Origin of the sequence: Paenibacillus glycanilyticus (assembly GCF_051200795.1) — a bacterium.
GTDB classification, from domain to species: Bacteria; Bacillota; Bacilli; order Paenibacillales; family Paenibacillaceae; genus Pristimantibacillus; species Pristimantibacillus glycanilyticus.
Map to the genome: position 1 here is coordinate 4,730,172 of NZ_CP195155.1, position 57,671 is coordinate 4,787,842.

Consider the following 57,671-nt stretch of genomic DNA (forward strand, 5'->3'; position numbering starts at 1 on the left):
AAGCAACGATATCTCGGACGAGACCAGAAACAAGCAATTATTTCAGATTAACAAGCAGCGCTACGAATCCCTTTTTGAACAGAACCCCGATGCGATCTCTTATTTTGATTTGAACGGCAACTTTATGGATTGCAACTCCGCACTCGAAAAAATATTAGGCTACTCCAAAGAGGAATTATTGTATTCCAATTATAGTCGCTTGATTGCCGAGAATGAACGGGATAAAGCCCGCATTTATTTCGATCAGGCGCTGCAGGGTACGGTCCAGAGCTATGAACTGGTATGCCGGCATAAGCAAGGCCATCTGGTCTACATGAAAATGACGAAGCTTCCCATCACGATTGACAACCGTATTGTGGGAATTTACTCCATTGCCAAAGATATCACAACGAAAAAACAAGCCGAGAATGCCCTTATCGAAGCCGAATCTAAATACCGCAGCCTGGTGGAAAAATCGATTGTTGGCGTCTATATCATTAAAAAAAATATCATCTTGTATGCCAATCCCCATCTGGTAGACATGCTTGGATATAAAGAAGCAATTATCGGAATGAGCATTTGGGACATCGTGTATCCGGACGACTACTCGTTTGTAAAACGAAACATTCAAATCCTGTATAACGAATCCGATGCCATCCGTCATCCTCTGCGCGTGTTAACGGCGGAAGGGAAAATACTTGATGTAGAGATGTATTCCAACCGGATCATGTATCAAGGCGCCCCCGCCGTCATAGGTACCATCCTTGATGTGACGGAGCGGAAACGAGCCGAGGAATTGAATGCTTTTCTCGCCTATCACGACGCCTTAACCGAGCTTCCCAACCGAAGAAAGTTCGAAGAGATGCTGGAGCATGCCTTGGAGACAGCCAAGATAACCCGCCGTCATTTCGCGGTCATGTATCTCGACATGGACCGATTCAAATATATCAATGACTCATTAGGACATGCCGTTGGAGACCAGCTGTTGATTGCCTTCGCCAAACGCCTGCTGGAGCAGATCAGGGAGAACGACTTTGTCGCTAGAATGGGCGGGGATGAATTTACCGTCATTCTCCCGCACATCAAGGATAATAACAGTGCGATCGAGGTCGCCAGGCGTATTATAGAGAGAATTCGAGAACCCTTTATTATCGGGGATTACGAGCTGTATATTACAACGAGCGTAGGAATCAGCATCTATCCTAACGACGGGGAAGATTGTTCCACTCTGATGAAAAACGCCGACTCCGCTCTTTACCGGGCTAAAGACCTTGGTAAAAACGGCTATCAGATTTTCACCTCTTCGATGAACGTGCAAACCTACAAAATCTTTACGCTCGAGAAGGATCTCCGCAAGGCTATTCAGCGTGAGGAGCTGGAGATGTATTATCAGCCGAAGGTGAATATCCATACGGGCGAAATCGTTGGCGCCGAGGCGTTAATCAGGTGGAATCATCCTGAGTGGGGACTGATAGCTCCGAATGAGTTTATACCGATATCGGAAGAAACCGGATTAATCGTATCGCTTGGCAACTGGGTTAAGCGGACGGTATGCCGTCAAAACAAAGAGTGGCAGCTTGCGGGTCTAAAACCTATTCCGATCTCGATTAACGTAACGGCCAAACGGTTCCTATCCAAAGATATTATGGACTCCATCCAGCAGATTTTAGCCGAGACCGAGCTGGAACCCCGGTACTTGGAGATTGAAATTACTGAATCCTCTCTGCTCGAAAATGCGGAAACGGTCATGCATACTCTTGATGCGCTGAACAAGCTTGGCGTTACTATCTCGCTTGACGACTTTGGAACGGGCTACTCTTCCTTATCCTATCTGAAAAGATTCAAGCATACGATCGGCATTCTGAAGATTGACCGGTCGTTTATTCATGACCTGCATCAAGGCAGCGACGATAATGCCATTATCAGCACGATTATTCAACTCGCCCAGCATATGAACATGTCGGTTGTGGCGGAAGGAGTAGAGACTGAGGAGCAGCTTCATATTCTCAAGCTTCTGAAATGCGATTTGGTGCAAGGCTACCTGTTCAGCAGACCCGTGCAAGCCGAAGCGTTTGCCGAATTGCTGAAGCGCGGGATGCTGACTCCCCTTATGAAAGGTGCTGATGCTCCATTCGAGAACAGACGGGCCTATTTCCGGGTTCATCTTCCTCACCCTATCAGCGCTTTAATGACCGTCAATGAGATCAACGGAAGAAGCATTGACCTTGGCAAAACGGAAATCGTCATCGAAAATATAGGAGCCGGAGGCTTGCGATTTTTGTCCTCCATCCAGCTTGCCGTCCATTCCGGAATTCTGTTAGAGATTGAAGCCCAGCTTCTCTACAAAAGCTTCAAGCTATACGGCAAGGTTGTCTGGCTACAGGAGCTGGAACCTGGCATTTATCAATACGGCTTGGAATTCCACATCGATGACCATGAACGAACGCCGTTATCCCGTGTCCTCAACGCCTTATCCGTGCAGCTCATGAAGAACCCGATTGTTCCCGGCTGCAGGTTCATAAAAGAAGACAGCATTCAATATCTCCGTGCCTTCTCCGACCATCGCTCCTCCCTCTAATCCCAAAAAGAACCGCAAGCGAATTTCCGCTTGCGGTTCTTTCCGCCCCCTCCCCACGCAGGATCTTTTGGCATTGTGAATGCATGCTGTTGTTTTGGTTCGTGTGGGAATGGATTGGAAGGTAAGTATCTCCTGGAGGAGCGCAGCGCTTGCCTTTGCTTGTGCTTTGCCTCCACTGAATATTGTTCATGCAAAGCACAAGCAACAGCAACCGGAAGGAGATACTTTCCTGCAAATCCATCATCCCCACGATATAAAAAAAGAAAGGCCGTCCAGAAGGACAGCCTTTCCACTATACTTCAATACCATGCTTCGCCAACAGATCCTGCACCACTACGCTTACCATGATAAGCCCGGCAACCGGAGGCACAAACGCGTTGCTCGCGGGCGGCTGCTTCGCTTTGCGGATCTCCGGAGCATTCTCCGGCACGATGCGCTGCGTCACGTCCTCGCGAGGCTTCTTGGGCAGCTCGTCGGAAAAGACTACCTTCACGCCTTTCTTAATGCCGTCCTTGCGCAGCTTCGTGCGTACCACGCGCGCGATAGGATCCGTATGCGTCTTCGAGATGTCCGCAACGGTAAATCTCGTCGGATCCATCTTGTTCGCGGCACCCATGCTGGAGATGATCGGAATTTTCCGCTCCAGGCATTCCTTGATCAGATGGACTTTATACGAGATTGTGTCCGAAGCGTCCACGACATAATCAAGTTCATAAGCAAACAGCTGCTCATACGTTTCTTCCGTATAGAACATCCGCAGCGAGATAACATCGCATTCCGGATTAATTAGCTTAATCCGGTCGCGCATCAGATCAGCCTTCGGTTGTCCAACCGTTGTGGTGAGCGCATGAATCTGGCGGTTCACATTTGTAATATCCACAACATCCTTATCGATAAGGATGATCCGGCCAACACCGGTCCGGGCAAGAGCCTCGGCCGCGATGGAGCCTACGCCGCCGATGCCAAGCACGGCGACGGTACTCCCTCTCATCACGTCGAGGCCTTCCGGACCGATCGCAAGCTCGGTGCGAGAAAATTGATGCAGCATAATTCGTTGCCGCCCCCTAAAAAGAATTGTCACCTAAACAGCCTTATGGCTGTTCGTGATGATTCTTACATCGAAAGCATAAGCTTAAGCTTGCTTGTTGCCTGCAGCAGCCGCTTCCGGCTTAGGCTTCAGAACAGTGCGGATATGGAGCTGCTCAAGCTGCGACAGCTCGACCGGAGACGGTGCGTCGCAGAGCAGGTCGGTTGCGCTTGCCGTTTTCGGGAATGCGATGGTCTCGCGCAGGTTCGTGCGGCCTGTCAGCAGCATGACAAGACGGTCGAAACCGAATGCGATACCGCCGTGCGGAGGCGTACCGTAATCGAATGCGTCAAGCAGGAAGCCAAACTTCTCATGCGCTTCTTCCATGTTGAAGCCAAGCGCGCCGAACATTTTCTCCTGAATATCGCGTTTGTAGATACGCATCGAGCCGCCGCCAACTTCGTAGCCGTTCAGAACGATATCGTAGGCTTGCGCGCGGATTTGTCCCGGATCCGTCTCGAACAGATGCAGGTCTTCTTCCTTCGGACGCGTGAACGGGTGGTGAACCGCTACGAAACGTTTTGCTTCTTCGTCCCACTCGAGCATAGGGAAGTCAACAACCCATACGAACTTGAACTTGGAGTCGTCGATCAGACCCAGCTCACGGCCGACTTTCAGACGCAGGTTGCCCAGAACGTCGGCAACAACTTTCGCTTTGTCGGCGGAGAATGTCAGGAGGTCGCCCTCTTCAACGTTCAGACGCTCAGTCAAAGCCGCGATTTCTTCAGGCTTCAAGAATTTAACGATTGGACCTTTCCACTCGCCGTCTTTAATCGTGATCCATGCCAGGCCTTTACCGCCGTAACGGGCAGCGAACGGCTGCAGATCGTCAAGCTCTTTGCGGCTCCAGTGGCCGCAGCCTTTTGCGTTGAACGCCTTCACGACGCCGCCGCTTGCCGCAACGCTTGCGAAAACTTTAACGTCGCTTGTAGCAACGATATCGGTAATATCTTCGATTTCCATGCCGAAACGAAGGTCCGGCTTGTCGGAACCGTATTTGTTCATTGCATCCGCGTAAGTAATGCGTTGGAGCGGAAGCTCAACCTCTACGCCAATCGTTTCGCGGAACAGGCGCGCAATCAGCTGCTCCATCATGCCGAGCAATTGATCCTGCGTCAGGAACGAAGTCTCGATGTCGACTTGCGTGAATTCCGGTTGACGGTCAGCGCGAAGGTCTTCGTCACGGAAGCAGCGAGCGATTTGGTAGTAGCGCTCAATACCGCCGACCATCAGCAATTGCTTGAAGATTTGCGGGGATTGCGGCAACGCGAAGAATTCGCCTTCGTGAACGCGGCTTGGTACCAGGTAATCGCGAGCGCCTTCCGGCGTGCTTTTCGTCAGGATTGGCGTTTCAACGTCGATAAAGCCTTCACCGTCAAGGAAGTCACGGAATACTTTTGCCGCTTTCGAACGAAGCAAGAGCGTTTTGTGCATTTCCGGACGGCGCAGGTCGAGGTAACGGTATTTCAGGCGAAGCGATTCGTCTACTTCAACTCCGTCTTCGATAGGGAATGGAGGCGTCTTCGCAGCATTGATCACTTCAATCTCCGTCACTCGGATCTCGATTTCGCCTGTTGCCAGGTTTTTGTTAACCGTCTCCGCATCGCGTTCTACAACCGTACCTTTAACAGCCAGTACGAATTCGTTACGCGCACGGTCGGCGATTGCCAAAGCTTCGCCGGAGAAATCAGGGTTAAATACGGTTTGCACGATACCTGTACGGTCGCGCAGGTCGATGAACAAGACACCGCCAAGGTCACGGCGGCGTTGTACCCAGCCGTTTAGTGTTACTTCTTCGCCAATGTTGGCTTTTGTTAAGGTGCCGCACTGATGAGTTTTCAGCATCATAATGGATGTAACTCCCCTTTATAATTAGTTGGATTTCAGTTCCGAAGCCAGACTTGCAAGCGCCACTACGCGCTGCTCGCCTGTTGCCATTTCCTTCAAGGCAATCTCGCCGCGCGTCAGTTCGTCATCGCCGAGAATAGCCGTATACCGGGCTTGCAGACGGTCTGCCGATTTCATCTGCGCCTTCATTTTACGGCCCAGATAATCGCGTTCCGCGCGGATACCGGAGGTGCGAAGCTCGTAGACCAGTCTTGTTACTTCCCGTTCTGCCGCTTCGCCCAGCGCTACCACGTACACGTCAATCTGATGCGCGTTGTCCAGGACGGCTTGTTGATGCTCAAGCAGCATAATCGTGCGTTCCAAGCCAAGACCAAGTCCTACGCCCGGTTGATCCGGTCCGCCGATCTCGGCTACAAGTCCGTTATAACGGCCGCCGCCGCCAATCGTATCGATAGCGCCGATCCCTTCCGCCTTGTATTCGAAAGCGGTGTGAGTATAATAATCGAGGCCGCGAACAAGTCTTGGATTGATCGAGAATGGAATGCCCATATCCGTCAGGTACGTTTTTACCTTGTCGAAGTGGATATTGCATTCCTCGTCCAGGCTGTCGAGAATCGATGGCGCCTCTTCAAAGCGGGCCTGATCGGTCTTGCAGTCTAGTACGCGCAGCGGATTGCGCTCCATGCGGGACTGGCAGTCCTTGCAGAGCTGTTCGCGCATCGGCATTAGGAAAGCAAGCAGCTTCTCCCGGAAGGCTGCGCGAACCGCGGGCGTGCCAACGGAGTTGATCTCCACGCGGACGCCCTTTAGTCCTACCTCCGTATAGAAGGTATACCCGAGCGCGATAACCTCCGCGTCAATCGCCGGATCCACCGATCCAAGCGCCTCGATCCCGAATTGGTGGAATTGGCGGTAACGGCCGGCCTGCTGGCGCTCGTAACGGAACATCGGTCCGATATAATACAGCTTCGAAACATCCGGTTCTCCGTACAATTTGTTCTCGACGTACGAACGGACAACGCCCGCCGTTCCTTCCGGACGAAGCGTAATGCTGCGATCACCGCGGTCCGTGAAGGTGTACATCTCCTTCTCCACGATATCCGTCGTTTCGCCTACGCCGCGTTGGAACAGCTCCGTAGCTTCAAAGATCGGTGTACGAATCTCGCGGAAATTAAAACGTCGGCAAATGTCGCGGGCTTTCTGCTCCGCATACTGCCAGCGCTCAACTACTCCAGGCAAAATATCCTGCGTGCCCGGTGACTTTTGAAAAGCCATTGCAAACCCTCCTAAAAAGAATTGTCGCGTCTTTTGCGATGATTCTTGCCTCGTAAGCGTAATCTTCATAACAACTCTTAATCACGCAAAAAACTCCCGCCCCTAACGACATGCCGTTAAAGGCTAATCGTTAGGGACGAGAGTTGAACTCCCGTGGTGCCACCCATATTCCGGACAATCCAGTCCGCTCATTAACGGTTAACGCCCGTTACACGCAGATCGGCTAGTGGCAATGATCCTGCGGATCATCCGTTCACCGTCTGTTCTCCGGAAGGTCGCTTCATCCTGTCACCATAAAGACGCTTGCAGCCTTGGCGCCTCTCTCTGGGTACGTGCACGGGATTACTTTGTTCCATCAACGAATCAAAATTTATATACTGAGTCCTAATTCTAACCGTGTCGACAAAATTAGTCAATAGTCAATCACATTTCATCAGTATGCCTCTTTGCGGACAAAAAAAAACCTGCAGCCATCGTTGCAGGTCCAGAAATTATATTTTTAAAAAGGGGGTCGAGATTTATTATAGGATAGCGATGTTAAAAAACCGTTATAAACTCATTACAGTAATGTTACAAAATAGTAAGCGGTTCATTTACGAACATTCGCTTTTGAAGCAAAAAAGCTGCCCGGCAAGAGCAGCCTTTCGCTTAAGTTCTACTTACATGCGTCCGCCGGGCTCACGCCGGTTCGAAGGGAATGCGAAAAATTCCTCCGCCGTCTCCACCTGCTCCTCCAGCCTCGACATCACGATCGCTTCGCGGCGATCCGTATGAAGAAGTCTGCGGGAGGCCCGTTCCACGCCTTGTTCCTTGCGGGATTGATGCATAAGTTAAGCTCCTTCTGCCAACAGATACTTGAGGCCGATTAAGCCATGCCTGTCTCTATTGTTGCCAGCCGGAGCCTATCTTACCCGCTATTTACTGCTTGCTGTCGATAATTAATGTCACGGGTCCCGAGTTCACGAGAGCGACATCCATCATCGCGCCGAAACGGCCCGTCTCAACGATCAGGCCTGCCGCGCGAAGTTGCTCGTTGAACCGATTGTACAGCGGTTCCGCCAGCTCCGGACGCGCGGCAGCCATAAAGTTCGGACGCCGCCCTTTCCTGCTGTCCCCGTACAACGTGAACTGCGAAATCGATAGAATCTGTCCGCCGACGTCAACGACGGAGAAGTTCATTTTCTCATTCTCGTCCTCGAAGATCCGCAGACCCGCTACCTTATCCGCCATCCAGCGGATATCCTCTTCCGTGTCTTCATGCGTGATTCCGACGAGAAGCACGAGACCGTTATCGATTGCCCCAACGACTTCCCCGTCGATGGTTACGCTTGCCTGCTTGCTGCGTTGCACAACTACCTTCACTGCGGGTAAACCTCCAACTAGCTGTTCATAATGCGCTGAACGGAGTAAACATCCTGAACGCGTTTGATTTTCTCTACTACCGAGGACAAATGATCAATATTACGGATAAGCACGGTCATATGAATCATCGCCATTTTGTTCTTCACCGAACGGCCCGTAACGGCCGAAATATTCGTCTTGCTCTCGGACACGGCCTGCAGAACTTCGTTGAGAAGTCCCGAACGGTCATGACCGGTTATTTCGATATCTACGCTATAGTTGGATTCAATCGAATCCTCCCACTCCACCTCAATGACGCGGTCCGCCTCTTCACCCTCCGAATTGAACGGAATGTTCTGGCAGTCCATCCGGTGGACCGACACGCCTCTGCCCCGGGTAATATAACCGATAATCGTATCGCCCGGAACCGGGTTGCAGCATCGCGCAAAGCGGACCAGCAAGTTGTCGATTCCTTTTACCGTTACGCCGTTGGTCGGACGGTTCTTGCGGTGGCCCGGAGATTTCATCTCCTTCGGCTCGGAGGTCAGCTCGATCAGATTGGACTTTTCCGCTTCCTTGCGAAGCTTCTCCGTCAGACGCGTACAAATCTGAGCAGCCGTAATGCCGCCAAACCCGATAGCCGACATCATATCTTCGATATCGTTGAAATTAAACTTGTTCGCCACTTCCTGCAGCTTGTCGTCGCTCATCCAGGCAGACGGCTCAACGCCCAGGCGCTTCAGCTCGCGTTCGAGCAGATCGCGGCCTTTGGCCACGTTCTCTTCCCGCTTCTCGCGCTTGAACCATTGGCGTATCTTGCTGCGCGCGTGGGAAGATTGCGCGATCTTCACCCAGTCCTGGCTAGGACCGTAGGAATGCTTCGACGTTAAAATCTCGATAATGTCGCCGGTCTTCAGCTTATGGTCAAGCGGTACAATCCGTCCGTTGACCTTCGCGCCGATCGTCCGGTTGCCGACCTCCGTATGGATGCGGTAGGCAAAGTCCAGCGGTACCGAGCCGGCAGGCAGCTCAATGACTTCGCCGCTTGGCGTAAACACAAACACAAGATCGGCGAAAAAGTCCATCTTGAGCGATTCCATAAATTCCGAGGCGTCGCGCGCTTCGTTCTGAAGCTCCATAATTTCGCGGAGCCAGGACATTTTGTCCTCGAAATTGTTGTTTGGAACAATAGTCCCTTCCTTGTAAGCCCAATGGGCTGCGATACCGTATTCGGAGGTGCGGTGCATATCCCAGGTACGGATCTGCACTTCCGTCGGCTCCCCGTTTGGTCCGATTACCGTCGTATGCAAGGACTGGTACATGTTAGCCTTCGGCATCGCGATATAATCCTTGAACCGACCCGGCATCGGCTTCCACAACGTATGAATAATGCCAAGCGTGGCATAACAGTCTTTGATATTGTCTACGATAATCCGGATGGCCATCAAATCGTAAATCTCGTTAAACTGTTTGTTTTTGACGGTCATTTTCTTGTAGATGCTGTATATATGCTTCGGACGGCCCGAAATATCCCCATCGATGCCCATCTCTTCGAGCTTCTCTTTAATCCGGCCGATTACATCGGAAATAAACAGCTCGCGCTCCGCCCGCTTCTTCTTCATCAGATTCGCGATCCGGTAGTATTGCTGCGGATTCAAATACCGCAGAGCGATATCTTCCATTTCCCATTTAATCGCGGAAATACCGAGCCGGTGAGCAATCGGGCAAAAGATTTCCAGAGTCTCGTAGGCGATGCGCCGCTGCGCTTCCTCGGACTGGAACTTCAGCGTGCGCATATTATGAAGGCGGTCCGCCAGCTTGATCAGAATAACCCGGATATCCTGCGCCATCGCCAGGAACATCTTCCGGTAATTCTCATTTTGCTGCTCTTCCTTCGAACGGAACTTGATCTTCTCGAGCTTCGTAAGTCCGTCGACCAGCATTGCGCAGGTTTCGCCAAAATTCGCGCGGATGACCTCAAGGTCAACTGTCGTATCTTCTACCACATCATGCAGCAGCGCTGCGATAATCGACAGTACGTCCATTTGCATATCCACGATAATTTCCGCAACGGCAACAGGGTGAAGAATGTAAGGCTCGCCTGACTTGCGCACTTGTCCGTGATGGGCTTGGTCCGCAAATTCATAGGCTTCCCTGATGCGTACAAGATCCTGTTCTTTTATATAGGCCGACGCCTTTTCGATTAACTGCTCTATGCCCATGAATTGTCCTTTCCGAACGCTTGACTCCGATTCGCGCATTTTCCGAGTTTTCTTAATATTATGCTGGAAGTAGGCATCCGCGTCAACCTGCATCCCTCACCAAATTTCGCGCGGGGAAGCTAAACGGAATCGGCCGGAATGCGAATATGAACACGCGTGCCTTCACCTTCCGCACTCTCAATCGCCACACCAAATTCTTTGCCGTAATAAAGCTGGATCCTCTCATGTACATTACGGATTCCGTAGCCTACGCGTTCCGCTCCTTCTCCGCTAAATATATGGAAAATCGTCTCCTGGGGCATGCCATTGCCGTTGTCCGCAATAATCAAATGGACAACTTCCCCCTCCAGATAGCCGCTCACGTGCATATCAATCTGGTCTCCGCGCCAAGCATGCTCGAGCACATTCTCAACAAAAGGCTGAACGATCAGCTTGACGGTCGTGAGTTCGACAATTTCCGGGGAAATATTATAGTCGATTCGGACCCTGTCGCCGTATTTAATCTGCTGGATGTCCATGTAAGCCCGAACCTGCTCGATTTCCTTGCCGATTGGTATAATGGTCTGACCTTCATTCAAGGACAACCGGTAAAACTTGGCCAGATTCATGACCATCTGATGCTGCTTTTCGACCTGCCCGAATTTGGCCAGCCGGCTGATCGAGGAAAGCGTATTATATAAAAAATGCGGATTGATCTGCGCTTGAAGCGTCTCCAGCTCCGCCTCTTTCTTTTTCAAATTTGTCGTATAGACCTCTTCAATCAGGTTTTGCGTTCGTTTGCCCAGCTCATTAAGCGAAGATGCAATCGTCGTAAATTCATCGTTGCCGCTGTAATGAATCCGCCGCTGAAAGTCTCCTTGACGGAAGGATTGAAGTACGGACATCACCTTTAACACCCGCCGTGAAAACGTTCTCGAGACAAACGTCGCGACCAGCAAAATCAGTACGCAGCTCGCGCTGCAAATAATTAGCGTCAACAGCTTGACCTTTTGCGTATCCTTCTCTAACACCGAGGATGGAACCATTGCCGTGAGACTCCAATTCAGACCGGGAAGCGGCTGCCGGATAACGAGATAATTTTTGCCTCTCCCCTCATCCCACAATTGCTCCGTCGACTGCTCGGTTGCTCCCGATGCATACAAAATATTCCGGCTGCCATCGGTAATAAACAGGGTGCTGCCTACGCCAATCTTGCGGGAATCCACGCTCTGGAACAAATCGGACAAATAGACGCTGATTCGCATAAAGCCGATCTCTTTCGGCTTGGCCGACTCCAGATCAACTAACCTCCGGAGAAGCGATATCCGGTTATAACGATCGTCATCCTCAATCTGTTTCCACTGTTTCGTCTCTCCGTATTGCTCGGCGGGGAATGATTCATACCAGGGCTTTTGCGTAATCCGATTCAAATGAAGCAGGTCAAAGAACTTGCCCTTCAAGGCAAGAGGATCGATATTTTTGCTGTCGTAGTAAACTTCCGGCAATGTCTCATTGCGCAAATAAACGGTCAGCCACATGCTGCGGTTCGTCGATTCGATGGTCTGCCGGAACTTCGGAAGCAGCAGCTTGGTGGTTGCTTCATAGCTGACCCAGCCTTCCTCGTAGTGCAGCAGCTGCTTCGACAAGGTTGTATCATAATAGAGAAGATCGGATAAGCGGACCGTATCCTCCAATTTATAGACGACGTTATCTTCGATTTGCTTCAACGTTCCTTTAATGGTGTTCGTCGTATTCGAACGGATCGAATCCGTCATGATGTCGCTGGCGAAATAGCCAAGCAGAAAGATTGGTATAATGATCAGCATCATATAAGAGATCAGCAGCTTGATGCCAAACGGAATAAACTTGCGGGGATGATTAGTGCCTGTAAGCGGCGATTGCGTCATATTAGCGGTGTCTCCTGAATTCGATTGGCGTCATGCCGAAGGTTTCTTTAAACTGCCGGCTGAAATAAGGCATGTAGCGGTAACCCACCTGGTCAGCGACCTCATATATTTTTACCTTCGGATCCTTCAGCAGCTCTCCCGCCCTCTCCATCCGCATCGTAATGACATATTCGCTAAAGCCTACCCCCATCTCTTCCTTGAACATCAGACCCAAATAATTAGGGGAAAAAGCGAACCGGTCGGCCACTTCCTTGAGCGTAAGGGAACGGTTCAGATGCTCCTTCATATAGGCGGTTACTTCCAAAATAAGCTTCGTATGCTTGCCCGGTTCAACGGTATCGGTCTGAGGCAGCTGCTGATATCGGGGAGCCGTACGTTTGGCAGCCTCCCGCCATTGCCTTTCTTCTTCCTGCTTTCTCGATACTTCATCCAGCTCCTTGGTCACGTGAACCAGCGCGTCAACAAGCTCGGAATCGTCCATCGGCTTCAGCACGTAGCTGTATGCCCGAAGGGACAAGGCTTGCTTAACGTAATGGAAATCCTGATACCCGCTGACGAAAATCACTCTTAGCCCCGAGCAGCTTTCGGTCTCCTGCGCCTTGCGCGCAAGCTCCAGTCCGGACATGCTGGGCATATGCACATCCGTCACGAGAATATCGATCTCCCCGTCCTTCAATACCTCGTAAGCGTCAAAGCCGTTGTTGACGGCTGCCACAACCTCAAGCCCAAGCTCGGTCCAGGGAATAAACAAACGCATGCCTTCCAGGTCAAGCACTTCGTCATCCGCAATCAACACTTTATACATGAGGCATCTTCCCCCGTTCCCGCAGAGTGGTTAAGCCGTGAAACGGCAGAACCGCCCCTATGCATAGGGACGGCGCCGACCGCTTGACCAAATTATACTCCAGCATTAGCCTGGATGTTAATTGCCTTTCATGCTTTTTAAGTTTTCCTGCCATTTCGTTGTCTTGTAAGCAAGCAGCTTGTCGTAGCCAATTGCTTCGGCATCCTTCTGCGCTTTATCGAGGATCGCAAGAACCTCTTCATCGCTCTTCGCGTACAGCGCTTTTGCTCTTGCTTCCTTGTACAGCTCTTCGAAGGTTTGAGCGATAATTCCTTCCTCGGAATCCGGAGCCGGCGCAAGGTTGATGAATTCAGTAGCGTTCTTCTGCGTTTTCCACGTAATCGCATTTTGCCAGCGCGCTTCCCATGACTGCTGCTCTTCAGGCAAGGTCAGCTCGAATTTCATTTTGGACGTATCGATAAAGACGGTGTTGCCGTTCCATTGGAAGTTAACCGTTGCATCCATCATTTTCGTGCGGCCTTCCACGTCGGAGGTGTAAGCATCCGTAAAGATTGGGGAACCGTCCGCGTCCGTGCCTTTCCAATAGATGCCTTCAGGACCCCAGAACAAGGTGCGCGTGCCTTCAGGACCAGTCAAATAATCGAGGAAGGCGAAAATTTTCTCCGGATCTTTAGCCGATTTGGTAATGACGCTTACGTTCCAGCCCAGCTGCGTGTAAGTGCCTGCCCAAATTTTATTCTTATCGAGTCCTGCTTTATGAACCGGCCACACCATCATGTAACCGGAATTCGGATCCTTCTTCTTCAGTTCGGCGTCGCCAACCGCGCCGTATTCCGTTGGGCTCGCGCCGGCAAATACCGCGGCCGTTCCGTTATAGGCCTGCTCCTTCACTTGATCCTTCGTTTGCGTCAGGGCATCCGGAGACATCAGCTTTTCGCGGAACAGCTTGCTTGCGAACTGCATCGACTCGCGGAAGACCGGATCAAGGAACAGCGAGGTGAGCTTATCGCCGGTAGGCACGGCACGGTTCGAAACATACGCTGGAGAGTAATCCTCACCAAAGGCCGAATACAACACGTCAAGGCCTTGGCCGTCAATCGCCAAATCCGGGTTAAACGGCGTTACGTTCGGATATTTCTCTTTGACCATTTTCAAATAGTTGTAGAAATCGTCCGTTGTTTCGAGAGCCGGCTTGCCGAGCTCCTCATAAATCTTTTTATTCAAAAGGTAGCCGGCGTTGCCGTTAGGCTGGGACGTATACCAGTTCGGGAACTGATAAATCTTGCCGTCCTTCGAACGCAGCATGTTGATCGCCTCTTCGCCAACCCACTTCTTGAAATTCGGATATTTATCGAGATAATCGTCAAAAGGAACCAGCATGCCCGCTTCGCGCAGCTTCTCTACATCCGCTCCGCGATCCATCCAGATAACATCCGGAAGGTCGCCGGAGGCAATCATGGTGTTCAGCTTCTGTGCGGCATTGCCGCCCGATTGAACCGGCGTAATATCGACCTTCATATTGTCCTTAATCCATTTGGTTGCTTCATCCCCGCCCCAGGCTGGCATCGAATACCAATCGTAATGCCCGTAAAAAGAAAACTTCAGCGGCTCGCTGCCTAGCTTCCATGCTCCCGAATCGCTAGCCGTGTTCGCAGGCGACTCGCTTTCAGCCGGCTTTTGGCTGTTTGTCGCTGCTGGTTCGTTGTTTGTCTTGTTTCCGTTGCCGCTGGAGCATCCCGTCATTGCCAAAGTGATCGCCATTACGCTTGCTAGTCCAATCGTTGCCGATTTCCTCCATCTGCTCATCTTCATAAAACCCCTCTCTCCCATGCTTTTAATTATGTTCAGCGGAAGCGGATTTGTCGATCCATGCTGCCGGGCAAGCGTATCCGTTTCACGTTGAAAACGCTGGTTGGACGCAAGCTCCCTATTCCTTCAAAGAGCCTACCAATACCCCTTTTACGAAATACTTCTGCACGAACGGATACACGGCGATAATCGGAATGGTAGCCACCATCATCGTAGCCATCGAAAGCGACTTGCTGGTCACGCTTTTCATCGAGCTGAGCCTGCTCTGGGATGCGGAATCCAGCTGCGAGAACTGCTCGCTCATAATATTGGAATTCAGAATCTGCTGCAGCATCGTCTGAATGGGAATAAGCTTTTCCTTCGTAATGTAGAGACTTGGGTAAAACCAATCGTTCCAGTGCCCCACTGCCGTAAATAAGGCGAGCGTAGCGATAACGGGACCGGATAGCGGCAAAATGATGCGAAAGAATGTTGCCCAGTAACCGCAGCCGTCGATTTGAGCCGATTCCTCGAGACCTTTGGGAAGTCCCTGGAAGAAGGTCCGGAATATAATCATGTTCCATACGCTGATCAACCCCGGAATGATAAAGACAAGAAAGTTATCCATAAGGCCGAGACCGCGGATTAACAGGAACGTCGGGATAATGCCCCCGCTGAAGTAGAGCGTAACAATGCAGGCGATCATATAAAACTTGCGGCCGATCAGCTCGCGCTTGGTCATGCCGTAAGCGAATATGGCGGTAAACAGAATAGAGCAGACTGTGCCAATCACCGTCCGCATGACGGAGATATAAAATCCGTTGATAATCCGTTTGTCCTGGAAAACGATTTCGTAGTTATCGACCGTAAAAGCCCTCGGCCAGAAGGTCACGCCTCCAAGCGCCGTGTCCATCCCCTTGTTAAACGAGATTACCGCGGCGTTCCAGAACGGATAAAAGGTAAAGAAGGCGATAACGGTCAGGCTGATATAAACAAAGATCGATAAGCTTCTATCGCTTAAGCTGGATTTGATTCTCATACGCGGCGGTCCTCCTTGTGCGATTATGTGCTTGCCTTACCATAAGCTGTTGCCGGTTCTTCTTGCCAGCAGATTGGCAAAGGTGAGCAGGCCAACGCTGATTACGGCCTTGAACAAACCAACTGCCGTCGCATAGGAGAAGCGCTGTCCGGTTATCCCCGTTCTGTACACGTACGTATCCAGCACATCCGATACGTCTCTCAGCACCGGATTAACGCCGAGCAGGAGCAGATCCTCAAAGCCTGCGCTAAGCAGGTTGCCGATTGCGAGAATAAGGAAGATGATGACGACGGGCATAATTGTTGGAATCGTAATCATAAAGATTTGCTTGAACCGGCTTGCTCCGTCGATGGAAGCGGCTTCGTACATGTTAGGGTCAATGCCGGCAATCGCGGCCAGGTAGACGATAGAGCTGAAGCCGATCTCCTTCCAGACCCCCGTCGTTACGATAATCGTCCAGAAGTATTCCGGAATGGACAGGAAGCTGATCGGTTCTTTGATGAGATGCACGGACTGGAGCAGAATATTCAGGCTGCCGTTCTCCACCGACAGGATCGACATCGCAAAGCCCGACACGATAACCCACGATAGGAAATGCGGCAAATAGCTCACTGTCTGTACAACGCGCTTAAAGTACATGTTCTTTACTTCATTCAGCATAAGCGCCAGAACGATTGGCGCCGGGAAGCCGAATAAGAGCTTCAATACGCTGATGATGATCGTATTTCGCATCACCCGTTCAAACTCCGGCGCATGGAAGAACATTTCGAAATGTTTAAGCCCCACCCAAGGGCTGTCCAAAAACCCTTTGAAGATGCTGTAATCCTGGAACGCGGTCAATACGCCGTACATCGGTATGTAACTGAATACGAAAATGAGCAGAAGCGCCGGAATAACCATCAACTGCAAATCCCATTGCTTAACGAAGCGTACCAGCTTGGATTTGCGTTTTAGCGCTTGTTGTTTCTCTGCAACGGCTACGGTGATCTCTGTCATTCGTTGTCCCCCCAAAAAGAATGGCAACACGTTTTTGGTTGCGATTCTTGCTTCGTTAAGCTTCAGATGGAAGCAAGTGCTCTTGCTTTTATTTTAGAATTAGAGAAGGTTCGTTTCTATTTGCCAGACCAACGAAAAATGATACATTTCAATTGATTAATGTTATTTTTCATAACACTCCATTCCGATGTATGCGGTTGCATTTCAAGTCCGGAAAATGAATCCGTTTCCACCTCACATCTCTTGAAAGGTGTATGAAAACAAAAAAACTGCCCCTTCCGCTCACGCGTCAGGGACAGTTAAGTTAAAGTCTTGATTTTAGTATGTTACGAGGGAGAACACTTCCACGCCTTCCAGCTTCTCGCGGCCCGTCAGGTAGGACAGCTCGATCAGGAACGCGGCGCCAACCACTTCGCCGCCCAGCTGGCGGACAAGGTTCATCGACGTCGCGATTGTACCGCCGGTAGCAAGCAGGTCATCCGCAATAAGTACGCGCTGACCGGGAGAAATCGCGTCCTTATGCATCGCTAGGCTGTCATTGCCGTATTCCAGGTCGTAGCTGGCCTGAATCGTCTCGCCGGGCAGCTTGCCGCTTTTGCGGATTGGCGCAAAACCAACGCCAAGCGCCGTAGCAAGCGGAGCGCCAACAACAAAGCCGCGCGCTTCCGGTCCTGCGATAATGTCGATTTTCAGATGCTCAACCGCTTTGCGGATATCCTCGATAGCAGCACGGTATACGTTGCCATCCTTCAGAAGAGTTGTAATATCTTTGAATCTAATGCCTGGTTGCGGAAAATCGGGAATCACCCGGATGTAGTCTTTGAAATTAATATCGCTCATTCTCTTGTTCAATCCTTTCTCTACTTCCCATATCAATTATGCCATTACTTCGTTTGGAACATACGGCGAACGCAGCCTTTCGGCTTCGCGTTTCGCCTCTTGATACCTTTGCGACGTACCAAGATCACGCTTTTGCGGCGCTTCGGCAACAACGAAATGAGTGCCGTCTACCGCAATAAAGCCAAGCTCGAGGAATACCTCCAGCATGACGGTTATCATCTGCTCCGGCCAGCCGCATTGCCCGGAAAGATAGGCTTCGATTCCTTTTGCCGGAATACGCTGTTTTCTTCGGAGCAGCTGGTATACCTGTCCGAAGTGCTCCCGTTCAGGGAATCTCGCAAGCGCTCCCCCGAAATACAGATCATGAATATGAAGTTGGGCTTTGCGCTGGCCGTTCCATTCGTTAATCGACAGCTCGCCGACGAGATCAACGGGGAGACCGGCCTGCAGCTGATTCGACAGCTCTCCCAATCCGAATCCTACCGCATCCAGGGACGCACGCCCGCTTCGGAGCGACAGCTTCAAATGCCTGGCATCCTTGCCCATCGTTCGATAGTCGGACAGCTCGGCGGATTGCAGCAGCAGCCTAGGCGAAGGATTGCCCGCTCCAAACGGCTCAAGCAAAGCAAGCTGGCCGATCGTATGGACGCTTGCGTCCCCAACCGAGCAGACCAGATCAATAGCCGTCTTCGGAATCCAATCCTGCTCCGTCATCCATTCCATCGCCAGCTCGCCTAGCTTCTCCTCGAATGCAGGCAGCTGATCGCGGTGAAGGCTCATGCCAGCCGCCGCCTGATGACCGCCGTAATGGTCCAGCAGCTCATCGCATTCGGTTAACGCGGCATGAAGATCATAGCCTTCAATGGATCTCGCCGACCCTTTGCACATTCCGCTGTCCGGATCGATGCCAAGGATAATAACCGGCTTGTAATAGCGCTCCAGGATCTTGGAAGCAACAATTCCGATTACGCCAACGTTCCAGCCTTCTCCGGCCAGGACGATGACGGCAGGCTCGGGTCTTGCTGCCGCTTGCGCAGCGTCCCGTTTCCCCTGCCACTGTTGTTCGGCTTCCTTCACGATGCCGTCTACGATTCGTTGTCTTTCCTTGTTGAGCACATCCAGCGAAGATGCTGCCCTTATGGCCTCGTCGTAATCGCCGGTCGTCAGCAGCTCTACCGCGCGCTTCGCATGATCCAACCGGCCCGCGGCGTTAATGCGAGGCGCCATGCCAAAAGCAACGGTCGTGGACGTCACTTGATCCAGCTCTATCCCGCATGCTTCCGATAAAGCACGGAAGCCGGTATTTCCGGTATTTTGCAGCCGGGCGAGTCCGGCCCGGACCAATACCCGGTTCTCATCGGTGAGCGGCATAATGTCCGCAATCGTGCCAAGGCTGACAATATCCGTCCATTCCATTGGAGGACGACCCATAAGAGCCGTTGCCAGCTTGAAGGCTACGCCAACGCCGGCCAAGCCTTTGAACGGATAAGGGCAATCCTCCCGCTTCGGATTAACAACGGCAACCGCATCCGGAATCCGCTCCGGCGGTTCATGATGGTCGGTTACGACGATATCAATGCCTAGCGACTTCGCATACTCCACCTGTTCGTAAGCGCTGATGCCCGTATCAACCGTGACGATTAGACGAACGCCGTCAGCCGCGGCCAGATCAATCGCCCCGGTATTGAGGCCATAGCCTTCCAAAGCGCGATGCGGAATATAATAATCAAAGGAATAACCTAGTTCGCGGAATACATGAATCAGCAGCGATGTACTGGATACCCCGTCCGCATCGTAATCCCCGTAAATCCGAATGAATTCGCCGTTATCCGCCGCCTGCCGAATCCGGTCAACGGCTTCTTTCATGTCCTTCAGCAGATACGGGTCATGCAGCCGGTCTTCCCCTCCCCGCAGGAAGGTTTCCGCCGCTTCTTTATCCTTATAGCCTCTCTGAACAAGAAGCTTGGCAACAAGAGGAGGAATTCCGAGCTGTGCCGACAACCGTTCCGCCTGCTGCTCATCCTCTTTATTCCAAGGCGCCAAATTCCAGCGTGTTTTTGCCTGTATCACGCTAAAGTTTCAACCCCTTTCCATTCTATTGCAGAAGCGTTGGCATTTGCTCCTGGTTCGGATCATGATTCGATTTGTAAGGATAGCCGGGATCATAAGGCTCTACATGGATCGTCACGTCCGTTACATGGCCGAACCGGGTAAGCAGCAGCTGCTTCGTCCGCTTAGCAATTTCATGGCCTTCCAATACGGAAATACGCGGATTTACACTGATCACGATATCGGCAACAACATAATGCCCTTGTTCCTTGGCTTGAATCGATTCCACGGTAATAACCCCTTCTACCCGCTGAATCAGCTGCATCAATATTTCCGTGTCTTCGCTTTGGATCTCAGCCTTTGCGTCTTTTCTTACAAATCCGGCGATCGTACGATAGCCGCTTAACATGACAATGACTGCAATCACAATTGCAGCCGCAGGATCCAGATAATACAATGCCGGCAGCGCCGCAGCCTTCCCAAGCATGGCTCCCCCTGCTCCAACAAGCGCCGCTAGCGAGCAATACAAGCTTGAGCCGCGCTCCTTCTGGGAAAAGAACATCTCACGAACAAGCAAACTAAGGAGAATGGCTGCAAGCGCGGTCCAGTGCGGCGGTTTATCGACCCCTTCCGCAATGGAGCGAATGGCGGAAATGCCAATCTCAAGGCTTGTAATCAGAAAAAACACGGCCAGGAAAACTTTCGTCAGCGCTTCAGTCCGGAGCATCGCGGCCGTTTTCTTGCTTCCCTGCTGCTTACCGGACAACAAAGCAAAAGCGGCGGCACATTCTGCCGCCGTACGGAAGGCATCGGCGAGCAGCGATTTGCTGCCCGCGAGTCCGCCTACTATGCCTTTAAACAACGCCAGCGCCGCAGTTCCCCATAAGCCCGCCTGTTCAGCCGGCTTTGCCTTCGCATATCGTTGTTCGGTTGACATTTATGCCTCCAGCGTGGAATGGAACGCCGGTAATGGAACTAGCCGGCTACCATTCCACTTTTTCATAGAGTATTTTTCTATATTTGAAGCTAATGCTTATACCGCTTTTTTAGCCGCTGCTTTCGTAGACGGCTTTTGCTTGCTCTTCATAACCATCCACAGCGGAGCCGCGATACAGATCGAAGAATAAGCGCCGCTCGCAAGACCAATCATCTTCGCGAGAGCGAACAGCTTAATCGATTCGCTGCCAAAGATGAACAGGCACGTAGCGATAATGAGAACGGCGAGTACCGTGTAAATGTTACGCGCCATCGTTTGCCACAAGCTTTGGTTCACAAGATCGCCGATTTGATCGGCATTTTTTGTTTTGGCAAATCGAAGATTTTCGCGGATCCGGTCGAAGATAACGATTTTATCGTTAATCGAGTAACCGATCGTTGTCAATACGGCCGCGATAAACGGCAGGTCAACCTGAAGACGGAAGATCGAGAACATGGTAATAACGACAAAGGCATCATACAAAATCGCAATGTTGGCCGCAAGCGCCATACGCCATTCGAAGCGGATCATTACGTAGAGCATAATCGCTACGCTCGCGATAATAACCGCGTAAATCGCTTTGACGCCAAGCTCCTGTGCCATGTCAGGCGAAACTACGTTAACCTCGGAAGAAACATTATCACCGTATTTGGCTTTAAAAGCATCCTCAATGGCCTGTACTTTCGGCTGTTCGAGAACATCGTCGAACCGAGCCGAGACCCGGTCGCCGTTTGTGCCTCCAACCGTAGGCGTAATGTCGGAATAGCCTTGCTGGGACAAAATATCTTTGGCTTCCGACTGGGTAATCTTTTTGCCTACGAGAATATCCATATTGGTACCGGCCTTGAAGTCAACCCCGAAGTTCATGTGGAAGATGCTGACCATCAAAATGCCGACAATCGTCAAAATAGCAGAGAACAGGAAAAACTTGTTGCGGTGTTTAATAAAGTCGAATCGAACCTTTGCATTATAGAGCACGGATTTCTGCCTCCTTCACGCCGTAGTAGCCAGGTTTAGTAAAGAGGTTACTGCGGATCAGCAAGTGAATCAGCAGACGCGCCAAGAAGATGTTGGTCACGATACTTACGAGAATACTGAAAATCATCGTCAGGGCAAAGCCGCGGATCGCGCCGTTACCGATGAAGTACAACACGACGCAAGAGATGATATTCGTTACGTTCGCGTCCATAATGGTACGGAACGAGTTTTTCGAACCGGCCTTCAGGGAAGACAGCAGGCTCTTGCCGCTGCGAATCTCTTCCTTGATCCGTTCGTACATAATGATATTGGCGTCAACCGCCATGCCTATACCGAGTACAAACGCCGCGATCCCCGGTAAGGTTAGCGTAGCGTTCATGAGCTCAAACACGACAACGAGCAGCCAAGTGTAGGAAATAACCGTAATACCGGCTACAAAACCAGGAACGCGGAACAAGATGATCAGCAAAATCAAAATAATAATCGTGCCGATGATACCCGCGCCCACCGTATCTTCAAGCGATTTTTGACCAAGCTTTGCGCCAACGCTTTGCGTATAAATTTCGGTAAGTTTCAGCGGCAATGCGCCGAGATTGATCGTATCTTTCAGCTTGTTCGCTTCATCCAGGGTATAATTACCCGAGATTTGGGCCGAACCGCCTGTAATTGGATAGTTAACATTCGGGCTGGACAGCAATTCGTCATCCAAATAAATCGACAAAGTTTTGCCCGTCAGCTTGGTTGTAACGTCTTCGAACTTTTTAGCGTCTTTCAGTTTGATGGTAATCATCGGATTGCCCAATTGGTCAAACTCGACTTTGGCGCCGTTCTGCACGAAGTCGTTGCCTTGCAGCTCAACCGTGCCGTCCGGACCGCGGAATGTCAGATTAACCGGCTTTTTCAGCATTTCTCTGATTGCCGTTTCATCCGTAACGCCTGGAATTTTCACGCGGATCCGGTTGCTTCCTTCACGCGTAATTTCAGGCTCCGTCGTACCCGTGGAGTCAATCCGCTGCTCCAGGCTATGCGCCGTTTCTTTCAGCGACTCGGACGTTACCTGTTCGCCGCCTTCAAGTGGTGAGGCTTCGTACAATACCTCGAATCCGCCTTTCAAGTCAAGACCGAGCCGGATATCTTTGACAAGAGCCGGGCTCGTCCATGCGATAGCGCCAAACATGATGACAACGACCGCAAGGAAGGCAGTTAATCTCTTCCAGTTCATACGTACATAGTCCCCCTTAAGATCTCAATATTCCTATTATACTTAGGTTGTACTTGCGTGTAAAATTGCACGACAAAAAAAAGAAAACCCTTCCGTTAGAAATGGTTTCCCCGAAAAGCGCTCAGCGTCATAAAGTTCATAAATTTTGTCACCTTTAAGGACAAGATATCGTTTACGATCTGATGAAGCTCCGGCTGACCGGTCTTGCTATACTTCTCGCTTACGCATTCCCAAATCTCTTTCCCCGTTACATGTTCGTATCCGATGAGATGAAATTCTTCCGCCTTGCTGTTGCACAGCTGTTCGATCGCGCTGTTCAGATCCTCATCTCCCACGGCTGTCTCCTCCTTCTGGCCTTGCAAATGCCTATCCCGATAGTGATAACTGTCCTCCTACCTATTCGCTGCCGCTTGTCGATTTTCCTGCTGAATCTTTTGAATTGATAAATTTGGATGATTCATGATTCGGACATGCCGCGCATAAAGATGTACGGATACAATAGGTGGGATTATTGAAGAGATGAGGGCGACGAATGACGAAGCAAACGTTTATAAAAGGGGCTATGATTCTGCTGGCCGCCGGCATCATTAACCGGCTGCTCGGTTTTGTTCCGCGTATTGCTCTCCCGAGAATCATCGGAGCGGAAGGCGTCGGGCTGTACCAGCTCAGCTACCCGTTCTTGACTGTTATGCTGACCGTTATAACAGGCGGCATTCCGCTGGCCATTACCAAATGGACGGCTGAAGCCGTATCTCGCGGCGACTCTACGCGGGTCAAACAAATTTTCCGGACAGCAATGGGCCTTACAATCGTACTAGCTATCGTGATGACGGCTGCGCTGCTCCTCTTCGCGAAATGGATTACGACCCATCTGCTAACCGACTCCAGGGTCTATCAGACGTTTTTGGTTATGACGCCTCTGATGCTTATCATAGGAGTTTCCTCGGTCTACCGGGGCTACTTCCAAGGCATGCAAAATATGATACCGTCCGCTGCCTCGCAAATCATTGAAACCGTCATCCGCATAATCGGCTCCCTGACCTTTGCTTCCCTGCTGCTTCCGCGGGGGATCGAATGGGCTGCTGCCGGCGCCATGCTTGGAGTTGTCGCGGGGGAGATTGGCGCTCTAGCCGTTCTTCTCTGGACGTATGCGAAGGAACGCGGGAAGTCCAAGTCCACTCCAAATCATGAATCCGATGATCTGCCCGAAGAAAATACCCCGGTGCTTCGCCGCTTGCTTGGCCTGTCCATTCCGGTTACCGGAAGCCGGATGGTTGGCTCCTTGTCTTATTTGCTGGAATCGATTCTAACCGCCCGGAGCCTTGCTGCCGCGGGAATTGCAACCGGTGTAGCCACTGCCCAATACGGCGCGCTGCAAGGGATGATCATTCCGCTGCTGCTCCTGCCAACGGCGCTAACCTTCTCGCTTGCTTCCTCCCTGGTTCCTTCATTATCCGAAGCGGCGGCCAAGGGAGACAAAGCATCAATCCATATCCGCATGCATCAATCGATGCGGCTGGCTCTTGTTGCCGGAGCTCCGTTTGTTGTCGTGATGTGGCTGTTTGCCGAACCGATCTGCCGTCTGCTCTACAATCAGGCAGATATTGCTCCGATGCTCCAGCTGATAGCTCCAATCGGCATATTCATTTATTTGCAAGCTCCCCTGCAGGCTGCTCTTCAAGCTTTGAACAAGCCCGGAACAGCGCTGATGAACACGTTTATCGGGGCGGCCGTCAAACTCGTTCTGATCGTTATGCTTGCCTCAAAGCCCGAGCTTGGCATATACGGCGCGCTTATTGCGATTAACGTCAATATCGTGCTCGTTACGGTCCTCCACGGCATCAGCGTATTGCGCTTTATTGGCTTCCATATGCAGGTTCTCGATTTCGTAAAGGTTGGAGCAGCCATGATCGTTATGGGCGCCGCCGCCAGATGGATGATGAACACCCAGCCATTATCGCTCGAATGGATCAATCTGATGCTGGCCTGCATGATCAGCGGAATCCTGTATCTGCTCTTAATGGTCTGGATGAAAATAATCGACCGCTACGATATCGCCCGCATCCCGGTTCTGGGACAATGGTTCAAATGAGACGCCGCAAGAAAAAGCCGTGCTGCCTTGACCGGAAGCGCCCCCCTGTTCAAATACGTCAGGGGGGCGTTCCGGCTAGGAGCGCGGCTTTTTGTCGCAATCGATAAACAGCTTTCCTTTATGGTCAATCGTGCAGAGAAAGACTTCCTTGAAATCGTGCACGCCCTGTTCCTGCAGCACATTTTTTAGCCAGAATCTGGTTTTGTCGAGCTTGGCCAAATTCTCATCCTGAACTTTGCCGTCCATGATCAGCGGGATCGGCAGCATTTCGAACCGGAAACGGGCAGGCGTCTGGGATTGAGGCTTTAAGACAGGCTCGTCAGCAGCCGTCTTTGCCTGTTGCTCTTTTTGCGGCTCCTCTTGTTCCTTGGTCTCCGCGTTTTCTTTCTCGACAATCGATAATTTGCCCGTCGTCTCGAGAATCGCAAACTCGACATCCGCCACGTTGGTGATCTTATTTTCCCTTAATTGAAGCAACAAATCGTCCAGATTATAGCGCTGCTTGCGCATGACATCCCGGTTAAGCTTGCCTTTCGCAATGATGAAGCTTGGTTTCCCGTCAAACCATAACCTGAGCTTGCGGTTTTTCAAAGCAATAAACGCAATGCCCACCTGAACGATTAATAATACGACCATGGGCAAAATGCCTTCCCACATGGAACGTTCTACATCTTCGATGACGATAACGGCAATCTCGGCGATCATGACGGAGATTACCAGATCAAAAACGGAAAGCTTTCCAATTTCCCTTTTTCCCATAAAACGCATGATCAGAAATACGATGAAGTAAATCAATACGGTTCGGAGCAGCATGCTCCCATATTCCATCCTAACCGCCTCCTCGTTTTTGTCATGCCAGCTTCGGAACAGCACGTAAAGCTATTCTGGCCTTCAGCCTGACACATCATGCGATAAGCGGAGTAACGAATTTATGGGTAAATAACCTATGGCAGCACAATAAAATAGATATATATGGTGGATATAACAAGGGCAAGCAGCGTTAACGGCGCTCCGATTTTCAGGAAGTCCATGTAGCTGAAGCCTTTGCCTTCCCGCATGGCGAGACCCGCTACAACTACGTTTGCCGATGCCCCGATAAGGGTTCCGTTGCCGCCTAAACAAGCGCCAAGCGATAGCGACCACCATAAAGGATTAAGATCATCGGGATTGGCAATGTTCATCTGAACTCCCAGATCCTGAATAAGCGGAATCATCGTCGCCACAAACGGGATATTGTCTATCGTCGCGGAAGCGATACCCGACACCCATAAGATCAGCATAGAGGTCTTGGTCATATCGCCGGAAGTAATCTGCAGCGTGACATTGGCCAGATCCGATATGATGTTCGTCTCCACGAGACCGCCAACAAGCATAAACAATCCGATAAAGAAAAAGATCGTCTCCCACTCCACCATGTCAAAAGCCGCCTCAGCGTCCTCCCGCTTCACCCCGATCAACATAAGAAGCGTGGCACCGCCCAAAGCAATCGCTGCCGCTTCAACGTGAATGACCGAGTGTAGAACAAAGCCGGTAATCGTCAGCAGCAGGATGGTTAAAGACTTCATCATCAACTTACGGTCCGTGATGTAATCCTCCGCTCTTAAGTCCATAAGCTCTTGCTTTGATTCGTCGGTTACAATGAGCTTTTTCCGATAAATCCAGACAAGCAGGGCGATTGTGACAACCAGGATAACAAGAATAACCGGCGCAAGGTTTACAAGAAAATCATTAAACGTTAAATTCTCGTTCGCCGAACCAATCATGATATTAGGCGGATCGCCAATCAAAGTAGCCGTTCCTCCGATATTGCTCGACAAGATTTCAGCCAGCAGGAATGGCACCGGCGTGATTTTCAGTATGCGGGTAATCGAGAACGTAATCGGAACGATCAGAAGCACGGTCGTTACATTATCGAGAAAAGCCGAACCGAGACCCGTAAGCAAAGACAGGATAATAAAAATTTTAACCGGGTCGCCTTTCGCGGTCTGCGCCGCTTTTACGGCTGCATACTGGAACACGCCTGTCTTATTCGCAATGCCAACCAGGATCATCATCCCAATCAACAAGAATATGGTTCCCCATTCGATGTGTTCGGTAAAAGCGAGCTTCATATCCAGTACGCCAAGCACAATCATGATGACCGCACCAAATAAAGCAATGACGGTACGGTTTATTTTCTCCGTAATGATGATGGCATACGTTATGAGGAAAATCACGACAGCAGCCGTTACCTGCCAGGCAGCAGGATGGTAAATCTGTTCCAAACCAACAACTCCTTGTTTCAGCGATTCAAACAATAAAGCACATTATACAAAAAAGTTGCAAATATCGTCCAGTCAAGCCAAACGACAGGTCTAATCGGGGCAGCTTGACCATAAGGTGTACTAATAGTCTTGTACAAGGGGGGAATAAGATGAATTCGATCAAATCGATCGCCCGGCCGCCGCGTATCGGCTCTCCGCTAATTGCAGGCGTTATATATTCGATTATTTGGCTTGCTATAGGCGCACTGTTGCTTTCGTGTTTGCTTTACTTCAGCAATATGAAGGAAAACAACCTGCCTCAGTACTCGCTTGCCATCCATGGCTTCTCCGCTCTGGCCGGAGGTTTCGTGTCGGGCAAACGCTCCGGCATGAAAGGCTGGTATCATGGCGCCCTGCTTGGCCTTATTTACGGCATTACCGTGTTAACCATCGGTTTCCTGGCAGCCAACAGCGGATTGTCCGGCAAAAGCGCCATTATGCTGCTTGCCGCTATGCTGGCTGGCGCCTTTGGCGGAATGATCGGGGTTAACCTTAAGAAATAACGGTAATGAATAACGAGGCCTCTGCACATACTACATGCATGCAAAAAAAGAAGCTGACCCTAAGGATCAGCTTCTTTTCATTTCGCATTATTCCGTTGCTGCCGGTGCGCTGTTCAGTACGGAGCTGATTGCGCTGCGGTCAAACGTCATCTTAGTCGTATCGTTTACGCGAAGTACAACCGTGTCGTCCGTAAGTTCAACGATTGTGCCTTGAAGACCGCCAATCGTTTGAATTTTATCGCCCTTCTTCAACTGGCTGAGAAGCGAGTTCCGCTGTTTCGTTTTCTTCTGTTGCGGACGGATAAGCAAGAAGTAGAACACCGCAAACATCAGAATAAAAGGCCAAATCATTTGGAAAATATTCGTGCTGCCTGCTGCATCTGCTGCTAGATATGTCGTCATGGAAATTCCCCCCTTTCCCTAAAATCTAAGCTTAAAAGCCCTTCTCGTTATCAAACAGTCCATACTTCGTGAAAAACTCGTCGCGGAAATCAAGAAGCCTGTCTTCCATAATCGCCTGACGCACATCACGCATGAGCTGTAGTAGGAAATGCAAGTTGTGATAGGTCGTAAGCCGGATGCCGAACGTCTCGTCTGCTTTGAGCAGATGGCGGATATACGCTCTCGAGTAGTTTTGGCAAGTGTAGCAGGAGCATTCCGGATCAAGAGGACCAAAATCCTCAGCGAATTTGGCGTTGCGTACAACAAGACGGCCTTGGCTTGTCATCGTTGTCCCGTTGCGGGCAATACGCGTCGGCAATACGCAGTCGAACATATCGACACCGCGGATCGAACCTTCGATCAATGCGTCCGGCGAACCAACGCCCATCAGATATCTTGGTTTGGTTGTTGGCAGCTCAGGTACCGTGTAATCAAGCACTTCATACATCAAATGCTTAGGCTCGCCTACACTTAGTCCACCAATAGCATACCCCGGGAAATCCATGGAAGTCAAATCCTTCGCGCTCTGGATCCGCAGGTCTTTGTACATGCCGCCCTGCACGATTGCAAACAATCCTTGGTCATGCTTGCGGGCATGGGAATTAAGGCAGCGCTCCGCCCAGCGCGTCGTGCGCTCAAGCGATTGCTTCACGTAATCATAATCAGCCGGATACGGCGGGCATTCGTCAAAGGCCATCATAATATCCGAACCAAGCGCGTTCTGGATCTCCATCGCCTTCTCCGGAGAGATGAACAGCTTGTCCCCGTTCAGATGGGAGCGGAATTGAACGCCTTCTTCCGTGATTTTGCGCATGTCGCTTAAGCTGAATACTTGAAAACCGCCGCTGTCGGTCAGAATCGGACGGTCCCAGTTCATGAATTTGTGAAGGCCTCCTGCCCGGCCGACAATGTCATGGCCAGGGCGAAGGAACAAATGGTACGTGTTGCTCAAAATAATTTGAGCGTCCATCGTTTTTAATTCTTCCGGACTCATCGTCTTAACGGTTGCCTGGGTCCCTACCGGCATAAACGTTGGCGTCTCGATAACGCCGTGCGGAGTGTGGACTCGTCCAAGACGCGCGCCGGACTGTTTGCAAACTTTAATTAATTCATATTTTACAGCCACTAGTCATTCTTCCTGTCTATTTGAATTATCGTGCTTGCGCAAGCTGGTGCTAATAGATAAACATGGCGTCGCCGAAGCTGAAGAACCGGTATTCTCCACGGACAGCTTCCCCGTAAGCCTTCATTATCGCATCCCGTCCGGCCAGTGCGCTGACCAGCATAACAAGCGTCGATTTCGGCAAATGGAAGTTTGTCAGCAGGGCATCTACCAGCTTAAAGTCGTATCCCGGGAAAATAAAAATATCCGTCCAGCCGTTGCACGCCTCAATAGATCCGCCTTCAAACCTTGCGGCTACCGTCTCTAGCGTTCTCGAGGAGGTTGTGCCCACAGCTATTATACGGGCTCCCGACGATTTGGCTTCATTTATTATTTCGGCATTTTGTTCATCCAGCTCGTAATACTCCGAATGCATTTCATGCTCTTCAACTTTATCAACGGACATCGGCCGGAAGGTGCCCAAACCGACATGCAGGGTAATGTAGGCAAGCTTAACCCCTTTGTCGACCAGCTGCTGCAGAAACTCCTTCGTGAAATGAAGCCCTGCCGTTGGAGCTGCCGCAGAGCCCTCATGCTTGGCGTATACGGTCTGGTAGCGTTCTCTCTCCTCCAGCCTTTCCTTGATATAAGGAGGCAGAGGCATTTCCCCCAGACGGTCGAGCAGCTCCTGGAAGATGCCCTCGTACTGGAAGCGGATCGTCCGTCCTCCCATATCGCCTTCATCCTCCACTACCGCACGAAGAAGAGGTTCACCGCTTCCGTTGTCGCCGAACCACAACTCGGAGCCTACCTTTATACGCTTGGCCGGCTTGGCCAAGGTCTCCCAGCGGTCGCCCTCCAGCTGTTTCAGAAGCAACAGCTCGATCTTCGCGCCTGTATCGGGCTTTACTCCTGTGAGACGGGCCGGAATAACGCGCGTGTTGTTCAGAACAAGCACATCTCCCGCTTTCATATACTCGGCGAGATCCTTAAAGGTGCGGTGGGCGATTTCGCCCGTCTCTTTGTTAAGCGCCAGAAGTCTGGATGCCGTACGATCCGCAAGAGGCGTTTGGGCAATCAGATGTTCGGGCAATTCAAAATCAAACCAATCTACATTCATGAATCAATCATTCCTTAGCGATGGTTACATCTTTATAGTAGTATTGCAAGATATAAGAGTAGTCATACCCTTGCTGCGCCAGACCTAATGCTCCGTATTGGGATAATCCGATCCCGTGGCCGTTCCCCGATCCGACAAAACGGAAGGAAGGATCCTTGGTTGTCGCGCGGAGCTGGCTGTCTCCGTTCATAACCATAACGTTGCCGTCAGCCTGCGTGACTTTGCCGCCTGCCTGAATCATATAGACAGGCTGCGCGGAAGAAGTCTTCGTGCGGGTCGAGCCGTTAGCCCCAAGCATGGTCACCTTGGCCGTCTCGTCTACCTTAAATAAAGTGCTAGGCAAACCGCCAAGCGCCGAACGAAGCGCATCTGGATATTTTACATTGTAAGCCTGTCCATTGACAAGCAATTGGGTAACGCGGCCGGATGGTCCCGTTGTTCCGACCTGCAAGGAAGTGATCGGCCCCGTAACGCTCGCCTGCTTCGTCATCGTAGCGAGAAGCTCCGCGGACGTAAACGGACCTTTCACCCAGGACATCGCGTTATTCTCGACCGCTTTGTCCAGAACGGCAACAACCGTTCCTTTATTCACTTGTCCGACTAACGCAACGGAATCTTCCACCTTCGGATTTTTCCGCACTTTGGAGCCGTCCGTATTCACGGTCATCAGCTTAACGCCTGCCGCATTCGTCTGACCCGAATCGGTCAGCAGATCCTCGCGGATATAACCGGTCGCGTTGTTCGGAAGAACAACGCGGTACCAGGCATACAAGCCTTTCTCGGAAGAGCTGTCCGTCGGGCTGGAAACGCTCTTCAGGTAGGCAACGGAATTGCCCCAAATTTCCGAAGCATCGGCCGTTTTGCCGCCGCCGTTCGACGAGAACAAAGCCTCAATAAGCTTGCCGTTGTACAGCATCACTTCGCCGGCCGTCTCGTCCACCGCTTGAATGGTAGCAGGCTTCTCGGTTACAGTGCCTTGATATTCCTGGCTGCTTACGGTATCCACCACATTGGCGATTTGGAAGCCTGAACCCTGGTACAACGCATACGTGCGTGCCGCTACCGCCTGGGCTTTAAGCGCTTCAAGCGGCCATGACGCGATCATCTCTCCGCCTACTACCGAATACAAATATTGCTCGAACGGCAGCTCGTTAACAACGGCCAGCTTGCCGTTAAATTCGCTAACCTCGAATTGCCCCCGGTAAGTCCGGCCGCTGCGCTCCGTCAGCTTGATCGCGCTGTCGCCGGCCGGCATGATCCGCACTTTAGCATTATTAACCGGGAACGCGTAAAGCGTAACCGGGTTGTCAGCTTTGCCGCTTAATGTATGGTCGTTGCGTTCCAGAAGATAAGCGGAATCGTCCGCCGTCTTCAGCCCGCTGCCCGCTGCGCCGGCTGCCGTCTTAACCACGTTAAGCTCGGCCGAGCTGGCTGCCGCGCCAACAAACACGGAATAACGCGCATTTGCGCTTCCGTCAGCCTTGCGTACGCCTACGAACGCATCCACTCCCGCTGCGCTAAAGGCATCGGAAGCTTTTACCGCCTCCGCTTCGGAAGCGTAGGTTGTTGCGCTTTCCAGATGGAACGGCCCTTGAATAACCGCTTTAGCGCTGCCGATAAGCTTGCTGATCGTGCTGTCCGCCGACCATTTGGTCATGGCCGCCGCAGCATCTGCCGCATTGCCGTATGTACCTTCCGCTACCTGATAAACCGTCTTTCCTTTTTTCTTCAGGGACGTAATAAAGCCGCTCCCCGACAAGGCTTGCAGCCTCTTATAAACGGCGAGAGCCGTATCAAAGCTTTCCGTCTCGATTACTTTTACCTTGTAGTCGTCCTTCGCAATCCGGGACTGCACATTCGCCCCGGTATTAACCCACGGTACCGTACCTGAAGGATCGCTCATGCCTATCGTTATACCGCCGGCGGAAGAAAATGTAGCCGCAGCCGTATTTGCCTGATATTTCCCCGGCAATTGCAGATAGATAGCAACACGGATCGTATCAAGCTGCGGAACGGCGCCAAGCGAAGGCTTGGCCCACCAAGTCGATACAAACAAAAGTCCGGCGATCGTAAGCAGGGATAACCGCTTAAACGACCATCGTTGAAATTTCATCAATGATTCCCCTTTCCCTTCTCATGCTGCGAAGGCAAGCTGCACCCATTCACGGAGCAGCTTTGCTCCGTACGTCCAAACCAGTCATAGCGGCGTTTCGCAATGTATCGGTACAACCAATCGCCAATCCGGCTTAAGCCGGGCATGCGGTAAAGCGAGGCAAGCAAGCGGAAGCCTTTTATGGTGCGCAAAATCCGGACAACGCCGTCAGCGCCGGCAAACAGCCGGCCTTTTTCGTCTGCCACATGCATCTTCTCGTATAAGTCCGCTTCGGCAGCCTTCTCGATTCCCGGGACACGATTTTCCGCGTCGCCAAGCGATTGAATAGGCACAAAAATCAGATCCGCGTTGGAACGGAGCTCTTGCAGCTTATTGACCGTTCCCATGCACAAGTTGCAGGTTCCGTCGTATACGACATACAGCTTTTCCCGCTCGCTCCTCATCTTCCTCACCTCTCAGGTATAGGCATGCCGAGATGACGGTAGGCCTGATCCGTCGCGATTCTGCCGCGAGGCGTCCGCTGCAGAAATCCGATCTGCATTAAGTAAGGCTCGTAGACATCCTCAATCGTCTGGCTTTCTTCGCCAATGGACGCGGCAATCGTATCCAAGCCGACCGGACGGCCGGCGAACGTCGTCATCATGGCCAAGAGCATCTTGTGGTCGATACTATCGAGACCCACCGGATCGACTTGCTGCAGCTCCAGCGCGGACTTCGCAATCTCGTGCGTAATAATGCCGTCTCCGCGCACCTGCGCGTAATCGCGTACCCGCTTCAATAGACGGTTCGCGATACGCGGCGTTCCGCGGGAACGCATCGCGATTTCTTCCGATGCTTCTCCGATAATGGCAATGTCAAAAATTTCAGCCGAGCGGGATACGATGTAAGCCAGCTCATCCACCGTATAGAACTCCAATCGGCTGATGACGCCGAACCGGTCGCGCAGCGGCGCCGACAGGAGACCCGCTCTCGTCGTCGCGCCAATCAGCGTAAACGGCGGCAGGTCGAGACGGACGGATCTGGCGCTTGGCCCTTTGCCGATCATAATGTCCAGCGCGAAATCCTCCATTGCCGGATAGAGCACTTCCTCTACCGTCCGGTGAAGGCGATGGATCTCGTCAATGAACAGCACATCGCCCTCCTGCAGATTGGTCAGCAGGGCGGCAAGGTCGCCGGGGCGCTCGATTGCCGGACCCGACGTTGTGCGCAAATTAACGCCAAGCTCGTTGGCGATAATGTTCGACAGCGTTGTTTTCCCGAGCCCGGGAGGCCCGTACAGCAGAACGTGGTCCAGCGCTTCCTTCCGCATCTTGGCTGCGTCTATATAAATCTTTAAATTTTCCTTCGCTTTGGACTGCCCGATATATTCGGCCAGATACCGGGGGCGCAGGCTTAACTCCATGGCCTGCTCATCCATCATCAGGTTAGCGGATATTATCCGATCTTCCACCCTCGCTCAGCTCCTTTATGTTAGCCTTTAAACAGCTGCTGCAAGGCACGTTTCATTAATGAATCCACCGTTTCGTCCGCGGTCACCGAAAGGGCCAGGGCGCTCCATGCCTTATCCAGCTCGGCAGCCGTATAACCAAGCGCGGAAAGCCCGTCGCGGGCTTCTTCCCAAGCGGTTCCGGCGCCTTGCTGCGCGCTTGCCGCGGAAACAGGCTGATGAGGCGCAAGCCCCGCTGCGGCGAGCAGCCCGGCATCCGTGGCAAAGCCGGCCAGCTTATCCTTAAGGTCGAGAATCATGCGCTGGGCAGTCTTCTTCCCAATGCCCGGAAGTCTCGTCAGGAATGCGATATTCTCCTGCTGGATCGCCCCGATAACCGCATCCGGACGCCCGCCGGCCAGAATGCCAAGCGCCACTCTCGGACCGATGCCCGACACCTCGAGCAGCTTTCGGAACAAGGTCTGCTCCTCCCTTGACTCAAAGCCGTACAGAAGGATCGCATCCTCGCGGACATGATGGTGAATGTAAATGGTGACGGCATCTTCCTTGCCCGCAAAGGCATACGGATTAGGCGTAAACACCCGGTAGCCGACATCCCTGACATCTAAAACGACATATTCGGATTCTACATGAGAAATAAGTCCGCGTAAAAAATCGATCATCGAAGCACCTCGTTAATTTTTTGCGACAACCCCGAAGAATGGGCATGACAAATCGCTACCGCTAGCGCATCCGCCACATCATCCGGCTTCGGAATGGCCGACAGCTTAAGAAACATTTTGACCATTTCCTGCACCTGGCGCTTCTCTGCTTTCCCGTAACCCACAACGGCCTGCTTCACTTGAAGCGGCGTATACTCCGCTACCGGCAGCCCCCGCTGGGCGGCAGCCAGAATAATAACCCCTCTCGCCTGCCCTACGGCAAATGCCGTGGTTACGTTACGGTTGAAGAACAGCTTCTCCACGGCGACGGTATCCGGCTTATACTTATCCATGAGCGCAACCGCCGACTCATAAATCTGTACAAGCCTCTCCTCCTGAGGCGTATGGGCAGCCGTCTGAATGCAGCCGTATTGGACCGGCTTCAGCTTATGGCCATCCTTATCGATAAAACCAAATCCCGCGATCGCAATGCCGGGGTCTATACCAAGAACGCGCAATCCGCCAACTCCTTTGCGGCAGTCATTACCGCTTCTTATCCGTCCATTATAGCAAAAGATGGACCGTATGAGAACACGCGTTTGAGATCGCCGCCGGGAGGAGCCTATGAAAAAACCTTCCGCTGAAGAACGCGGAAGGTCATGGTCCGATCAATAAGTCGGCTTCATCACTTTTTGGTTGGCGGGTATGGCAAAATCGCTGTAGGTGGACAAAACGCTGTTATATTCGTCCATATCGGTTATCTTAATCCCTTCGGACAAACGGTCTACCTTATCCTGAGGCAGGCTGCTTTCCATATATTTCACGTCCAACTGAAAAAAGGTCTTTACGACCTTCTCTTTTTTGGGAGCTCCCTCAAAGAGAGAAAGGTAGCCTTGTTTATCCAGCCCGATATAGATATTGCCTTTGCAGGATTGCGAAAAATCTTCAATCACCTGCTCAAGCAGGACGGTCTGACCGTCCTGCGACAGCATCGCCGTCCATTCCGGATGAGACACCAGCATGCGTATCACTTCAGCGGAGGTCAATTGGCCAAGCGGCTGCGTTTCCTCTCCGCAAATGTATTGGCGGTGCAGTTGAACGGCGAGCGGCTCCTCACGCTCCTGTAAAATACGGATGAGACCGGGATTACCTTCTCCCGGTTCCTTAACGGCAGCCCCTGCCGCAGCGGCAGCCGGCGTGACGCAAGCAGCTTGTATGAGCACTGTCGCTCCGATTAAGAATGATCCTAAAGTCCACATCGGACGCCGCCCCCGTCGCAGTCTTTTTTTCAATTGCTTCCATAAGCTGAACCTCATCATCATAATAATAGCCCCTTGTATTTCTTTTTGACCTAGTTTAACTCAAAGCTTCCAATAATATGTACGCATAAAGCGAAACGGCTATAGACGTAGATTTTTAGTAACAGCAAACAGCCTCCTGCCTTTAAAAAGGCAAGAGGCTGTTCTAGATTATGCATTAGCGATTAATCCAAGGCCTGCTGTTGCGATCTGTTTTTTTCGACGATTTTGGAGTAACCGCTCGAATTTTAGCCACTTTGCGCGGCTTGGTTTTTTTGATTACCGCTTCGGTTACAGCTTCAATCAATTCTTCTTCCGTACGTTTGCCTCCGCATCCGCATGGATCGTTCTGCGCGCCTGCCGTTTGGCCAGGCCAGTAGGAATACGGACTAAAGCCTTGAGCGCCGGCTACTTGATTGCCGTAATAGCCGTAGCCTGCTGGTGATACGTTAGAGCCAAGTGCAGCCGGGGCGGCATTTGGTCCAAGCGCAAGCGGCGATACATTAGATCCAAGCGCGGCTGGGGATACGTTGGAACCAAACGCTTCTGGCGATACGTTAGATCCAAGCGCGGATGGGGATACGTTCGAGCCTAACGCTTCTGGCGAGAAATTAGATCCAAGCGCAGCTGGAGATACGTTCGAGCCTAGCGCTGCAGGCGATACATTTGGTCCCATTTCCGCCGGCGATACCATGCCTGGATGACCGTAGCCGTAGCCGTAATCCGGGCCAACGTTAACCGGGGATACCATTCCGCCGTAACCATAGCCATATTCCGGCCCCATATTTGCCGGAGAAACGGCTCCCGGCCAACCATAACCATACCCGCCTACAGGACCCGTCATTTCAGGACTGACGGCTGTTGGAGCACTATTTTCCCCGAGAGCGGCCGGCGATACATTCTCTGGACCAAAGCTTGCCGGAGATACCGCACCAGGCCAGCCGTAACCAGGTCCCATCTCTGCTGGAGACACCGCCCCTGGCCAGCCGTAGCCGTAACCATGGCCCATCTCTGCCGGGGATACTCCCGTCGGGCCATAGCCGTAACCAGGTCCCATCTCTGCCGGGGACACCGCCCCTGGGCCATAGCCGTAACCAGGTCCCATCTCTGCTGGGGACACCGCCGTTGGGCCATAGCCGTAACCAGGTCCCATCTCTGCCGGGGACACTGCCCCTGGGCCATAGCCGTAACCAGGTCCCATCTCTGCTGGGGACACTGCCCCTGGCCAGCCGTAACCAGGTCCCATCTCTGCCGGGGACACTGCCCCTGGCCAGCCGTAACCAGGTCCCATCTCTGCTGGGGACACTGCCCCTGGCCAGCCGTAACCAGGTCCCATCTCTGCTGGGGACACTGCCGTTGGGCCGTAGCCGTAACCATGCTCTGGGCCGACATTTGCCGGAGATACAAAGCCGTAGCCTTGCGTTGGGCTGACTGCAGCAGGGCTTACATTAGTCGGAGCGGCATTGCTGCCCAGAGCCGCCGGTGCAGCATTATTCCCGGCTGCCGCTGGACTTACATTTTCCGCGCCAAGTACCGGAGACGCATTTTCGGAACCAAATACAGCCGGGGATACGTTACCCATGCCGTAACCGTAGCCAGGACCAGCCGCGATAGGCATAGTTCCGGGAGGGCACCATGGCCCTTCGCTTGCAGGGCTGACATTGGATCCTGGCCAACCGCCATGACCGTAACCAAAGCCGGGGCCAACTTGCAACGGAGATACCATTGGCGCCATATTGCCGTAGCCATGATGGGGCTGGGAAGCCGCTTCTACCGCAGGAATCCCGAATTGCTTGAACAGGTCCACGCTTGGCTGAAGCTTAGGCTCCGGCTTGGATTGCATGATTGGCGACACGTTTGGCTTCATATTAGGTTGAACGTTAGCTTCCATGGCAGGCTTCATATTCGGTTTCATATTCGGCTTCACGTTTGCCGCTTCTTCAGCATGCTTCGCTTTTTTACCCGGCGATTTCTGAATAGGCAGAGCTTTCTTTGCAGGCTGCTCTTTCGCTACCGGGGCTACTGGAGTAACAATTGGCGCCGTTGGCGTTTTCTCGATCGGAGCTACCGGGGCTATTGGAGCGGTTGGCGTTTTTTGAACCGGAGCTTGAGCTGCCGGCATCTGGCCTGTTGGCTTCTTGCCAACCCAATTCTGTACGCCATGCATCAGCGACATCGGATGAAGCGGATGATGCGCATTTCCTGTACCTTGCGCGGTTACGCCGCCGCCGTTACCCTGCACTTCTGTTGGAGTAGCTGTTTTAGGTATGTTGACAATCTCGCCTGTCAGAAGCACATTCGGGTTCTTAAGCTGTGGATTCGCTTTAATCATGTCTGCCAGGGGCACTCCCCAAGCTTTCGACAGCTTCCAAAGCGTATCCCCTTGTTTCACTACATGCTGATGCATAATGTCCAGTCCTCCTGTCCCGCCGCCAACCTCGTTTGCCGATGGAACCTTCAGCTTCATTCCGACATCCAGCAAATCCGGGTTCGTAATGGAAGGGTTCAGCTTTAAAATGTCTTCAATCGATACATTATGTTTCTGGGCAATGAAATACAATGTATCGCCTTTCTTTACAACATGGATTTTCACTAGCGAAAAACCTCCTGTCACGTTCTTTGTATAACGGCACGGCGAATGCCTGCTATCAATCATTACATCCTATGCAGAACGTAGGCTGGTGTCTCCACCTTCACGCAAAAAAAATAGCGCTGCCCGCAAAAGGGCAACGCTATGGCTCGTCATTTCATTACAAAAGCTGCTCGTAAGTAAAGCTTGGATAGCTGCCGAGAATCCGCACCTGGCATCCAAGCGCTTCGATTTCTTCGAGCGCCGAAGGCAAAAGCACCGTATCCAGCGCCATGTCGATATCGATATAAAAATAATAATTGCCCAGCTTTTTCTTCGTCGGGCGGGACTCGATCTTCGACAGGTTGATCTTCCGCCACGCAAACGCGGCAAGCACTTGATGCAAGGCACCGGGATAATCCTCGGGCAGCGTAATCAGGATACTCGTCTTCTGCTTATCGGATTGCCGTGCCGTAAACGGCTCGTTCCCAACCAACAGGAAACGGGTATAGTTATTGTCGTGGTCCGTGATTCCCTGGCTTAGCACATCAAGCCCGTTGTTGACGGCAGCGGTCATCGTGCCAATCGCCGCCCAGCCTTGGCCGGGATTTTCCTTCACGATTTTGACGCCCTCCGACGTGCTGCCCGCGGTCTCAATCTCCGCATGCGGGAGCTCGCTCCGCAAAAACTGGAGGCATTGCGCAATCGCAACTGGGTGGCTGATCACTTTCTTGATCTTGCTGAAGTCAATCGCGCCTTCTTCTCCGGCTGCTTCGGAGCCGCGTCCGATCAAATTCTGGATCGAAGGATACACCCATTCCGCCTGGATGGGCAGGTCCACCTCATGAACCAGCCAGTCCACATGCAGATTAACGGAGCCTTCAATCGTATTCTCGATGGGAACAACGCTATAATCGCTTACACCGTTTACGGTCGACATGAACACGTCCGCAATCAGGCGGTGATGCTTCCAATTCATGGGTTCTCCGGCAAACAGCCGCTTCACTGCTTCATCCGATACGGAGCCGGCCGGAAGTACCGCAATCGTCTTCATCGGACAACCTCTCCTTTGATCCGTTCCATAAGACCTGGAGCAGGGGCTGCCGCATCCTCGACCGTAATAATCGGGCCTTCTTCGCCTGGCTTCAGCCACATGGTCTCTGCTTCGATCCCCTCTTGCTTCAATGTGGCAAGCAGGAATTGCTCCAGCTCGGATTTGCTCTTGCTGTCAGCATCAACAAACGCGATAAGAGTTGGCCCCGCTCCGCTAAGCGCAGCTCCAAGCGCGCCGTATTCGCAGGCCTGCTCCAGAATGGCCGACATGCCGGGAATAAGAGGTGCCCGGTATGGCTGATGCAGACGGTCGCGCATCGCATGCCGGATCAGGCCAAGCTCGCCGCTAGCAAGCGCCGCAACAAGAAGGGAGCTGCGTCCGACATTAAATACGGCGTCAGCCATGCTGATTTGCGAAGGCAGGGCGTGACGGGCTTTTTCCGTTGCCAGCTGGAAAGCCGGGATCGCGACAAGCGTCTCCAGCTTTTCATGCGGCGCAAGTCTTACGTAATCCGCACGTTCCCCGTCCCAGGCGGATACAACGATGCCGCCAAACAAGGATGCTCCGACATTGTCCGGATGTCCCTCCAGCTTGGTCGCAAGCTGGAACAGCTTATGATCCGTCAGAGGACTGCCGATCAGCGCATTTGCCGCAGCCAGCGCGCCAACGATAGCGGAAGCGCTGCTTCCGAGGCCTCTCGCAAGCGGAATGTCGCTGTACATCGCAACATCCAGCTCCGGAACGCTCACGCCCGCTTCATCAAATACGAGCTGGGCTACTTTATATAACAGATTCGATTTATCGGTTGGGATGCCTTGCATTTGATCGCCGTACAGCCGGAAGGTTGTAGTCTCCGCTGCCGACATCTCGATCCACGCATAGAGTGAAAGCGCCATGCCAAGCGTATCAAAGCCAGGACCCAGATTCGCCGTGCTGGCCGGCACTTTCACGATTACTCGACGATTATTCATGACGGATAAAGCTCCTTTGTTTGCTTTTGCAATAAATCCTGCTTAAAGTACGGACGGCTTAGCCTTCAACACGGTAAACGCTCTTCACCTTGCGAATAACGTCCAGAGACTCAAACTTCTGCAGAACTTTTTGGATGGCAGCTTTATTCGCATCATGCGTAATCACGATAATTTCGGCATCCGGATTATTCGGATTTGGCTGCTGGAGCACCGATTCGAGGCTTACTTCATACTCGGCGAAAATTTGCGTAATTTGCGCCAGTACGCCCGCGCGGTCATCCACATGCAGGAGCAGGAAATATTTCGAAGAGATCTGCTCGTCGGATTTGAGCTTCTTCTCCTTGTAAGTAAGTACGCCTTGCTTGCCGTTAACGCCAAGCTTCAGGTTTTTCACAACCGCCACAAGGTCGGAAACGATCGAAGTTGCTGTAGGCAGTTCGCCGGCGCCAGGGCCGTAGAACATGGTCTCGCCTACCGCTTCGCCATACACGTAAACCGCGTTGTATACGCCGTTAACCGATGCGATCGGATGCGATTTCTTCACCATTGTCGGCTGTACGCTGATGCTGAACTGGTCGTCCTGACGCTCGGCGATGCCAAGCAGCTTCACTTCGTAGCCAAGACGCTTCGCGTACAGAATATCCTCTTTCGATACCTTCGACATGCCTTGCACGGACACATCGTCAAGCGCTACCTTCGCGCGGAAGCCAAGCGTTGCGAGAATCGTCATTTTGCGTGCCGCATCCAGGCCTTCTACGTCGGAGGTTGGATCCGCTTCGGCATAACCAAGCTCTTGGGCTTCTTTCAGCACATCGCCATAGGATGCGCCTTCAAGGCTCATCTTGGACAAAATGTAGTTCGTCGTACCGTTCACGATACCCATAATCTTTGTAATCCGGTCGGAAGAGAAGCCCTCCACCAGCGTACGGATAATCGGGATACCGCCGGCAACGCTTGCTTCGTACAGGACGTCGCAGCCATGCTCCTGCGCTTTCGCCAGAATCTCAGGGCCGTGCAGCGCCATCAGATCCTTATTTGCGGTTACGACATGCTTGCCGCGGGAGAGAGCTTCCATGATGTATTCTTTCGTGGAACCAATGCCGCCCATTACTTCAACGATAACGTCGATATCCGGATTGCCGATAATTTCCCAAGGATCTTCCGTCAGCTTGTTTGCGTCAATCGAAATGCTGCGGGCTTTGCTTTTATTTTGCACGAGAATTTTCTCGATCACGATCGGGGAGCCGACCTGGCTTTGCAAATCTTCCTGATGTCCTTCAACAATACGCACTACGCCAGTCCCGACTGTACCGAGACCAAGCAAACCTACCTTCACTGGCTTCATACATTTCCCTCCATCTAATCAACCTTGTCCGATAACGGCAGCTTTACGCACGCCTTCCTGGCTGCGAATAACTTCAATCAGCGTTGTTAGTTCCTCATTCAGCTGTGAAATATCTACGGATATAACGACATTGGCCAAACCCTGCAGCGGTATGCTCTGGTTCATCGTCAGCACATTCCCTTCAAGGCTTGCCACAAGAGCCAATACCTTAGATAATACACCGGATCGATGCTCCAAATCCATCGCTATCGTCACGATCCGCTCTCTTTCCAGCTCCTGAAGAGCATAGACGCCGTCTTTATACTTATAAAAGGCGCTTCGGCTAAGTCCTACCTTTTCTACCGCCTCATGCACCGTGGACGCCTCGCCCCGGCCCAGCATCTCTTTGACCTGGATCGTCTTCACGATCGCTTCCGGGAGCATATCCTCACGAACGACATAATAACGTTGCGTCACTATTTCGTCCTCCCTACAAAGACAGATGTTCTTCTATAATGGACATTATATCGGAATATAAGAAATGCGGCAATAGGTAACTGCGATGCTTTTCAATGAAAAAAGACGGCCATTGGCCGTCTCTCCTCTTTTTTTGCTATATTTCATTAACCGTTATAGTCGCTGCCCTCGAAGAATTCGAACGTAAAGTCGGCAATCTGAACCGTATCCCCGTCTCTTGCGCCTTCGCGGCGAAGAGCCGCGTCAACGCCCATTTTGCGCATCATTTGCGCAAAACGCATAATCGCGTCGTACGAGTTCATGTTCATGCGCTTCAGATAATTCTCGATTCTTGCGCCCTGCACGACAAAAATCTCGTCTTCGCGGTGAATCGTAAAGCTGTCGTCCTCGCGCTTCTCGAACGTGAACACTTTGCGTTCCGCGACATCCTTCACTTCTTCTACCGATACTTCTTCCGGAACCGAATCCAGCGTATCCGCCGCTTTGTACAGAAGCTCCTGCACGCCTTGCTTTGTCAGCGAGGAGATCGGTACGATAAGGTATTCCCGGTCGCCGCGAACCTCGTCCAGCTGCTGCTTGAACAGCTCCAGATTGCCCGTCGCCTCCGGCATATCCATCTTGTTCGCCGCAATGATCTGCGGGCGCTCCGACAGCTTTTCGTTGTATTTCACGAGCTCTTCGTTAATTTTAACCCAATCCTCGAATGGATCGCGTCCTTCCGTGCCCGCCATGTCCACGACATGCACGATAACTCTCGTGCGTTCAACATGCCGCAGGAATTCATGACCAAGCCCTACGCCTTCATGAGCGCCTTCGATCAAGCCCGGAAGATCGGCCATAACAAAGCTGCGTCCGTCGCCAACGTCTACGACGCCAAGATTAGGCGTAATCGTTGTGAAATGGTACGCGCCAATCTTGGGCTTGGCACCGGACACAACCGAGAGAAGCGTCGATTTGCCTACGCTCGGAAAGCCCACAAGACCAACGTCCGCCATCACTTTAAGCTCCAGCGTTACCCAGCGCTCTTGTCCTTCTTCGCCGTTCTCGCAAATATCCGGCGCAGGATTGTTAATCGTTGCGAACCGGATGTTGCCGCGTCCGCCGCGTCCGCCGCGCGCAACGACAACCTCTTGCCCGTGGCGCGTCATGTCGGCGATAATTTCCTGCGTATCGTCATCCACAATGACAGTTCCCGGAGGGATGCGGATGATCATGTCGTCCGCACTGGCGCCATGCATCGATTTTACTTTGCCGCGCTCGCCTGCCGGTCCTTTGAAATGCTTCTGGTAACGGAAGTCCATCAGCGTTCTGAGGCCCTCGTCCACCCGGAAAATAACGTCGCCGCCATTTCCGCCGTCGCCGCCCGCAGGTCCGCCTTCAGGCACGTATTTCTCGCGGCGGTAAGACACGATCCCGTTGCCCCCGTTGCCGCCTTTTACAAATATCTTCGCTTTATCGACAAACATGTTTTGCCCCCGTTCAAGCGCGCCATTCCGCTTTTAATACCAATTTCCGCTGCGGATGCTCCACATCGACCGGCAATAAAGACGCGCCTTCCAACTGCTGTTTTATTTTATCCGCAAGCTGCTGCTCGCTGGTTAAGTCGCCCTCGTAATAAAAAGCTGCAATCAGCATCTCCTCTTCGCGGGAGAGCTGCATTGTAAGCACTGCCGGATCGCCGTATCCTGTCTTCACCGAAAAGCGGTAGGCGTTGATCAGATTGATCAAGGCTTCCGCAATTGGCTTACCCCCATCTTCCAGCTCGTTCAGGTAAATGCCTTCGTCCAGCTTCACCTGAAGCTGCATGGCATTGGTGAGGGTACGGAAAGATTGTATATAGCTGATCAGCGACGGAACGCCAAGCTTTGCGATTTGGCTCTCTTCCGTCATTCTAGCCCTTATTTTCTCCACGTATTCCACGGTTTTATCCAGCTTGTTCATCCGTATGTAACCAAACAATACTTGGAGATCGTTCATCCAATCGTGCCGGTGGTGATTCAGCGTCTTTACGCTGGCTGTTTGCAGCATATAGACGGTCCGTGCCAGCCTTTGTTCCTGTTCCTTGCGTTCTGTCCTGATCCAAAATACCGCAGCTGCTATTGTCCATAAGAGAAAAAGTGCAACCAGCCATACCGAAGAAGGCCAAATGAGCGCAGCCGCACCGGGCAGCACAACGGAAGCCGCTGCCGACTGTCTCGCCATTCTAATGCGATCCATCCTGATCGTTCCCACTTTCTGCTTGATTCCTAGCTAAACCAGTATAGCATGCGAATTCGGTAGCCGAAAGATCTAAAACCAAGGTGAAACATCTTCGCTTTCATAATACTCTTTAAATTAAACAAAAACCCCGGCCTGTTCATCAGGCCGGGGCACTTGGTGCTATTAAGCTTCTACTGCTGCGGCTACCGGAGCCAGATCAACAGGGTACACGCTCACTTTTTTGCGATCGCGTCCCAGACGTTCGAACTTCACTACGCCTTCAACCAGTGCGAACAGCGTGTCGTCTTTACCGATACCCACGTTAGTACCTGGGTGAATCTTCGTACCGCGTTGGCGGAACAAGATGCTGCCAGCGGATACGACTTGACCGTCAGCGCGTTTAGCGCCAAGACGTTTCGAATGGCTGTCGCGGCCGTTCTTAGTAGAACCTACACCTTTCTTCGATGCGAAAAGCTGAAGATCTAATTTCAACATGGTGTTTCCCTCCTTCTTTAAAGAAGTTGATCATGAATTACGACGTATTTGCCGTAAGTTTTTGCGATTGTGCCGAGCATAACGACCATCGATTCGAGCAACAGCTGCACTTTGTCGTCAATTTCCTTATCCGGCTGCTCCGGAATGTCCGACGATAGCCAGCCATCCTTCATCTTAGCGGGTAATTCCACTGTCGCCAAAGCCTCGATAGCGTTGACGGTTCCGACCGAAACGGCCGACACCCCGGCGCAGATAATATCCTTGCCGCGGTCTGCATATTTAGCGTGTCCGGAGATCGCGAAAGATACAATCCGTCTGTCAGCGGCTCTACGTTTCACTGTAACGGAAATCATAAGAAAGTCCTCTTACGCTTGGATTTTCTCGATTGTTACTTTAGTGAACGGTTGACGATGACCTTGCTTGCGGCGGTAGTTCTTTTTGGCTTTGTATTTGTAAACGATGATCTTTTGGCCTTTACCTTGTTTCTCGACTTTGCCGGAAACCGTAGCGCCGGAAACAACTGGAGTACCAGTTACGAGACCTTCGCCGTTAGATACTGCCAATACACGATCAAACGTTACGCTTTCGCCTTCAGTTACGTTCAGTTTTTCGATGTAGATTACATCGCCCTCTTGAACTTTGTATTGCTTGCCGCCAGTTTCGATAATTGCGAACATGAGTTGCACCTCCTTATTGTCGAAGACTCGCCTAATCCAGGTGGCTGCAGCAAAAGCCGCGGCGCTTATACCCGATTGGAGCGGTTCATGCATGTCCACACAGTTATAGGATGAGACATACTAGAACATTCTATCACACTATGCCTAACCAATCAACTATTACCTAGGAATGAATTGAAGATTTCTTTCCCGTTCCGCCGCATGCCGGGCATCGCTCGGTTAACTGCCGCGCGGCATTGTCCCGGGCTTTCCGTCTAGTTAATTCAAGAAGTCCAAGTCTTGTCCAGCCGAACACCGTGCATTTGGTCCGGTCCTTTTTCGCCCATTCCGACAGCCTGGCCATAACCTTCTCCCGGTTGGACTCATTCTCCATATCAATAAAATCGATAACGATAATGCCGCCTACGTCACGAATCCGAAGCAGCCTTGCGATCTCGTCCGCCGCTTCCATGTTTGTCTTGAAAACCGTGTCCTCAAGTCCTGTAGCTCCAATGTACTTTGCCGTATTTACGTCAATTACGGTTAAGGCCTCCGTCTCATCCCAGACGAGGGAGCCGCCGCTTTCCAGACGGATGCGGGACGAAAAAGCCGCCTCAATCTGATCGGTTACCCCAAACCGGTCGAATAAAGAAACCTTTTCCTTCCGGGCTTCAAACAGCTTCAACCGTCCGGCAAGATGCGGGGTCATCTCTTTCAGAAGCGAGACCGCTTCGCTGTAACGGGAAGGATCGTCCAGCCACACCTCATCCATATCGTCCGTCAGCGTATCTCTTACTGCCCGACGCAGCAGCCCCGCTTCGCGGTGCAGCTCCGCAGGCGCCTTCGCATGTTCGGAGCGCTGCAGCACGCTTGTCCACAGCTGACGCAGCTGATCAACGTCGGCTCCAAGCGATTCCTCGCATTCGCCTTCCGCCGCGGTACGCATAATAATGCCTTCTTCGCCTTGCCTCAGCCGCTCGCCAATCATCCGGATCCGCGATCGTTCGCTTTCGGCCATAATTTTCTTCGATACTCCGACATAACCGGCAATCGGCATATAGACCAGCCAACGGCCAGGCAGCGTAAAATGCGTCGTTACGCGGGCGCCCTTGCTGCCCATCGGTTCCTTCATCACTTGCACAACAAGCTCTTGACCGGGCTTTACCAGCTCCGTAATGGACGGTTTGTGCTCCGGCTGTTTCTCCAAATGCGGATGCAACAGATCATCTATGTATAGAAACGCGTTTTTTCCCAGACCAATATCTACGAAAGCGGCCTGCATGCCTGGCAGAACATTGACTACTCGTCCCTTGTATACATTACCGACTAATCCGCTGCTCTCCGACTGTTCCATAAAAAAATCGATAAGCCGACCGTCCATCAGCACGGCGGTCTGCAGCAGCTCGCCGTGTCCGTGCATTAACATCCGCTTCATTCCCGAATATCAACCGCCTTACTTTTTGTCATCTACTCTATTCTACACCAAGGCTCCTAAGCGAAAAAGTGGTCTATTTTACCTCTATCGAAAAAGTTCGATAACAGCCCGGTTCGGATCCGGCTCGGTCAAATAGCGGTCAACGATTTCTTTCTCGGGGACAACCTTGACGACTCGGCCTTCCAGTTCCATCAAATAATAGAGATGGTACTGTTCCCGCCATAATAGACGAACAACGCCAATAATTGGTTGCTTTAAATTTACAATTATTGGTCGAGCCAGCGCGCCACGCGAGATGGCGCGCACGGCAACCTTGTCGCGGTGCATCAGGAAACGGACAAACAAATACGGCATGTTGCGGTAGTACGTCCAATTCGTCATTAGCAGGAACAAGCCTACGACAAGCAGATTAAGCTGGATGCCAGTATTCGGCCGGATTGCGGTAGACAATGCATAGCCAATCATCAGTATGCTAAGACCAATGCTGATTCGGGAGGTCCATTTCATCATGGAATAGTAATTAAAGCCATAGCTGAAGGCAGCCTGCATCAGCTTGCCTCCATCCAGGGGATAAATAGGCAGCAGGTTAAATAAGCCAATCATGAGATTTGCCTGCCACACGTAGGCAGCCCATTCCGGATCCCACAAGCCCAACTGGCCGCAGCCCCAGGCGGCTAGTCCCATCCATACGTTTTGAAGAGGACCCGCGATGGCGATCAACGCATCCTGCTTGGCCGGGATGCTGCCCGCATCTTCGATCTCCGCAACGCCGCCAAAGGGAAGCAGCTTCACTTCCCGCACCGTCAAATCAAAGCCTCTTGCAACCACGACATGTCCAATCTCATGGACTAGCACGATCAGAAATAAAGTGAAGAGCTCGGCGAAATAGCCGGTCACAACAGAACCAATCATGACAAGCACAAACAGCGGATGAACGGACCAGCGGATGCCCTTCCATTTAATCAATCGGAATCACGCCCACGGGATCGACGTATTGGTTATTTTGCCGCACGGCAAAATAAAGAAGACTTGGCTCCTCGCTTGCCGTTTCTTTCAGCGTCCCGATTCCGTCGCCCGCTTCGACCCAATCATTTTGTTTAACGGTTGCCGCCCCCAGATTGCCATACACCGAATCACGGCCGTTTGCATGCTCGATTACAACCGTAACGCCGCTGCCGTTCTCCGCTTCGGATACGACCAGGACTCTGCCCGTCTCTATGGCCGATACTTGCTCCTTAGACGTGCCCGCCAGTTCAACCCCGTTCAGGAGCTCGGCAAAGGTGCGGACGATGGCACCATCCGGAAGAGGAGACACAACGGGCAATTCCACTGAACCGTTTGCGGATTCCGCTTCTTTCGCATTATGGTTGAATATCGGAATAAAAGACGGCGCGCCGGCAAAAGTCTCCTTATACCACGTAGCGACAGCCGTAAAATCCATTTCATCCGTTAAAGCATTTTTGACGATGGCTTGCCCCTTCTGCGCAAGCGGCGATTCATTGTGAAAAACGCCCCAAATCCCTGCAAACAGAAGGGCCGCTACAATGACCTTCCATTTCAGTTCGCTGCGGAAAAAGGGCCTCTTGCCGCCTCCGTCACCCGACTCGTAGATCGAAGCGAAATCGCCTCCATAACGGCCGCCTTTTCCTTTTCCGTCTCCGGACTCCCACCCCAGCCACGGATGCGGATTTGTTTTCCACAGCTTCTCCGGGTCAAGCTCGTCCCCGCCGCCTGTATCCATGTGATAGGGTACAGGTAAAAAAGACTCCTCCTCGAACCTCGCGTTCTGCTTCTCCCGGACCGGTCTATTTTTGGCCGGCTTCACCTGATGCTTCTGCTCTTGCATACGCTCCTGCTGCTGCCACAGCTTGGCCTGCTTTTCCTGCTGCTCCAGCAGCTGTCTGATTTTCTCCTGTCGCCGCTCTCTTATACCGTCTTTTTTACTCATCGAATAGCCTCCCTCTCGCAAGACAAGCCGGCTGGCATTGGCGCAGCCCACATTTCCTTTCTACATAAATATGTGGCCAAGCTGACAAGTATGCTGCGCCAGAAACTGCGCAGTTGAATGTTCTTCGATCGCTGTTGTTCCCGGATTCCTTGAATTTACTGGTCAATGGTTGGAATCCGGAGAACAAGGGCGAACGCTACCGCTTCTTCAGAATCATTCAACTGCTCCGTTTTGGCTTGAGGGCGAAAAAAAAGACCGAGCAGGTTTATATATCTGCTCGGACATGGCGGTTTCTTCACGAGCTGGGCGAAAGGCTTCAGCTCTTTTTGAGTTGCAGGTTAAAGGCAAGGGCGGAGCATCAAATGATTCTGGAGAAACGTAGTGGTCGCTTTTTATACGAAAATGAAGGTTTTTGGGTGGTTTATATCGTTTTGGAGACAAAAAACCACTCCCCGAAAATTCTTTCGAATTTTTTGAAAATTAGACTATTTGGTTATCCTGTAAATGAACGGCATATCCCATGGACTTGATTTTTCTAATCCAGAAATCAAGTCCTTTTTCTTTCTTTGGTAGGTAATCCCAGCCTAACTCTTCATAGGTAGTTTTATCACGTAACATGAAGTAGCAAATCTTTAATATTAAATGTGCTGTGGCCATCGCAGCCTTCTTGGGTCCTCTTCGTTTCACAACACGGCTGTAAAATGCGGCAATACGGGTGTTTTTGGTTTTCGAAGCAGCCCACGCCGCTTGGCACAATACTGCTTTTAGCCCTTTATTGCCTTTATTTGTTTTTGAACTCTTTCTTTTACCGGCACTCTCATTACTTCCTGGACAAACGGCTCCCCAAGAAGCAAGATGGTTTTCAGTAGGAAATATCGACATGTCTGGTCCTATCTCTGCAAGAATACTCGCCGCGGCATCCTCTTGAATTCCCGGGATAGTGACCAACAAGGCTACTTCTTCCTTGTATGGTTCAAGTAATCGATCAATTTCTTTGTTTAGGATCTCAATGTGTTCTTCCACCTGTTGCATATGCTCTAAATGTCGTCGAATCATAAAACGATGGTGAAGACGTACTCGACCGTTTAATGCTTCAATTAATTCGGGCACTTTTTTCTTCAGCTTAGTGAAAACCATCCTTTTGACGGATTCCTCATCGAGCACTTCACCGTTGACGATAGCATCGAGCATTGCTAATCCTGACTTTCCAAACAAGTCGGAAACATAAGTGGTTAGCTTTATGTTCGCGTCTTGCAAAGTCTTGTGTATACGGTTTTTTTCTGAAGTGATTTGTCCTTGTAGTTTTCGACGATACCTAGTAAGGTCTCGTAGATCCCGAATGTCCGTAGTTGGTACAAAGCTAGGCTCGATCAGACCGCATCGTAACAGACTTGCGATCCATACAGCATCTTTTACATCGGTTTTTCGTCCAGGGACGTTTTTGATTTTCCTGGCATTTCCTAGCACGAGTGTAAATTGACCCTCAAGGATATTCCAAACTGCTTTCCAAAGAACACCCGTGCTTTCCATGGCAACATGGGAGCATTCTTTTTCAGTTAGCCAGTCTGACATCTCTAGAAGTTCGTTTGTCGTAGTTCCAAAAGTACGGATCTCTTCTTTCGGTTTTCTGTCTAGCGGACCGCTTAGCACGCAAACTACAACGGTTTGCTGATGTACGTCTAACCCCGCACATCTTTCAAGTACTGCATCCATTCTCATCCCTCATTAACTTGGATTGTACAGGTCATACAACGGAGATTGGTGTATTTTTATACACGTGCTCAAGCAACATTCGGCGATTCTCGTCGTTGTAATAGGTCGGTTTGTGAATCGGGTTTAGTTTCACCAAAAAGCGAACGACCTTTGACCTGCCATTACCAGTATTGGAAGGGAAATTGAGGTTGAAACGAAGTTTAACATTTTCATACTTGGCGGTGACCGAAAGGTCATTAGGGTTTGTGAGGGGATTCCAATCCTATTGGAATGGTTCAAGGAATCCCCGAGCAATGGCGATCGGAAGAACATTTGAGGCGCAGCGCGCGATCAATTAACCTACCCACCGCATACGAAAAAAAGCTGGCCTACTCGGCCAGCTCGTACTTCTCTTGGTGCGCGTTAATACTAAACAAAATACCGATACACAGCATGTTAAGCAGCAGCGAAGTACCGCCGTAACTGATGAATGGCAGCGTAATACCGGTGATCGGCATAAGCCCAATCATCATGCCGATATTTTGGAAGATCTGAAAGACGTACATGGAGGCGATCCCGATTACGATAAACGCAGCCCGATTATCGTAACATCGGAAAGCGATTAGTATCATCCTATATATCAATAGGAAGTACAGTAATAGCAGGATCGCAGAGCCCTGGAAGCCAAACTCCTCCCCGATTACGACAAAAATCGAATCGGAATAAGGATAAGGAATGAACTTCCCGTTAATCATATCGCCCTTTAAATACCCGTCGCCGCTGAGGCCGCCGGAACCGATCGCTATCTTGGCATTTTCCGATTGATGCTTATCATCGGATGACGCCTGGCTTGGGTCCAGGAACGTATTGATCCGTTTGTACCAGTGCTCCTTGTGATGGTCCTTCAGATAAGTTTCAATCTCGGAGTTAAACATCGTAAACAAGGAGATAGACAATACGACCGCCGCAACAACCGCGGTCAAACCAACCAGCACGTGGGTATATTTGACGTTGCCAATCCAAAGCATCCCCAAGACGATAACGATATAAATAATCGCGTTGCCAAGGTCAGGCTGGATCATGACGAGCAGGAACGGTAAAAACGCAAAAGCAGCGATGGGAAGCAAGTCCTCGATAAAGGTTAACCGATCCCCCTGCCGGCGGCCCATTATATAGGCAATACCGATAATAATAATAATCTTCATAATCTCGGCAGGCTGAAACAAGAAGCCGCCCGGCAGTTTGAACCAACCGGACGCGCCGTTAATGTTTGCCCCGAAGAAGAAGACCGCGATAAGCAGTGCGACTCCGATACCGTATAAAACGTACCAGCTTTTCAGTAATATGCGATAATCAAAGACGGTAGCCGTTATAGCTACTAAAAAACCTGCTATATAAAAAGCGACTGTTTTCACATCATAGTTGTGATAAAGCGGGTTGTTATGCGTAGCGCTTCTAACCAATACGGTACTTATGCCCATCAGGCAGACCAAAATGGCTACGATGCCCCAGTCTATCTTTTTCAGCTTGTTTAGCACAAGGCAATCATCCTATTCCAAGAAACTTGCGGAAGCGTTTGAAGGCACCGGCCTTCTCATCGAGCAGCATAAGCGGAACCATATCCCCTAGTATCCGGCGAGCGATATTGCGGTAAGCGATAGCGGCACGCGAAGAAGGATCCATCACCGTTGGTTCTCCGGAATTGGCAGCCTTGATAACCTTCTCGTCATCAGGGACAATCCCAAGCAGATCAACGGCGAGCACTTGGCAAATTTCATCAATATCAAGCATTTCGCCGTTCTTCACCATGTTCTGGCGAATCCGGTTAATAATTATTTTGGATGGAATCTGCTCTTTCTCGAGCAGTCCGATAACACGGTCAGCATCCCGCACCGCGGCATTCTCAGGCGTTGTTACAACAATCGCGCGATCCGCGCCTGCAATCGCATTGCGGAAGCCATGCTCAATGCCTGCCGGACAATCAATGATCACGTAATCGAAATCCTTCTTGAGCTCGAGTACCATATCCCGGACTTGATCCGGCGATACGTCCTGCTTATCCTTGGTTTGGGCAGCAGGCAGCATGTACAGCTCTTCAAAGCGCTTGTCTTTAATCAAAGCCTGATTAAGCCGGCAGCGTCCTTCGGCTACATCAATCAGGTCATAAATAATTCGATTCTCAAGTCCCATTACAACATCCAAATTACGCAATCCGATGTCGGTATCGACCATACAAACCTTTTTGCCAAGCAAAGCAAGTGCCGTACCTAAATTAGCCGAGGTCGTCGTTTTACCGACTCCACCTTTGCCTGATGTTACAACAATCGCCTCTCCCATGCATGAACACCCCTTATACCTTAATCGGATTATTGCGTAAACGGAATAATTGCGTCATTTTGTCAATCTGCATGTTTCCCTCATACAAATAAGCGAATTCCATGGCTGCATCCCCGGACATCCATTCCTCCGGAGGACGGCTGATGACATCGGCAATTCGAAGCTGGGTTGGACGCATAAGCGAAGCGGCGATAATGACATCCGTTCTGCCGTTTACGCCTGCATGGGCGACACCTCTCAGTGCGCCCATTACGTATATATCTCCGCTGCACAAGATTGTACCGCCCGGATTGACATCCCCAGCTAGCAGCAGGTCACCGTCATGCTCTATCGTTTGGCCGGAACGGATAATTCCCGTTATAACATGAGGGCCGGCGGGAGCCGTATTAGCTCCATCCTGCATCGCAGAGGACGATTCAATCGACTGAACCATTAAATTGCCCTGCGAGCGAATGACCGATTTGATCCGTTCCTTCTCATCCTCGCCAATCTGCCTTGTCCCAAGTTTCACATGCACGTGCACGAGCGGGCCGGTCAGCAGTTGCTGATGCGTTTTCTCAAGCTTATACTGCAGCTCGTCAAGCAAAACCGCAAATTCGCACTTATCGTCGAGAAGGAACACGAGACCTTCCTTGACACCTTTTATCATAATATGCTGCTTCTCGGTCACGTCTGTCCCTCCCCAACGTAATCCATTCTTTTCACGGAGTGCAAATTCCTGCTTCCTGCCTATAAATTATTCTTCATCCGAATCCGGATTCAGCTTCAAATGGCTCTCGAAAAGACGCCTTGCCGGTACGTAGACCGCCAGCGCAAAGACCAGCTGAAGGAACAGGCTTGGCAAAATATGATCCATCAGCGCCCAGGCATACGTTTCTTTCGTAATCCGGAAGACCATATTTACGAAATACACGATCGTGTCGTACAGAATAGAGCCGAGGCCAACCACGGACAACGCCGTGAGCAGCGTGCTGCGCCGGCGCTCCAGCAGTACGCCGGTATAGTATCCGATAAGTCCCATGGAAAAGGCGTTAACACCCATTAAATGTCCGAAGTAGACGACATCCTGCAGAAAGCCAAAGCTTATTCCGAAAAACAAAGCCCGGTGCCGGCCGCTGTACAAGGCTGCGAAAACAACAAAAACGAACATAAAATGAGGAACGATTCTTCCTGTCAGCTCAATCGGAATAAGCCAAGGCATGATAGCGCCCTCTATGATAAATAGGAGCAGCATGACAAGAATAAGCCGGTTGATGCCTTTGTCGCCCATCTTATTCATCTCCCGATTCCGTCGGCTGAACGACGAACACTTCGGTCAGATGATCGAACTTGGCTGCCATTTTAATCGTAGCGGTATGGGTAAGGCCAAAGTCGCCGACCTGCCTTGTTTCTACCGTACCGATCACGAGACCGCGAGGGTAAACATTGCCGAGTCCGGATGTAATAACCGTATCGTCAACGATCATTTTATCGTTTTCGGCAATTTTGGTCATAATGAGGCGATCTGTTTCCTTATCATAGCTGCCGACAATGCCAAACGACTCGGTCTCCCTGCCGAGAACCGTTGCCGCAATGGCGTTTGACGTTGGAGAGGTGTCATCCAGTTCCGTAAGCGGAGTTACCGTTGCCGTGTACGGGCGGACATTGCTGACAAGTCCAACAAGCCCGTCAATTGTCGTTACGGCCATATTGGGCTTGATTCCGTTCTTTGAACCAAGGTTTATAACCATCGTATGATTGTATGGATCGTTATCAATTGCAATAACTTGGGCAATCAAATAATTGTATTTGTACATGTTCTTCTGTCGTTCCGTAAAGTGCAGCTCTTTCTGCAGCCGCTCGTTCTCCTTCTGGACAAAATTGTAATTAATTTTGTCCCGCGCATAAGCAGCAGCCGTCAGCTTCAGCTGTTCGTTCTCCTCATGCAGCGTCTTGAGCTCGCGAATGTCCTCAAAGAAGCCCGCTACTAATCCAGCGGGCTTGTAGAACCATTGCTGCGCGAATCCAACAGAATCGCCGAGAAATTTCTCGGGCCAAGTCAGCTCCTTGCGGTCGCTTAGCGAGAAACCGATAACCGCAATGAACAGGATTAATCCGATCATAAGCATAAACAACCGCTTATTTCTTAGCAGCTTAAACAGTTTTAATCACCTGCCCGTTCCATATCCTAACCGCTCTGGTTCTCTTATCGTTTCGAGCGGGAAGATCCGCCTTTTTTGAACAAGTGAATGTGGTCAAGCGAACGGCCTGTACCAATAGCTACGCAATCAAGCGGATTATCCGCTACAATGACAGGCATTCCTGTCTCGCGTGCCAGCAGCTTGTCCAGGTTGCGAAGCAACGCTCCGCCGCCAGTAAGCACAATACCGCGGTCCATAATGTCGGCAGACAATTCAGGCGGGCATTTTTCCAGCGTAATTTTTACCGCGTCTACAATCGAGTTCACCGTGTCCATCAGCGCTTCCGTAACTTCTTCCGATGTAATAGGCAGCGTCTTAGGCAGACCGGTTACGAGGTCGCGGCCGCGGATTTCGATCGATTCGGAAACATCAAACGGAAGCGCCGTGCCAATCTCCATCTTCAGTTGCTCGGCTGTTCTTTCGCCAATCATCAGATTATAGAAACGTTTGATATATTGGATAATCGCTTCATCCATTTCGTCGCCCGCTACGCGGATCGAACGGCTAGTAACGATACCGCCCAGCGAAATAACGGCAACTTCCGTTGTACCTCCGCCGATATCGACAACCATGCTGCCTGTTGGCTCCCAAACAGGGAGATCAGCGCCGATTGCGGCTGCAAACGGCTCTTCGATCGTATACGCTTCGCGAGCGCCCGCTTGCTTAGCCGCATCTTCGACAGCGCGTTTCTCTACCGCGGTAATGCCGGACGGTACGCAAACCATAACGTTAGGATGCTTAGGAAACAGCGATTTTTGCTTTTGCGCGGAACGAATAAAATATTTGATCATTGTTGCGGTTGTTTCGAAATCGGCGATAACGCCGTCTTTCATCGGACGAACGGCACGAATGTTGCCCGGTGTTCTGCCGATCATTTTTTTCGCTTGTTCGCCAACCGCTTCAATCGTTTTTGTGTCAGTACGCAGAGCTACAACAGACGGCTCTCTTACAACAATACCTTTTCCTTTTACAAATACGAGCGTGTTTGCAGTACCCAAATCAATTCCCAAATCTTTCGAAAAACCACCAAACATGTTAATGCTCCCTTCTAATTGCGACAATCCTACTTATTATATTACATGTAACCATGTTCCTTCAAACTGATAAACCTTCCATCCCCGATGACCAAATGGTCCAGTACTTCAATCCCCATCAGTTCACCAGCCTCTACAAGGCGCTTCGTTAATGTGACGTCCTCCGGGCTTGGCATAGGGTCTCCGCTCGGATGATTATGAACACAAATAATTGAAGCACTGCCGGCTTTCACGGCCGCTCGAAAAACCTCTCTTGGATGAACAAGAGACGCGTTAAGCGTACCTACCGATAGCGTTTCCCGGGCAATAATATGGTTCTTCGTATTCAGAAACAGGCAGACGAAGTGCTCCTTTTTCAGGTAGCGCAGCTCTTCCATCACATAGTTCGCAGCATCCTGCGGTTTACGTACCGTCACAATCTCGCCTTGTCCGCTCCGTACAATACGGCGTCCAAGCTCGATTCCGGCCCGCAGCTGGACCGCTTTTGCCGGTCCGATCCCTTTTATAGCCGTCAGCTCGCTCATGCTCATATCGAGCAAATTGCGCAAGCTTCCGCATTCTTTCATTATTTTACTAGCCAAATGCACAGCCGATTCTTGCTTTGTACCCGTACGTAGCAGAATCGCAAGCAATTCGGTATGGCTAAGCGCTTCGGCCCCATATTGCATCATGCGTTCTCTTGGTCGCTCTTCATGGGGGACATTTCGTAACAGATTGCCTTGCTCCATGTCCGTCCCTGCCTCTTCCAGCTAAAATGATATGGCATTACTTGGTGTTATGTCCAAATCAAGGTCACTTCATGAAAAGTTAATCTAGAAAACCTGAATTTCGTATTGAGCAAGCATGTCCGACAACAGAGACACCGGCAGGCCAACGACATTAAAATAACAGCCGTCAATCTTCTCGACCAGCGTTGCGCCAAGTCCCTGAATCCCGTATGCACCTGCTTTATCATCGGGTTCGCCCGTTGCGATATACCGCTTCAGTACTTCATCTCGCATCGGCTTCATATAAACCTTCGTCATCCGATGCGCCGAAGTCTCGTCACCGGTCTCCGCAACCACGCAAGCCACTCCCGTATAAACTTCATGCTCTCGTCCTTGAAGGCTCTGCAGCATGGACAATGCATCTTCATGGTCCTTCGGCTTGCCAAGCACCCGGCCGTCTACAACAACAATCGTGTCTGCTCCAACCACGAGAGAACGATTCTCTTCCCGGCGTTCCTTCAGAATCGCTGCGGTCGCGTGCGCCTTGCGGAGAGCTAGCTGCTCGACAATATGCGCAGGCGCCCAATCGGAAGGTACCGACTCGTCGGCATCAGAGGACAAAAT

53 protein-coding genes (2 of these 53 cut by a window edge) are annotated in these 57,671 nt (G+C 51.4%); 3 read left to right on the forward strand and 50 right to left on the reverse strand.

Annotated features, from left to right (window positions below; translation table 11 throughout):
• On the forward strand, window positions 1–2,557 hold the 3' portion of the coding sequence (locus tag ACR9FF_RS21380) for a PAS domain S-box protein (protein WP_435164552.1). It extends 731 nt beyond the left edge of the window; only the last 2,557 of its 3,288 coding nucleotides appear in the window; its start codon lies beyond the left edge, outside the window; the stop codon is at window positions 2,555–2,557.
• Between the two features lie 292 nt (window positions 2,558–2,849).
• On the opposite strand, the gene ACR9FF_RS21385 is transcribed toward ACR9FF_RS21380, so the two are convergent.
• From ACR9FF_RS21385 to ACR9FF_RS21465, 17 genes are all read right to left on the reverse strand, one after another.
• Window positions 2,850–3,605 (reverse strand): tRNA threonylcarbamoyladenosine dehydratase, encoded by a 756-nt coding sequence (locus tag ACR9FF_RS21385; protein WP_127494508.1) that lies wholly within the window; start codon window positions 3,603–3,605, stop codon window positions 2,850–2,852.
• Between the two features lie 84 nt (window positions 3,606–3,689).
• Window positions 3,690–5,492: an aspartate--tRNA ligase gene (gene aspS / locus ACR9FF_RS21390; protein WP_435164556.1), complete on the reverse strand. Its 1,803-nt coding sequence runs from the start codon at window positions 5,490–5,492 to the stop codon at window positions 3,690–3,692.
• Window positions 5,493–5,516: 24 nt separating this feature from the next.
• Window positions 5,517–6,767, reverse strand: a complete 1,251-nt coding sequence (gene hisS, locus ACR9FF_RS21395) for a histidine--tRNA ligase (RefSeq protein ID WP_435164559.1) — start codon at window positions 6,765–6,767, stop codon at window positions 5,517–5,519.
• Window positions 6,768–7,426: 659 nt separating this feature from the next.
• The gene (locus ACR9FF_RS21400; protein ID WP_015845938.1) at window positions 7,427–7,594 is read right to left on the reverse strand and encodes a hypothetical protein; all 168 of its coding nucleotides are present in this window, start codon (window positions 7,592–7,594) and stop codon (window positions 7,427–7,429) included.
• A gap of 91 nt (window positions 7,595–7,685) precedes the next feature.
• Complete coding sequence (dtd, locus tag ACR9FF_RS21405) at window positions 7,686–8,129, reverse strand: D-aminoacyl-tRNA deacylase (protein WP_127494515.1); 444 nt, start codon at window positions 8,127–8,129, stop codon at window positions 7,686–7,688.
• Between the two features lie 17 nt (window positions 8,130–8,146).
• On the reverse strand, window positions 8,147–10,330 hold the full coding sequence (locus ACR9FF_RS21410; RefSeq protein ID WP_127494517.1) for a RelA/SpoT family protein: 2,184 nt from the start codon (window positions 10,328–10,330) through the stop codon (window positions 8,147–8,149).
• A 119-nt stretch (window positions 10,331–10,449) separates the two neighbouring features.
• On the reverse strand, window positions 10,450–12,216 hold the full coding sequence (locus ACR9FF_RS21415) for a sensor histidine kinase (RefSeq protein WP_435164564.1): 1,767 nt from the start codon (window positions 12,214–12,216) through the stop codon (window positions 10,450–10,452).
• A 1-nt stretch (window position 12,217) separates the two neighbouring features.
• Window positions 12,218–13,021, reverse strand: a complete 804-nt coding sequence (locus ACR9FF_RS21420) for a response regulator transcription factor (RefSeq protein ID WP_435164567.1) — start codon at window positions 13,019–13,021, stop codon at window positions 12,218–12,220.
• 117 nt (window positions 13,022–13,138) lie between these two features.
• Window positions 13,139–14,833 carry an extracellular solute-binding protein gene (locus ACR9FF_RS21425; RefSeq protein WP_435164570.1) on the reverse strand — a complete coding sequence of 565 codons (1,695 nt, stop codon included), beginning with the start codon at window positions 14,831–14,833 and terminating at the stop codon, window positions 13,139–13,141.
• A gap of 115 nt (window positions 14,834–14,948) precedes the next feature.
• Window positions 14,949–15,848, reverse strand: coding sequence for a carbohydrate ABC transporter permease (locus ACR9FF_RS21430; protein WP_201007647.1), 900 nt, complete (start codon window positions 15,846–15,848; stop codon window positions 14,949–14,951).
• A 36-nt stretch (window positions 15,849–15,884) separates the two neighbouring features.
• Window positions 15,885–16,844, reverse strand: a complete 960-nt coding sequence (locus ACR9FF_RS21435) for an ABC transporter permease (RefSeq protein ID WP_127494527.1) — start codon at window positions 16,842–16,844, stop codon at window positions 15,885–15,887.
• A gap of 318 nt (window positions 16,845–17,162) precedes the next feature.
• Window positions 17,163–17,675, reverse strand: coding sequence for an adenine phosphoribosyltransferase (locus ACR9FF_RS21440; protein WP_435172179.1), 513 nt, complete (start codon window positions 17,673–17,675; stop codon window positions 17,163–17,165).
• A gap of 45 nt (window positions 17,676–17,720) precedes the next feature.
• The gene (gene recJ, locus ACR9FF_RS21445) at window positions 17,721–19,754 is read right to left on the reverse strand and encodes a single-stranded-DNA-specific exonuclease RecJ (protein WP_201007646.1); all 2,034 of its coding nucleotides are present in this window, start codon (window positions 19,752–19,754) and stop codon (window positions 17,721–17,723) included.
• 25 nt (window positions 19,755–19,779) lie between these two features.
• On the reverse strand, window positions 19,780–20,670 hold the full coding sequence (locus ACR9FF_RS21450; protein WP_201007645.1) for a cation diffusion facilitator family transporter: 891 nt from the start codon (window positions 20,668–20,670) through the stop codon (window positions 19,780–19,782).
• A gap of 96 nt (window positions 20,671–20,766) precedes the next feature.
• Window positions 20,767–21,687, reverse strand: a complete 921-nt coding sequence (gene secF, locus ACR9FF_RS21455) for a protein translocase subunit SecF (protein ID WP_435164577.1) — start codon at window positions 21,685–21,687, stop codon at window positions 20,767–20,769.
• Window positions 21,677–22,909 carry a protein translocase subunit SecD gene (gene secD, locus ACR9FF_RS21460; protein ID WP_201007643.1) on the reverse strand — a complete coding sequence of 411 codons (1,233 nt, stop codon included), beginning with the start codon at window positions 22,907–22,909 and terminating at the stop codon, window positions 21,677–21,679. Before secD ends, secF begins: the two co-directional genes overlap by 11 nt.
• A 95-nt stretch (window positions 22,910–23,004) precedes the next feature.
• Window positions 23,005–23,244, reverse strand: coding sequence for a post-transcriptional regulator (locus tag ACR9FF_RS21465; RefSeq protein ID WP_127494535.1), 240 nt, complete (start codon window positions 23,242–23,244; stop codon window positions 23,005–23,007).
• Window positions 23,245–23,441: 197 nt separating this feature from the next.
• Here ACR9FF_RS21465 and spoVB point away from each other — a divergent pair, with 197 nt between their 5' ends.
• Window positions 23,442–25,001, forward strand: coding sequence for a stage V sporulation protein B (gene spoVB / locus ACR9FF_RS21470; protein ID WP_435164580.1), 1,560 nt, complete (start codon window positions 23,442–23,444; stop codon window positions 24,999–25,001).
• Window positions 25,002–25,076: 75 nt separating this feature from the next.
• On the opposite strand, the gene ACR9FF_RS21475 is transcribed toward spoVB, so the two are convergent.
• Complete coding sequence (locus tag ACR9FF_RS21475) at window positions 25,077–25,829, reverse strand: YetF domain-containing protein (RefSeq protein ID WP_435164583.1); 753 nt, start codon at window positions 25,827–25,829, stop codon at window positions 25,077–25,079.
• Window positions 25,830–25,945: 116 nt separating this feature from the next.
• Entirely contained in the window at window positions 25,946–27,265 is a 1,320-nt protein-coding gene (locus ACR9FF_RS21480) for an ArsB/NhaD family transporter (RefSeq protein WP_435164585.1), read from the reverse strand.
• A 149-nt stretch (window positions 27,266–27,414) separates the two neighbouring features.
• Between ACR9FF_RS21480 and ACR9FF_RS21485 the strand changes: the two genes are divergently transcribed.
• A complete protein-coding gene (locus tag ACR9FF_RS21485; protein ID WP_127494542.1) occupies window positions 27,415–27,807 on the forward strand; it encodes a TIGR04086 family membrane protein in 393 nt (130 codons plus the stop codon).
• Between the two features lie 87 nt (window positions 27,808–27,894).
• Here ACR9FF_RS21485 and yajC read toward each other — a convergent pair whose 3' ends face one another.
• The 31 genes from yajC to ACR9FF_RS21640 form a co-directional block, all read right to left on the reverse strand.
• Window positions 27,895–28,209: a preprotein translocase subunit YajC gene (yajC, locus tag ACR9FF_RS21490; protein ID WP_201007639.1), complete on the reverse strand. Its 315-nt coding sequence runs from the start codon at window positions 28,207–28,209 to the stop codon at window positions 27,895–27,897.
• A gap of 31 nt (window positions 28,210–28,240) precedes the next feature.
• Window positions 28,241–29,374 (reverse strand): tRNA guanosine(34) transglycosylase Tgt, encoded by a 1,134-nt coding sequence (tgt, locus tag ACR9FF_RS21495; RefSeq protein WP_132307261.1) that lies wholly within the window; start codon window positions 29,372–29,374, stop codon window positions 28,241–28,243.
• Window positions 29,375–29,423: 49 nt separating this feature from the next.
• On the reverse strand, window positions 29,424–30,470 hold the full coding sequence (gene queA / locus ACR9FF_RS21500; RefSeq protein ID WP_435164590.1) for a tRNA preQ1(34) S-adenosylmethionine ribosyltransferase-isomerase QueA: 1,047 nt from the start codon (window positions 30,468–30,470) through the stop codon (window positions 29,424–29,426).
• 7 nt (window positions 30,471–30,477) lie between these two features.
• The gene (locus tag ACR9FF_RS21505; RefSeq protein ID WP_435164593.1) at window positions 30,478–32,583 is read right to left on the reverse strand and encodes a SpoIID/LytB domain-containing protein; all 2,106 of its coding nucleotides are present in this window, start codon (window positions 32,581–32,583) and stop codon (window positions 30,478–30,480) included.
• Window positions 32,583–33,026, reverse strand: coding sequence for a thiol-disulfide oxidoreductase DCC family protein (locus tag ACR9FF_RS21510; protein ID WP_435164596.1), 444 nt, complete (start codon window positions 33,024–33,026; stop codon window positions 32,583–32,585). Before ACR9FF_RS21510 ends, ACR9FF_RS21505 begins: the two co-directional genes overlap by 1 nt.
• Before the next feature lie 5 nt (window positions 33,027–33,031).
• Complete coding sequence (ruvB, locus tag ACR9FF_RS21515) at window positions 33,032–34,033, reverse strand: Holliday junction branch migration DNA helicase RuvB (protein ID WP_127494555.1); 1,002 nt, start codon at window positions 34,031–34,033, stop codon at window positions 33,032–33,034.
• A 20-nt stretch (window positions 34,034–34,053) separates the two neighbouring features.
• Complete coding sequence (gene ruvA, locus ACR9FF_RS21520) at window positions 34,054–34,692, reverse strand: Holliday junction branch migration protein RuvA (RefSeq protein WP_435164600.1); 639 nt, start codon at window positions 34,690–34,692, stop codon at window positions 34,054–34,056.
• Window positions 34,689–35,189 (reverse strand): crossover junction endodeoxyribonuclease RuvC, encoded by a 501-nt coding sequence (ruvC, locus tag ACR9FF_RS21525; RefSeq protein WP_091186008.1) that lies wholly within the window; start codon window positions 35,187–35,189, stop codon window positions 34,689–34,691. Before ruvC ends, ruvA begins: the two co-directional genes overlap by 4 nt.
• A gap of 150 nt (window positions 35,190–35,339) precedes the next feature.
• Complete coding sequence (locus ACR9FF_RS21530; protein WP_164775442.1) at window positions 35,340–35,930, reverse strand: BofC C-terminal domain-containing protein; 591 nt, start codon at window positions 35,928–35,930, stop codon at window positions 35,340–35,342.
• A 217-nt stretch (window positions 35,931–36,147) separates the two neighbouring features.
• A complete protein-coding gene (locus ACR9FF_RS21535) occupies window positions 36,148–38,562 on the reverse strand; it encodes a LysM peptidoglycan-binding domain-containing protein (protein WP_435164605.1) in 2,415 nt (804 codons plus the stop codon).
• A gap of 157 nt (window positions 38,563–38,719) precedes the next feature.
• Entirely contained in the window at window positions 38,720–39,592 is an 873-nt protein-coding gene (pheA, locus tag ACR9FF_RS21540) for a prephenate dehydratase (protein WP_435164608.1), read from the reverse strand.
• Window positions 39,589–40,563, reverse strand: coding sequence for a homoserine kinase (gene thrB / locus ACR9FF_RS21545; RefSeq protein WP_127494567.1), 975 nt, complete (start codon window positions 40,561–40,563; stop codon window positions 39,589–39,591). Before thrB ends, pheA begins: the two co-directional genes overlap by 4 nt.
• 58 nt (window positions 40,564–40,621) lie before the next feature.
• Complete coding sequence (locus ACR9FF_RS21550) at window positions 40,622–41,908, reverse strand: homoserine dehydrogenase (protein WP_201007631.1); 1,287 nt, start codon at window positions 41,906–41,908, stop codon at window positions 40,622–40,624.
• Window positions 41,909–41,926: 18 nt separating this feature from the next.
• On the reverse strand, window positions 41,927–42,364 hold the full coding sequence (locus tag ACR9FF_RS21555; protein WP_127494571.1) for an ACT domain-containing protein: 438 nt from the start codon (window positions 42,362–42,364) through the stop codon (window positions 41,927–41,929).
• 146 nt (window positions 42,365–42,510) lie between these two features.
• A complete protein-coding gene (gene obgE, locus ACR9FF_RS21560) occupies window positions 42,511–43,830 on the reverse strand; it encodes a GTPase ObgE (protein ID WP_201007630.1) in 1,320 nt (439 codons plus the stop codon).
• 13 nt (window positions 43,831–43,843) lie between these two features.
• Window positions 43,844–44,581, reverse strand: a complete 738-nt coding sequence (locus tag ACR9FF_RS21565; RefSeq protein ID WP_127494575.1) for a Spo0B domain-containing protein — start codon at window positions 44,579–44,581, stop codon at window positions 43,844–43,846.
• 165 nt (window positions 44,582–44,746) lie between these two features.
• Window positions 44,747–45,058 (reverse strand): 50S ribosomal protein L27, encoded by a 312-nt coding sequence (gene rpmA, locus ACR9FF_RS21570; RefSeq protein WP_015845972.1) that lies wholly within the window; start codon window positions 45,056–45,058, stop codon window positions 44,747–44,749.
• Between the two features lie 17 nt (window positions 45,059–45,075).
• Window positions 45,076–45,411: a ribosomal-processing cysteine protease Prp gene (locus tag ACR9FF_RS21575; protein ID WP_127494577.1), complete on the reverse strand. Its 336-nt coding sequence runs from the start codon at window positions 45,409–45,411 to the stop codon at window positions 45,076–45,078.
• A gap of 12 nt (window positions 45,412–45,423) precedes the next feature.
• Window positions 45,424–45,735: a 50S ribosomal protein L21 gene (gene rplU, locus ACR9FF_RS21580; RefSeq protein WP_015845974.1), complete on the reverse strand. Its 312-nt coding sequence runs from the start codon at window positions 45,733–45,735 to the stop codon at window positions 45,424–45,426.
• A 163-nt stretch (window positions 45,736–45,898) separates the two neighbouring features.
• A complete protein-coding gene (locus ACR9FF_RS21585; RefSeq protein WP_244935566.1) occupies window positions 45,899–47,149 on the reverse strand; it encodes an Rne/Rng family ribonuclease in 1,251 nt (416 codons plus the stop codon).
• A gap of 84 nt (window positions 47,150–47,233) precedes the next feature.
• Window positions 47,234–48,115 carry a M50 family metallopeptidase gene (locus ACR9FF_RS21590; protein WP_435164618.1) on the reverse strand — a complete coding sequence of 294 codons (882 nt, stop codon included), beginning with the start codon at window positions 48,113–48,115 and terminating at the stop codon, window positions 47,234–47,236.
• Complete coding sequence (locus ACR9FF_RS21595) at window positions 48,108–49,097, reverse strand: peptidoglycan DD-metalloendopeptidase family protein (protein WP_435164621.1); 990 nt, start codon at window positions 49,095–49,097, stop codon at window positions 48,108–48,110. The genes ACR9FF_RS21590 and ACR9FF_RS21595 overlap by 8 nt, the downstream gene beginning before the upstream one ends.
• A gap of 480 nt (window positions 49,098–49,577) precedes the next feature.
• The gene (locus ACR9FF_RS21600; protein ID WP_435164098.1) at window positions 49,578–50,810 is read right to left on the reverse strand and encodes an IS110 family transposase; all 1,233 of its coding nucleotides are present in this window, start codon (window positions 50,808–50,810) and stop codon (window positions 49,578–49,580) included.
• A gap of 368 nt (window positions 50,811–51,178) precedes the next feature.
• The gene (locus ACR9FF_RS21605; RefSeq protein WP_201007625.1) at window positions 51,179–52,327 is read right to left on the reverse strand and encodes an FtsW/RodA/SpoVE family cell cycle protein; all 1,149 of its coding nucleotides are present in this window, start codon (window positions 52,325–52,327) and stop codon (window positions 51,179–51,181) included.
• 7 nt (window positions 52,328–52,334) lie between these two features.
• The gene (gene minD, locus ACR9FF_RS21610; RefSeq protein WP_127494587.1) at window positions 52,335–53,126 is read right to left on the reverse strand and encodes a septum site-determining protein MinD; all 792 of its coding nucleotides are present in this window, start codon (window positions 53,124–53,126) and stop codon (window positions 52,335–52,337) included.
• A 13-nt stretch (window positions 53,127–53,139) separates the two neighbouring features.
• The gene (gene minC, locus ACR9FF_RS21615) at window positions 53,140–53,796 is read right to left on the reverse strand and encodes a septum site-determining protein MinC (RefSeq protein ID WP_174806553.1); all 657 of its coding nucleotides are present in this window, start codon (window positions 53,794–53,796) and stop codon (window positions 53,140–53,142) included.
• 66 nt (window positions 53,797–53,862) lie between these two features.
• Entirely contained in the window at window positions 53,863–54,396 is a 534-nt protein-coding gene (gene mreD, locus ACR9FF_RS21620) for a rod shape-determining protein MreD (protein ID WP_201007624.1), read from the reverse strand.
• 1 nt (window position 54,397) lies between these two features.
• Complete coding sequence (mreC, locus tag ACR9FF_RS21625; protein WP_435164626.1) at window positions 54,398–55,234, reverse strand: rod shape-determining protein MreC; 837 nt, start codon at window positions 55,232–55,234, stop codon at window positions 54,398–54,400.
• Between the two features lie 77 nt (window positions 55,235–55,311).
• Window positions 55,312–56,340, reverse strand: a complete 1,029-nt coding sequence (locus ACR9FF_RS21630; RefSeq protein WP_127494594.1) for a rod shape-determining protein — start codon at window positions 56,338–56,340, stop codon at window positions 55,312–55,314.
• Window positions 56,341–56,381: 41 nt separating this feature from the next.
• The gene (gene radC, locus ACR9FF_RS21635; protein WP_435164629.1) at window positions 56,382–57,068 is read right to left on the reverse strand and encodes a RadC family protein; all 687 of its coding nucleotides are present in this window, start codon (window positions 57,066–57,068) and stop codon (window positions 56,382–56,384) included.
• Between the two features lie 84 nt (window positions 57,069–57,152).
• Window positions 57,153–57,671, reverse strand: the 3' portion of a protein-coding gene (locus ACR9FF_RS21640) for a Maf family protein (protein ID WP_435164632.1). Its footprint extends 108 nt past the window's final position; the window shows 519 of its 627 coding nt (coding positions 109–627); its start codon lies off the right edge, out of view; its stop codon occupies window positions 57,153–57,155.

Bases quoted from the DNA above. Each gene is read 5' to 3' on its own strand.
- minD (WP_127494587.1), bottom strand. From the start codon at position 53,126: ATGGGAGAGGCGATTGTTGTAACATCAGGCAAAGGTGGAGTCGGTAAA.
- ACR9FF_RS21425 (WP_435164570.1), bottom strand. From the start codon at position 14,833: ATGAAGATGAGCAGATGGAGGAAATCGGCAACGATTGGACTAGCAAGC.
- ACR9FF_RS21565 (WP_127494575.1), bottom strand. From the start codon at position 44,581: ATGGATCGCATTAGAATGGCGAGACAGTCGGCAGCGGCTTCCGTTGTG.
- ACR9FF_RS21485 (WP_127494542.1), top strand. From the start codon at position 27,415: ATGAATTCGATCAAATCGATCGCCCGGCCGCCGCGTATCGGCTCTCCG.
- ACR9FF_RS21510 (WP_435164596.1), bottom strand. From the start codon at position 33,026: ATGAGGAGCGAGCGGGAAAAGCTGTATGTCGTATACGACGGAACCTGC.
- secD (WP_201007643.1), bottom strand. From the start codon at position 22,909: ATGAACTGGAAGAGATTAACTGCCTTCCTTGCGGTCGTTGTCATCATG.
- hisS (WP_435164559.1), bottom strand. From the start codon at position 6,767: ATGGCTTTTCAAAAGTCACCGGGCACGCAGGATATTTTGCCTGGAGTA.
- ACR9FF_RS21595 (WP_435164621.1), bottom strand. From the start codon at position 49,097: ATGAGTAAAAAAGACGGTATAAGAGAGCGGCGACAGGAGAAAATCAGA.
- ACR9FF_RS21430 (WP_201007647.1), bottom strand. From the start codon at position 15,848: ATGAGAATCAAATCCAGCTTAAGCGATAGAAGCTTATCGATCTTTGTT.
- rpmA (WP_015845972.1), bottom strand. From the start codon at position 45,058: ATGTTGAAATTAGATCTTCAGCTTTTCGCATCGAAGAAAGGTGTAGGT.
- ACR9FF_RS21435 (WP_127494527.1), bottom strand. From the start codon at position 16,844: ATGACAGAGATCACCGTAGCCGTTGCAGAGAAACAACAAGCGCTAAAA.
- ACR9FF_RS21550 (WP_201007631.1), bottom strand. From the start codon at position 41,908: ATGAAGCCAGTGAAGGTAGGTTTGCTTGGTCTCGGTACAGTCGGGACT.
- ACR9FF_RS21575 (WP_127494577.1), bottom strand. From the start codon at position 45,411: ATGATTTCCGTTACAGTGAAACGTAGAGCCGCTGACAGACGGATTGTA.
- ACR9FF_RS21410 (WP_127494517.1), bottom strand. From the start codon at position 10,330: ATGGGCATAGAGCAGTTAATCGAAAAGGCGTCGGCCTATATAAAAGAA.
- queA (WP_435164590.1), bottom strand. From the start codon at position 30,470: ATGAATGTAGATTGGTTTGATTTTGAATTGCCCGAACATCTGATTGCC.
- ruvA (WP_435164600.1), bottom strand. From the start codon at position 34,692: ATGATCGATTTTTTACGCGGACTTATTTCTCATGTAGAATCCGAATAT.
- thrB (WP_127494567.1), bottom strand. From the start codon at position 40,563: ATGAATAATCGTCGAGTAATCGTGAAAGTGCCGGCCAGCACGGCGAAT.
- radC (WP_435164629.1), bottom strand. From the start codon at position 57,068: ATGGAGCAAGGCAATCTGTTACGAAATGTCCCCCATGAAGAGCGACCA.
- ACR9FF_RS21385 (WP_127494508.1), bottom strand. From the start codon at position 3,605: ATGCTGCATCAATTTTCTCGCACCGAGCTTGCGATCGGTCCGGAAGGC.
- ACR9FF_RS21450 (WP_201007645.1), bottom strand. From the start codon at position 20,670: ATGTCAACCGAACAACGATATGCGAAGGCAAAGCCGGCTGAACAGGCG.
- yajC (WP_201007639.1), bottom strand. From the start codon at position 28,209: ATGACGACATATCTAGCAGCAGATGCAGCAGGCAGCACGAATATTTTC.
- mreC (WP_435164626.1), bottom strand. From the start codon at position 55,234: ATGCTTATGATCGGATTAATCCTGTTCATTGCGGTTATCGGTTTCTCG.
- obgE (WP_201007630.1), bottom strand. From the start codon at position 43,830: ATGTTTGTCGATAAAGCGAAGATATTTGTAAAAGGCGGCAACGGGGGC.
- ACR9FF_RS21420 (WP_435164567.1), bottom strand. From the start codon at position 13,021: ATGTATAAAGTGTTGATTGCGGATGACGAAGTGCTTGACCTGGAAGGC.
- ACR9FF_RS21585 (WP_244935566.1), bottom strand. From the start codon at position 47,149: ATGAAGCGGATGTTAATGCACGGACACGGCGAGCTGCTGCAGACCGCC.
- mreD (WP_201007624.1), bottom strand. From the start codon at position 54,396: ATGGGCGACAAAGGCATCAACCGGCTTATTCTTGTCATGCTGCTCCTA.
- aspS (WP_435164556.1), bottom strand. From the start codon at position 5,492: ATGATGCTGAAAACTCATCAGTGCGGCACCTTAACAAAAGCCAACATT.
- pheA (WP_435164608.1), bottom strand. From the start codon at position 39,592: ATGAAGACGATTGCGGTACTTCCGGCCGGCTCCGTATCGGATGAAGCA.
- spoVB (WP_435164580.1), top strand. From the start codon at position 23,442: ATGACGAAGCAAACGTTTATAAAAGGGGCTATGATTCTGCTGGCCGCC.
- ACR9FF_RS21475 (WP_435164583.1), bottom strand. From the start codon at position 25,829: ATGGAATATGGGAGCATGCTGCTCCGAACCGTATTGATTTACTTCATC.
- ACR9FF_RS21505 (WP_435164593.1), bottom strand. From the start codon at position 32,583: ATGAAATTTCAACGATGGTCGTTTAAGCGGTTATCCCTGCTTACGATC.
- ACR9FF_RS21630 (WP_127494594.1), bottom strand. From the start codon at position 56,340: ATGTTTGGTGGTTTTTCGAAAGATTTGGGAATTGATTTGGGTACTGCA.
- ACR9FF_RS21530 (WP_164775442.1), bottom strand. From the start codon at position 35,930: ATGTGGACTTTAGGATCATTCTTAATCGGAGCGACAGTGCTCATACAA.
- ACR9FF_RS21600 (WP_435164098.1), bottom strand. From the start codon at position 50,810: ATGGATGCAGTACTTGAAAGATGTGCGGGGTTAGACGTACATCAGCAA.
- ACR9FF_RS21400 (WP_015845938.1), bottom strand. From the start codon at position 7,594: ATGCATCAATCCCGCAAGGAACAAGGCGTGGAACGGGCCTCCCGCAGA.
- ACR9FF_RS21415 (WP_435164564.1), bottom strand. From the start codon at position 12,216: ATGACGCAATCGCCGCTTACAGGCACTAATCATCCCCGCAAGTTTATT.
- rplU (WP_015845974.1), bottom strand. From the start codon at position 45,735: ATGTTCGCAATTATCGAAACTGGCGGCAAGCAATACAAAGTTCAAGAG.